Source organism: Crateriforma conspicua (genome assembly GCF_007752935.1).
Classification (GTDB): domain Bacteria; phylum Planctomycetota; class Planctomycetia; order Pirellulales; family Pirellulaceae; genus Crateriforma; species Crateriforma conspicua.
This window is the reverse complement of sequence record NZ_CP036319.1, coordinates 403,699-461,369: the sequence shown is the minus strand read 5'-3', so window position 1 is coordinate 461,369 and position 57,671 is coordinate 403,699. Positions and strand designations below refer to the sequence as shown.

Here is a 57,671-nt window from a genome sequence, read left to right as displayed (position 1 = left end):
GGGATCGGCATTCCATCCAACCGCACCGACGGCCGCCAATGGACCGATCGCCTTCGTCGGTGGTTCGTTCTTTCAACCCCAAGATCGCCAAGCGAATGAGGCCGCGATCGAATCGGTGTTGGCACGACTGGAACAGTCGCGACGCCTGGGCGTCGAAGACAAGATGCCCAGCGGGTTGCTGGGTGATAGCGTTTCGGTGCTGGCGGTGGCCGCGGCCAAGGCGCCGGATTTGAAACGTCCGTTGGCTTTCAACGTCGGGGCCTACGACGGGGCTTCCCCGATGGGATCGCTGGACGGTTGGATGCGGTTGCCCGGCCCCAGCCCTCGGTCGGTTGTTCTGGCCGGGTTCCGTACCCCGGTGGGCGTCGGAAAACTGGGCGGCGGTGACGAACTGTTCATGACCATCACGGCGTTGCAGGCCGCAGGCGTCCGCGACGTGATGATCACTCGCTGGGCGGTGGGAGGCCAATCGACCGCCACGGCCTTGAGCGAACTGTTGCCGGAAATTCCCTTCCTGGGTCTGGTCGGCGCATGGCAGCGGGCCAAAAGCGTGCTGAAGGAAACCGAATTGGACCCGGCGGCCGAACCGTTGATCCCACAGTCCGAACATAAACGTGAAGGGGTCACCGGTGGACAACCGCTGTTTTGGGCGGGATACCTGTTGGCCAGCCCCACATCGCTTCAACCGCCGACGTCGGTGCCCCAGCCCTGACGTGACACGGTCCAGGCGATTCCCGAAACGCGGCCGGCCGAAGTTCCCCGGATCGCCGCCCCAACGATTGCCCGACACGATGTCCGACACCCTGACGTTCCTGAAAAATTTCATCCGATCGCCCACGCAGGTGGGGGCAATCGCGCCCAGCGGACGTCAGTTGGTGGACCGAATGACCGAATGGATCCAGTGGGAATCGGCCCGCAATGTCGTCGAATACGGTCCGGGCACCGGGGTGTTTACCGAGGCCATTGCCGGTCGCCTGCATCCCGAAGCCCGCTTTTTTGCAATCGAGCGTTCGCCGGAACTGGCCGCCACCACGCGTCAGCGTTGCCCCGGTGTGACCGTCGTCGAAGACAGCGCGTCCAATGTTCAAGCACTTTGCCGGCAGCACGACATGCAGAACGTCGACGCCATTTTGTGCGGGCTGCCCTGGGCTTCGTTTCCCGATTCGCTGCAACAAGAAATCATGGATGCGACATTGGCGGTGCTGCGTCCCGGCGGGCAATTCGTCACATTTGCTTACTGGCAGGGCGTCATCCTGCCAGCCGGTCAGCGGTTTCGGCGACGGTTGGACCAGAACTTTTCCAGCGTCCAACACAGCCCCACCGCGTGGGCCAATCTGCCGCCCGCATTTGTTTATCGCTGTGTGCGTTGACCGATTCGATTCACAACGACGTCACGTTCCCAGTCGACTGGCAGCGATTTGGTCCAGCGACCACATCACAACGCTGTAGGCAATCCAAACCAACAGGAACGTGTAAATCGTCACGACGACGGTCCACAAGATTCGCTCGGCCGTATTGAATCGTTTGTTGATCCACAGCAACGGAACACCGAAAACACCGGCGACCAAGAACAACACCGCCAACACGGCCGCCTTGCTTTGTGTCACGCCCTGGCCGGACGGCGACGGGCCATCTTCCGGGTGCACGACCGTGGCTTCGTAAATCGGTTCGTCCGATGCGTCCTGAGGTTCGGTCGGCGACATGACGTCGAAAGTCCTGTGGATGAGATGGGAACCGTTGGGACTGCAGACCGCCAGGGCCGCAGATACGTGCGACGGTTGCCCGCCGGCCGTGTTGCGTTTGATTCAATTTGCCCCGGACGCCACCGCCTCGATGCGGTCTTGGGCTTGTTGAACCAGGGGCGCGACGGCGGCATTGTCGGCGTACAGGTCAATGATGCTATACCAGACCTTCCTGGCCGCGATCACGTTTCCGCTACGGTATGCCGAATCGGCTTCCTTCATCTTTGCGATGATGATTCCCGCCGCTTCGCCACCGGTCTGGCCGGTCGATTCGATCTGGGCGATCTGACGCCGCGCCAGGTTCACGAACGCGCGGTACTGATCTTGATCGGCCAACAGCGTGACGATGCTGCGGTATTTGGCAAGCGCCGATGCATCGTCGCCGAACCGCTGGTACTGCAGTGCTTCGGCGTACAAACGTTCGCCTTCACCACGCAGCGGCAAGTTGCGTTTCATCTTGACCGACAGAAAATGCTCCGCTTCGACCATCTCCACTTGTTCAATTTGGTCCGCAGCCCAAGTCGCGTGTTCACCGTTGGGGAACTTGTTCAGCATCGGCTGTAGATAACTGATTTTGGCTTGGATCTTGGCGCCGCGCGTCCCCTCGGCCAACAGGTCTTCGGCCCGTTGACGCATCTTGTCTTCGCCAAGCGGCCACATGAAATACGCCAACAATCCAATGATCGCGGCAAGGCCAAGCAGCAACGCCCACCACTGGTCGTACCATGACGCATCATCAACGGGCTGATCGTCGTCCAAGTCAACGATCTGTTGTCCCAACAAAACCCGGGCTTCGTCACGCTGGCTCTGGTCACCGATCTGTACGGGACTGAAACCGGAAGAAACCTGCTCGGCGACACCGGCCCGAGACATCGATCGCTTTCGCACCTCGGCCAACCCCAATTTGACCGCGGCCGCGCCCGCGGGACGCGACGCCGATTCGGGGTGGATCAACTGACCGACCAATTTGTCCATCCAAACCGGCAAGTCCATCACCACGGTTGCCGGGGATGTCGGCACGGCATGACGTACCGCATCACGCATCTCGGCGGGCGTATCGGCGTCATACGGCAAACGGCCGGTCAGGCATCGATACATGATCACGCCCAACGCGAACAAATCCGACTTCACACCGGTCGCGGCGTCGTCATCCACGGCTTCCGGGGCGCGGTACGCCAACTCATGCGTCTCCAGCGGTCGACCGGTCTGAAAGGGTCCGTCGCCACGGGCAAGTCGCATGTCGACCAAGATCGGACTTAGCCCCGCAACGATCACTTTGTCCGGCTGCAACCGACCGTGATACATCTGCCGTTCGTGCAAGTACTCCAGCGCGTCGACGATGCCTTCGGCCAGGTCCAGAACCGTTTCCCAAGGCAGGCGGTCCCGACGGATCAGCATCGAATCCAACGTTTCGCCTTCGATCAACTCGTAAGCCAAATACGCATCGGCTTGCTCGAATCCGCCGCCATAGCACTTGGCAATGCCGGGATGCCGGATCGTTTTCAGCTGGTCCCATTCCGACTTGAATTCGGCGCGGGTCTCTGGCGTTCCGCCGAAGGGAACATTGAAGACTTTGACGGCAACGGCGGCCTTCTGTTTCAGATGAATGGCCCGCCAAACGGAACTGCGCGATGGGTGGTCCCCGAGCTTCGTTTCAATGGCCAGGGGCCCAAGGCGGCTGCGTGCCATGTGATTGATTGGCAAGTGGGAAACGGTCGGCATCGTTACAACGTCAAAGGCGATTATAACCCGACCGCCGGCTTTCAGCCCCGCCGATGTTTGGACGATCAGCCCGACGTCACGGCAAATTCAATTGTTCCATCAAATGGGTGAACACGCCGTCTTTAGCACGCGGATAGTCCTCCGGATCGCCGCCGGTCCGCTTCCAAATGCCGACTTTGGCGTCTTCGAAGCGAAGGCTTGCCTCGGTATCGGCGCGTAAATGATCGCGAATCGCAAGCGCCGCATGCCAGGCCGGCGTGCCGATGGGCATCAGGAACAATTGGTGCGTCACCGGCCCCCCGCGAGGCTTGATCAACCGCACCGCGGACGAATCCCAGTGGGGCGGTGGCAGAGGCCGGAAATACAGCCCTTCGATCGACAACGCCGCTTCGTCCATCTGGTCCGCGTCGTGAACCCCGGCAAGCACATCGATGATCGGCTGGCTGATCCGTCCCGGTAACGCAGTGCCGCCGATGTGTTCGACCTGAGTGATCATTCCCTGACCACACTGCAAAACGCCACTGCGAATTTGTTGAAATTCCTGACGCCAACGCGGATCGTGATGGCTCAGCCGAATCGGCAAGTCAGCGTCTTCATCCATGGTCTTCACTCATGCGGGGTCAATTCCCGGGGCGATGCGTGACGCCGCGAGCACAAAAAAAACCGGTCCGAGCAGGACGCCCGGACCGGAATACAATTCTTCGGTTTTAGCCAGTTTTGCCTAGGCACAGCGGCAAATGCGATTCACCGTTGTGCGTCGGGCGTCTGGGGCATGATTACTTGTCGGCAACCATGGCCAGACGTGACCGCTGGATCTTGGATTCGATCGCGGCAACATAGGCACTGTCGGCTTCGCACAACCGTTCACGCGGCACCGTGCAGGTGCGTCCATTGGCTTTCATCAAACGAACGTCGCTGGACGAAATCTGGATCAGGCGACCTTCGGTACTGAAGTTACCCGTGTTGTCGACCCAGACGCGAACGCGGGTTTCGGACAACGGATCCACGGCGACCGGTTTGGCGCTGACGACTTGCAGCGAGCTTTCCGCCGGCTGGACTTCGGCGACACGATCTTCGTCTTGGGCATCGGCCGAAGGCGTTGCCACGTCCGCTTGCACCGGAGCCGCTTTGCGATTCGCACCGAACAAGTCATCGGTCGAGAATTCAAAGTCGTCGTTTTCTTCCGACTCCGAGGTCGGGGTCATTTCTTCGGGGGCACCGAACAGGTCATCGAAGACGCCTTCACGCTCTTTTTCGGCACGTTCCAAAGCTTCACGTTCGCCGAACAAATCGTCCAAGTCATCGACCGGTTCTTCGGTGGCCGGCGGATCACCGAACAAGTCTTCCAAGCTGTCGCCTTCGGGTGCCGGTGCCTCTTCGGCCGGATCACCGAACAGGTCGTTCAAGGTTCCTTCTTCGCCGGAGGGAGCCTCTTCCATCGCCGGAGCTTCGTCACCGAACAAATCTCCCAAGCTGTCGGTCGATTCTTCGGCGGCCGGTGCGGTGTCCGGGGTATCAAACAGTTGGTCCAGTTCCGAATCAGCGGCCGGGGCTTCCGCTTCGGCGGGCTCACCGAACAGGTCGTCCATTGCGTCTTCAGCAGCCGGGGCTTCCGCTTCGGCGGGTTCACCGAACAGGTCGTCCATCGCGTCTTCACCAGCCGGGGCTTCCGCTTCGGCGGGTTCACCGAACAAGTCGTCCATCGCGTCTTCAGCAGCCGGGGCTTCCGCTTCGGCAGGTTCACCGAACAGGTCGTCCATCGCGTCTTCAGCAGCCGGGGCTTCCGCTTCGGCAGGTTCACCGAACAGGTCATCCATCGCTTCTTCAGCAGCCGGGGCTTCCGCTTCGGCAGGTTCACCGAACAGGTCGTCCATCGCGTCTTCAGCAGCCGGGGCTTCCGCTTCGGCGGGTTCACCGAACAGGTCGTCCATCGCGTCTTCACCAGCCGGGGCTTCCGCTTCGGCGGGTTCACCGAACAGGTCGTCCATCGCTTCTTCAGCAGCCGGGGCTTGCGCTTCGGCGGGTTCACCGAACAGGTCGTCCATCGCTTCTTCAGCAGCCGGGGCTTCCGCTTCGGCGGGTTCACCGAACAGGTCGTCCATCGCGTCTTCAGCAGCCGGGGCTTCCGTTTCGGCGGGTTGCTCGATGGCAGGCTCCTCAACCGCTGGTTCTTCGACAGCCGGTTCCTCAACTGCGGGCTCTTCGATGGCCGGTTCTTCCATCACAGGTTCTTCGGCCGGAACATCCGATGGGCTTTCGGTTGCCGGTTCTTCGGCTTCAAGCGGCTCAGTCTCGGCGGGCGGCTCAGTCTCGGCGGGCGGTTCGGGGAACGATTCTTCCGCGACAGGTGACGCCTCGGGCTCAGTCGCCACTTCGTCGTCAGCGGCCGGCTCTTCAGCCTCCATCGCTTCGGCTGGCTCTTCGACCGGTGCCGGTGGCACCACAACATCGGCTGGCGGTGCGACCACTTCGCCTTCGACGATCGGTGCCGATTCGATGATGGTCGGTTCAACAACGGTTCCGCCGCAGCAATCGTCTTGGATCACGGGCGCCGCGACGGCATCCGCACAGGGATCCGCGGGTGCGGCGCAGCAGGGTTCCGGCTCAGGCTGGCAAACGGGCGTGGGCTGGCAAACGGGTGCAACTTGGCACGCGGGTGCCGGTTCACAAACCGGCGTGGGACAACAAGCGGCGGGTGCACAAGCGGCGGGGGCGGCCTTGGAACGGCTGCCGCACGCGTCGTGCCCCTTCCCCAGGTTTTCCAGCAACCACCCCGCTGTGGCGGGACTGATACTAAGGACCGTGATCAAACAAAGGACGAGTGTCCATCGGACCACGAGACGGATCGTGCGTTTCATCTTTCTCTGGCTCCTCGCCGGATTGATGCCGAAAAGGTCGGAAGTAGGCAGAAAACGGTCCCCTTCGGACGTGCGGGGCCGCAATTCTGGGGGGTGAATCGACGGATAGACCGGCTGTTATTCCCAAAAGCTTAGGTCAAAGACGCTGCCGTGACGGCGAACGGAGACAACAACAGGGCCATATTGCCGGTTCACTGTAATTATGGCCCTTTACAACGGCAAGAAGCGCCGGATGGGTAAGATAGAGGGGTTTGAAACGGTCTTGCGGGCGGTAAGGTCAACCCAAGCCCTCTGAAATTCGTCTCCGCGCCGTCCCGCTGATTCGTCAAACTCGGCGGCTACGTTTCCCCGCCCGCGTCTCCATCCGACAGATCCCATCGCAATGCTCCGATTGCTGCAAAGTTTGATCTCGTCGATGAGCCTGGAGCGCAAGTGCTTGCTCTTCTTCGGTTCGGCCCTGTTGGTCTTGATGTTTGGTGCGTTCGCCGTCGTCCAGGTGTTGGCCCGCGGGTTGGTGCTGAACACGACCAAGCAACGCGCGTTGGACTTCAAGCCGCACGCGCTAGAAACACTGCACGAACAGGCGTTCTGGAACGATCAGGATTTCGCCAGCGAGGCGGCGGAAACGAAACGGACCGCCTTGGACAAGCTGCATAAGCAATTGTTGGGCGACAAGATGCGGTTCCAGATCCTGGGTCTGGATCACTCCGATTCACCCGGCTTCAGCAATTTGCCACCACGGCTTGCACCGGAGTTGCCCGAACTGCTGCGGAAATTGGAAAACTTGGAAGCGGAGTTTCGGCGACGGCTGGCCAACCGTATCGCTTCCAGCGGCGTCGACATCACTCATCCGATCGACCTGGGCGACGACGAAGCGATGGCCCGCATCGGGGCCGGCAGCAACCCGGTCGCCTTGGGCGAAGAAGTCGACAACAACGAATACGTTCTGTACACGCCGATTTGGCCCGATGAAACCTGCGTGTCCTGTCATGCCCCGATCGGACAAAGCAATCAATCGCTCAGCAATGAGGACCCGGTCGCCCGTGCCGCCCAGTATCCGTTTCGGGTCATGAAGGTCACGATGCCCAACAGCGGCACCAACGCATCGACCGAAGGGATCCGTGCGATCATCATCGCGATGGCCATGCTGATCGTCGCCGCAACGTTGTATGTGATGCATGCGATCGTGCGTTATCTGGTTTTGCAACCTCTGTATCATCTGCGTGACGTCAGCGACGCCATCACCCATGGGGACACCAGCCAGCGGGCCTTGATCGACACCGAAGACGAATTCCGCGAATTGGCCGACGCTTTCAACCGGATGCTGCGTCACTTGACCGAAACGCAGTCCCAGATTGAAGACGTCAACCGCGAACTGGACGCGCGTGTCGACCAGTTTGCACAGTTGAACTTGCAACTGTACGAAGCCAACCGGTTGAAGAGTGACTTCTTGGCCAACATGAGTCACGAACTGCGGACGCCGCTGAACAGCATCATCGGGTTTTCCGAGGTCCTGCAAGACATCGATTCGCTGAACGACAAACAGCGGCGATACGCGTCAAACATTCAAAAAAGCGGTCGTTTGTTGCTGGAAATGATCAACGACATCTTGGACTTGGCCAAAGTCGAAGCGGGCAAGCTGGAGGTCAAACGCGGCGAATTCGATTTGAAACGTGTCGTTGCGGCTCAGTGCGACATGATCGGGTCGCTATCGGAGGAAAAGAACATCTCCGTCATTCAACAGATTCCAGACGATTTGCCGACCGCGTACCAGGACGCCGGCAAGCTGGGACAGATCCTGAACAACTTGCTAAGCAACGCCATCAAGTTCACGCCCGAAGGCGGCATCATCACGATCGGCGTTCAGAACTTGGGCGATGAATTTCGATTGTCCGTCCGCGACACGGGTGTCGGCATTGCCGAGGAAGATCATTCGGTGATCTTTCAAAAGTTTCGACAAAGCAAGCAAGTGCTGGACGGCGAAGGCTTGACCCGTGAGTTTGCCGGAACCGGCCTGGGGTTATCAATCGTCCGCGAATTGTCAAAGCTGTTGGGCGGTGAAGTCGACTTTGAAAGTGAACTGGGGCGTGGCAGCACGTTTTGGGTGACCCTGCCGTGGGAACTTCGTAACGCCGACATCTTTACCGCGTCCCAACCACACGTTGCGTCCAACAGGGACAACGATCCGCAACAAAAATCCGGCACCGGCCCCGACGGCTCCGGTGCAAGCAATGGTACGCCGCAAACCGACAGCGGATCACCACCGCATTTCCCCACACCGACCGATGCGCTATGAAACCCGTTGATTTGTATACCGATGGCGCCTGCAGCGGTAATCCTGGACCGGGCGGTTGGGCGTTCATTTTGCGGTGCGGGTCGACGGGGAAACAGGTCGAACGCAGTGGCGGGGACAACCCGACGACCAACAACAAGATGGAATTGATGGCCGTCATCAAAGGCTTGGAATTGCTGAAGGAACCATGCGACGTCACCCTGCATGCCGACAGCACCTATGTCGGGCAGGGCATCAACAGCTGGATGGCCGGATGGAAACGTCGCGGCTGGAAACGCAAAGACGGTTCAAAACTGGTCCCGGTCAAGAACGTCGAATTGTGGAAGCGTTTGGACGAATTGATGCAGACGCATCGCGTCAAATTTCGGCACGTCAAAGGCCACGCCGGCCACACCGAAAACGAACGCTGTGACGAACTGGCCGTCGCCGCGTACCAAAAATACTTACACCATTCGTCTCGTTAGGCCTGCGTCTCTGCGGATCGATCCCGGGCCGGCTTCCCGGCCCCGGTGACCCTTTTGGCGGGCCTTTCATGTCTTTGTTGACAGTTTTCCGGTGACGTGGGCTGCGGAATCACCCGGTCCGGGGCCGGACCCCACCGACGCCCCGGCGGCATCGTCAAAAGGGCTGCAAACCGCTAGAATTGCGGCTTCTTCGGCGTCCCCACGCCGCCCCCGATTCGGTCCTCAACGCAGACGTTCATGAGCGATCCTCAGTCAACCGATCCACAGCCCACTGATCCTCAGTCGCCCGATTCCCAGGAATCTGCCCAGCAACCCGCCGGCCAACCGGCCGCGGCGGCTCCGGCAGCCAATTCGGAATACACCGACAAGGACCTCCAGCACCTTTCGGACTTGGAACACGTCCGCGAGCGGCCGGGGATGTACATCGGGGACACGACCGGGCGCGGGCTGCACCACTTGGTGTACGAGGTCGTGGATAACTCGATCGATGAAGCGATGGCGGGCTTCGCCAAAACCGTCTCGGTCACCGTCCACACCGACGGCAGCGTCACGGTCGAAGACGACGGCCGCGGCATTCCGGTGACCCGTCACGACCAACTGTCCGAAGAATTGGACCGCGAGGTCAGCACGCTCGAGGGCGTGATGACGGTCTTGAAGTTCGGCGGCAAATTCGAAAAAGGTGCCTACCAAACTTCCGGCGGTCTGCACGGCGTGGGCGTGACGGTCGTCAATTTCCTGTCGCAGTGGGCCGAGGTCGAAGTCAGCCGTGACGGTTCGACGTGGACCCAGGAATACGAACGCGGCGTCCCCACCGGCCCGATCCAAAAAGGACGTGCCACTAAAAAATCGGGCACCAAGACCACGTTCAAACCTGATAACCAGATCTTCAGCACCACCAAGTACAACTTCGACACGCTGGCCAAACGGCTGCAGGAACTCGCATTCCTGAACAGTGGCGTTCACATCAGATTTCATGATGAACGCAACGGCGAAGGCGGTGATTTTCTGTACGAACGCGGCATCATCGAATTCGTCGAACACCTCAATCGCGCCAGCGACGTCCTGCACAGCGACGTGATCGTCTTCACCGGCAGTCGCGAAGGCGTCGAATACGAAATCGCGATGCAGTACAGCACCGAGTTCACCGAAAACGTCCAGTCGTACGTCAATAACATTCACACGATCGAAGGCGGCACGCACGTCTCAGGTTTTCGTACCGCGCTGACGCGGACGTTGAACAATTACGGCAAGAAAGAAAACCTGTTCAAGAACACGACGCCAACCGGCGACGATTTTCGCGAAGGTCTGACCACAGTGATCAGCGTGCGCGTGCCGCACCCGCAATTCGAAGGGCAAACCAAGACCAAGCTGGGCAACGGCGAAGTCGACGGCATCATCGCCGGCGGCGTTGGCGAACAGCTGACCAAGTACTTGGAAGAAAACCCCCGCGTCGCCAAGACGATCGTCCGCAAAGGTCTGTTGGCAGCCGAGGCACGCGAGGCGGCCCGAAAAGCCAAGGACTTGCTTCGCAAGCGGAAAGACGCCTTGGGCGGCGGTGGTTTGCCCGGAAAACTTCGCGACTGCATCAGCAAGAAGATGGAGGAGTGCGAAATCTATCTGGTCGAAGGTGATTCGGCCGGCGGATCGGCCGAAGGCGGACGGATGCGTGAATACCAGGCCATCCTGCCGCTGCGTGGAAAGATCATCAACGCGTACAAATCGCGCGAAGACAAGGTCTTGGCCAACGAAGAAGTCCAGTCGATGATCCAGGCCATCGGCACCGGCATCGGAGCCGATCAAGACATCAGCAAGCGGCGGTACAACAAAGTCGTCATCATGACGGACGCCGATGTGGACGGCAGCCACATTCGGACGCTGTTGTTGTGCTTCTTTTACCGCCAGATGTACCACTTGGTCGCCGGTGGCCACGTGTTCGTCGCTCAACCGCCGCTGTATCGCGTGCAGCAGGGACGGAATCGGTACTACGTCCAAACCGATGAAGAAATGCGGACGCGATTGCTGGAACGCGGTCTGTCCGATTCGGTACTGGAATCCGAAGACGGACGCCGCGCCGAAGGCGACACGATGCGATCGCTGGCCACCACGCTGGCGTCGATAGAAGACGCCATCGTTGCCTTGGAACGACGTGGCACCAGTCTTAAGAATCATGCCGTTCGTTTGGACCCGGTGACCGGAAAGCTGCCGACGTTCCTGTTGACCGCCGGCAACGACGAACACTGGTTCGGTTCCCAGGAAGACGTCGATGCATTCTTGAGCGCAAACAATCTGGTGCTGGACGTCGAGGAAAACGAAGACGACGAGGAAGCCGAAGCAAACAGCGAGGGCCAGGGCGATGGCGATGGCGATGGCGATGGCGATGCCGAGCCTAAGGAAGTCACCGAGATCGTGAACTTGGCCCACTTGGAAGAGATTCACGAAGTTCGCACGATCAACAGCGGATTGAAAGACCTGCAACCGGTCGGGTTCGGGTTGGATGACTTGATCCCGGTCGACCGCACCGGAACGACCGCACCGCGTTTCGAACTACTGCGGGGCGACGAGGTTCGCCGACCGCTGGACGATCTTCGAGCTCTGTTGCCCGAGATCCGCAGCGCCGGTGAAAAGGGTCTACAGCTGACTCGTTTCAAAGGCTTGGGTGAAATGAACGCCGAAGAACTTCGCGAAACGACCTTGGACCCCGAAAACCGAACGCTGATCAAAGTCAACTTGACCGACGCCGGCGCGGCCGACGAAATGTTCCGGTTGTTGATGGGTGACAAGGTCGAACCGCGTCGCGAATTCATCGAAAAGCACGCGCTTGACGTCCGCAATCTGGACGTCTGATTCTTCTTCGGATTCGTGCTCCAATCGCCCCCGGCCGCGACCGTGACGAATCGCTTCCGGGGCGCGCGTCGCGCCGGCGTGTCATGATCCCGCATCCATTCCGCCACCCATCGTGGACACCATGCCGAATCGACTTGCCGAATCGTTAAGCCCCTATCTGCTGCAACACCAAAACAACCCGGTCGACTGGTTCCCCTGGTGTAACGAAGCGTTCCAGTTGGCCAAGAAACTGGACCGGCCGATCTTTCTGTCGGTCGGTTACGCGGCTTGCCACTGGTGCCATGTGATGGAACACGAGAGCTTCGAAAACGAAGCGATCGCAGAGTTTCTGAACAACTACTTCATCAGTGTGAAAGTCGACCGCGAAGAACGACCCGACGTCGACCAGATTTACATGAACGCCGTCCAGGTGATGAGCGGCCGTGGTGGTTGGCCGATGAGCGTGTTCCTGGATCACGATCGGCGTCCGTTTTATGCCGGGACGTATTGGCCGCCGACACAGCGCGCCGGGATGCCCGGTTTCGCGCAAGTCCTGGATGCCATCGCAGCGGCATGGCAGGACCGTCGCGACGAAGTGGTGCATCATGCGGATCAAATCACCGCGGCATTGACGCAACTGGCCAAGGGCACCGGCGATTCGGTCGACCAACCCGCCGATGACGTCGAACTGGCACGCCGTATCGTCCGTCAAGCCTGCGACCAACTGGTCCGGGTCCTGGACCGCAACGACGGCGGTTTTGGCGGCGCGCCCAAGTTCCCTCATGCGACCGACCTGTTGTTGCTGTTGTCACAAGTCGCCGTCAAACCGAACGTCGATTATCGCGGTGCCTGCGAATTGACGCTGAACAAAATGGCCGCCGGTGGCATCTTCGATCACATCGGTGGTGGATTTGCCAGGTACAGCGTCGACAGTAAATGGCTGGTACCGCACTTCGAAAAGATGCTTTACGACAACGCACTGCTGGCGACCACATACACGCGTGGTTTCCAAGTCACAGGCAGCGGCCACTTCGCCGCCGTTGCAGACGCCACGCTGCGTTACATGGCACGCGACATGGTCGACCCGTCCGGCGGTCTGCACTGCAGCGAAGACGCCGATAGCGAAGGCGTTGAAGGCAAGTTTTACGTCTGGAAACCCGGCCAGGTGACGGCGGTGCTGGGCAAGGATCGCAGCGATCGGTTTGCCCAGATCTATGACATCACCGATGCCGGAAACTTCGAAGGCACATCGATCCCCAACCGACTGCACGCGACGGATCCCAACGCCTGGGACTTGGAACCCCAAGCCTTGGAAACGCAATTGGCCGCCGATCGCGAATCCTTGCGACAGGCACGTCAAAAACGCGTGCGACCGGGCCGCGACGACAAAATCATCACCGCCTGGAACGCGCTTGCCATCGACGCGTTTGCCGTCGCCGGCGCCGTGTTCGACAGCCAAGAATGGATCGACGTCGCGACCAAAGCAGGGCAGTTCTTGTGTTCACGCATGCGACGTGATGATGGTCGTTTGTTGCACGCGTTTCGGGCGGGAACCGCGCACTTGGACGCCTATGTGGACGATTATGCGTTGACCGCATCGGCGTTCGTCACGCTGTACCAAGTGACTGCCGACAAGACTTGGATCGACACGGCAAACCAGCTTGTCGACAGCATGATCGAACATTTCTGGGACGATACCGAGGGCGGTTTCTATTACACCGCGGATGATTCCGAAACTTTGATCACCCGAAACAAAGACTGGCACGACGGCAGTCTGGTCAGCGGCAACGGCGCCGCGGTCAACGTGTTGCTGACGCTGGCCGACCTGACCGGCAATGACCGATATCGACAACACGCTCAGCGAACGCTGAACACCGCGGCGGAAATCCTGCAAAGCCAATCGGCCGCGGCCGCGTCGTTGGTGATCGAACTGGATCGCCTTCATCGCGGCAACCGCCAGATGGTTCTGGCGGTCCCGTCCAAATCGGATGTCCCGGCTTGGCGCGGCAAACTGTTTGCCAAGCATCGCAGCCACACCACACTGGCTTGGCATTTGGGCGATGCTGACAACGTGGCGTTGGCCGATCAAAAGTCCTGTGTCGACGGCCGGCCGACGCTCTATGTCTGTGAAGACTTCACCTGTGGCCAGCCGCTGACCGCTGATTCCGTGGTGTCGGCGTTGGCGGAATAGGGCCTTGGCCGATCACGATTCCAACGATGGCTCCAATGGAACCAACGGTGTGGCAATCCCGTCGGCGTCCACCTGCCAGGGCACCCAAGCAATGACCGGTGTCTCCGCTTTCAAGTCACCTTTGCGAGGCGGAATTTCCGTGGTGTCGATCTCGATCCGCTCGGGATCATAGGTTTCGTTCAGCCGATCGATTTCGCGGCCCAGTTCATCTTCCAACGCAGAAATATCATCGCGCAGGCGGTCCATCGCTTGTTCGGCCTGCTTGACGTCCAAACGCTGGCGATTGGCGTAAGTTGCACTGCGGGCAACGGTCGACATTCCGGTTCGGCGACCGCCCAAAAATGCTCCCAAGACGCCCTGAACTAGGGTTGCGCCGGCCGAAATCATCGACGACGAACTCTGCGCCGCTTCGCGATCGACACGTTCCTGTGCTTTGTGCAGTTTGTTTTCCAGCGTCCGAACCTTGGACTGGATCTTGTCGCGCAGTTTTTCTTCCAAGCGGTCCTTTTCCTCGCGATAGCGTTGACGGAAATAGGCCATCGCCTCGCCACGATTCTTGGAATCCTTGGCTTCTTCGTCCAGCAACACGGACCGATACAACGTGAAGGTGCAGTGACGATACATGTAATCTTTGAACTGCGATCGATAGGTCCGATACTTTGCTTTGCTGATCAATTCGTTCGGCAGATCTTTGAAAACAAAGTCGGGCTCCGGTTCATCACTTCGTTCGACATCGCGATGCAGCGGAGCACTTGTTTCCCACAGCGGATCCGATAATCCGTGGTCACATCGTTCCAAGTGGCAAATGTCACGCCAGTGTTCCAGGTCCAAGCTGGATTTGGAAAATCGCATGGATCCTTCGACCAGCAATGCCGGACGATAGATCCGCTTGCAACCTTTGGTGGATCGCACTTGTGGCACCAGAAAACACTCCTCGATGCCCGCCGGCACGACGGGTCGCGGCTGATCGGATTGCCCGGCATCGTCTTCATCGCCCGCATCCGTTTGGGCGGCGGCCATCGCCTTTTTGCGGTCCCGCATCAACCGGCTGATTTGATTTCTGGCCAGAGGTCCGGCCAAAAATGACATGGCCCATCGTGTTTGAAAAACCGACGGGAAACCATCGTGGACGTTGTTCATTAGAAAGACGCGTTTGCCCAAACCGGCCAACGTCTGTTCCATTTGGCCCCGATCAAAGGTTTGGCCCGATTCGGATGCGGCACCTTCCAAGCCTTCCAAGACACGTGCCTTGTCGCGTTCGGTTTGCAGACGTCCCAAGAACCAAGTCCCAATGTTGGACAGGCCTTTGTAATCCAGGTCGACCGGGTTTTGCGTGGCCAGTGTGATCCCCACACCGAACGCACGGGCCTGTTTCAACAGCGTCAACATCGGCGGTTTGGACGGTGGGTTGGCGACCGGCGGAAAGTACCCCGCCACTTCATCCATGTAAAACATCGCCCGCAATGAACTGGTGCCCGATTGCCGTCGCGTCCAAGCCAACAATTCGTTCAGCAGAATCGTGACGAAAAACATCCGCTCGTTCTCATTCAAATGAGCGATCGAAAGAATCGTCAGACGCGGTTTGCCTTCGGCGGTGAAATACAGATCCTGGATCGACAGCGATTCGCCTTCCAACCATGACGCGAACGCGGGGGACGCCAGCAAGTTGTTCAATCGCATGGCCAATTTGGCACGCTCGGTCGCCGGCATGAACGATTCAAGATCCAAGACACCGACCCGGCTGATCGGTGGCGATTGGATCAAGCGAATCAGTTGCGCGACCGCGACGCTCTTTCCCTCGGACCATTCGTGCTGCAGGATCGACGAGACCAAAATATGTTCGGGCGACACCATCGGATCGGCGTCGATCCCGATCAACGTCAGCAAACCGCTGACCGCGCCGGTGATTCGTTCGGCCACCGCTTCGCCGTCTTCCAGTTCTTCGGGTGTCGGTGCATCGAAACTACGTAGCACCGTCATGGGCAAACCGATGTTGCTGCCGGGTGTGTAAATCGCCACATCGACCGCTTCCTTCAGCCGACGGATTCGCTGGCCGTCTTGTCCCCACGACGCCAGCCCGTCACGCCACATCGTCGCGGTGGATTCGGCCAGTTCATCCAGTGTTTTTCCTTGCCGGGTGGCTTCGCCCGATTCCAGCCAAGGCTTGAAATCCTCCGGTTTCAGATCGGGAAACGTTAACAGCAAGTTCGCCAAATCTCCTTTGGGATCGACACAGATCGCCGGGATACCATCGATCGCGGCCTCTTCCAACAGTGACAAGCACAACCCCGTCTTGCCGCTGCCCGTCATCCCGACGCACATCGCGTGTGTGCACAGGTCTTTGGCGTCGTACATCAGCAGGTCGTCCAACATTTCGCCCTGCTGCAGGTCGTAATGACGCCCCAGGTAAAACGCGGACAGTTTCTCAAAGACCTTCGGATCAGGCGTGTTGGCTTTGGTGTCGTTCTTGGGCATCAACGTTTCCGTCGTGATGAGATGAAGCGGTTTAGAAAAGCCGGCCGGCGTTGCGTCGCGTGCCGTTTGAATCGTAGCGAATCCCATTAAGACGCGTAGCCGCAGCGTGACGTCTGCAGTTTTCGTTCAGGACACTGGAAGGTTGGATTCCACACCGGCCCGCAACAATGATCTGCCCCACGTCCACGTCGGCGTCGATATCGGCTATGTTTTCCGCGCGTGCCACGCGATCTGCGGCACTCGTGTTTGCGGCACCTGCTTTTCAATCGATTCCCTTGATGCCAGTTTCCGGCCATGCTTGACCTGTACGACAAGATCCAAGACGCCTGCCAAGTCATCCGCCAGCATTTTGACGCCACACCACGGGTCGGCATCATCCTGGGGACCGGGTTGGGCGGTCTGGTCGGCGACATCGATGTCCAGGCAACCATCGCTTACGAAGACATTCCGCACTTTCCCCGATCAACGGCGACCAGCCACGCGGGCCGATTGGTCTGCGGCACGCTGGGCGGCGTTCCCGTGTTGGCCATGGAGGGCCGTTTTCATATGTACGAGGGCTACGCGCTGAAGCAGATCACATTGCCGGTGCGTGTCTTCAAGGCCCTGGGGGCCGAGTTGTTGGTCGTCAGCAATGCTTGTGGTGGTCTGAATCCGCAATACAACAATGGCGACATCATGGTGATCGAAGATCAGATCAACCTGATGGGCGACAATCCGCTGATCGGCGTCAACGACGACCGACTGGGGCCCCGGTTCCCCGATATGTGCGAACCGTACGACCAACAATGGATCGACAAAGCGATGCAGGTCGCACGCGGTGACGGAATCTATCCGCACAAAGGCGTCTTCGTTGCCGTGGCCGGCCCGAACCTTGAAACCCGCGCCGAATATCGCTTTTTACGTCTGATCGGTGCCGACGTGGTCGGAATGAGCACCGTGCCGGAAACGATTGTTGCCGTCCACAGTGGTTTGAAGGTTTTGGGACTTAGCGTCATCACCGACATGTGTTTGCCCGATGCGTTGAAACCGGCCAACGTCGAAGAGATCATCGAAACAGCCAACCAGGCGGAACCAAAGCTGCGGGCAATCGTCCGAGGCGTTGTCGCCGAAGCCGGCCAGACCCGCTTGGCCTGATCGTTGGCACCGCGGGGTATCAATCCGCCAGCGGCGTTAGTTCGATCCCACGGAAATGAATCTCCGCGCCCTCGGCTTGTAACCCGATGGTTCCGGCGACGTCTTCCACGTCGTCCACCACGTTGACCTTCTTGCCGTTCATGCGGACCACCATCTTTCCATCCTTCAGCCGCACGGTCAGCCGATTCCATTGGCCCACCGGCTTCTCGGCATTCTCAAGATGGCTTAGCCCCTGAAAGTCGCCCAAAACTTCGTGTCCGGTGACCTTCTTCAGCCGCTGGGGATCGCCGTCAACGTGGAAACCATAAAAGCCCCACACGTCACCGGCATGGTCGTGCATCAGTTGGACTTCGGTGCACTTAGTCAGAAACGATGGCGGGTCGCCCGACATCCGAAGCAACAAGCCGCTATTGCCACCATCAGAACCTTTGGGCCAACGGTACTGCAGGGTCAGACGAAAATCCTTGTAAGACTTGTCGGTTTGCAGATAGCCCATCGGATCGCCAGTGCACACGATCACGCCATCGTCGACCTTCCAGGTGTCCGCCGGATCGGATTGCGAATCAAACAAATACGCCGTCCAGCCGTCCAACGTTTTGCCGTCAAACAGTGACACGGCCTTGGTGTCTTGTCCGGCCGAAATCGATGTCATGGCCAAGCACAACACCAGCGGGCAAAATGGGGTCAAACGTTGCATTATCGACATGTTGATCCTCGTCGTTTCGTACGGATCCAAGACGGAAAGGGGGACGAATGTTCGCTGGAACGTTCCATGTTGATCGCACCGGACACCGGTCGTCCAGCGATCCGTCGTCCGACAACAGCGATTTGCGTCGGTTTGACGCACCATCGTCGTTTCGCGCCGGCGTATCACACGATCGATCTCGTCCATTTGCCTTCGCATCATACCGCCATGGCCAAACAGATTTCGACCGCGCCGCCCGACCTCGTCCTTGACCGCGCCGTGGACTTGGTCCGCCAGCAATGCGACCTGGTTCCCAAAGTCGCTGTGGTGCTGGGAAGCGGACTGGGCGGCGTTGCGGACCGGATCGACGCCACCGCCACGATTCCTTTCGATTCCTTGCCCGGCTTCGCTGCGTCGACCGCAGCCGGACATCGCGGCCAACTGATCCTTGGGCACATCGACGGCGTTGCCGTGGTGGCGATGGCCGGGCGCTTGCATCGCTACGAAGGCCATCGCCGTGACGCGATCTTCTTTCCGATTCGGTTGATGGCACAACTTGGTGCGGAAACCTTGATCGTCAGCAATGCGGCCGGCGGGATTGATCCGCGGCTGAACGTCGGCGACATCGTCCTGATCGACAGCCACATCGACTGGATCCATGGCGGGCCCAACCGCACCGACACTGCAGTCCCGGGCGTGCTTCACCGCCAACCGCAAATCTATGATCCCCAACTGATGCAGTGGGCCTTGGACGCCGCGGTCGCCAACGGTTTCGCCATGCGACGCGGTACTTACTTGGCCACCACTGGTCCGACCTACGAAACGCGTGCGGAGTACCGCATGATGCGACGCATCGGTGCCGATTTGGCTGGCATGAGTACGGTGCCCGAAACCATCGCCGGGGCGTCGATGGGGATGAAAGTCTTGGCCCTGTCGATGGTTAGCAATGTCGCCAATCCGGACCAACCGCAAGCGGCCAGCCACGAGGAAGTCTTGCTGGCCGGTCGCCAGGCGGCAGGAAAACTGGAATCCGTGGTTCGCGACATCGTGTCGAAACATCGCAACCAGACGTCCGGGTGAACATTCGATTAGACTGAGGCGTTCAGCCAACTCTTAATCCCACCCGTCCTGGCGTCCATGCGGTTGTTTGACGGCATCGGTTTTCGGTCCGGCCCGGTCAACGGCCCCGCTTGATCGATCACGCGATTACCGACAATCCCCGGATGCAATCAACCAGCACTCCATGCGATTCGACCTTTCCGAACATGACCACGAATCGCTGCGCAATGCGATCGCAGCGATTCCGATTCTCGATGACGGCGAAGATCTTCCTGTGGTCCAAGTCGACGGCGTGAAGGGTCAACACGCCGCAATGATGCGTTTGGACCATCCGGTGCGAATCGAGGCCGAGGGCGACCTGGGTGACTTTGCGTTTGCCCATCATGCCCAGGCGACCGTTCGCTTGACCGGAAGCGTTGGAAACGGAGTGGGCGAAGGCATGCGTAGCGGAACGATCGGCATCCGTGGCAACGCGGGCATCGGCCCGGGTGTTGCGATGCGAGGCGGAACGCTGGCGATTTACGGCAGCGTGGGCGACCGCTGCGGTGCCGCCATGCGTGGCGGCGAGATCTTCATTCGTGGTGATGCCGGGGACCACATCGGGATCGGCGCCTTGGGCGGCACGATCGTGATCGGCGGAAACGCGGGCCGATGGATCGGTAATGCGCAAAGCGACGTGTCCATCTTCATCCGTGGTTCCGCCGAAAGCTTGGCCGAAGGTGTGACCGAAGCTCCCTTGCGTAAACGCGAGCAACTGCGATTGGGTCTGTTGCTGATCAATGCGTCCATACGAGGCGATGCATCGGAGTTTCGTCGAATCGTCCCCGATGCAAAACTGCATGCGGAACAAGCCCAACAAGGCGAAGTGGTACCGAACTGGCGATAGCCGTCCCGGCCAAAGACATCAAACAGAAAGAGACGAATGACCGCCGCGCTTTTGGATCCACTTCATCTGTTGCCACCGCCGACGACGCAACCCTGGGATGCGTTGCGGAATCAATCCCCGGCGCGACGCATTCGCCGGGCCGACGGGTCCGTCGTCACCATGCCGCTTCCGCTGTTTTGGTATGCGCCCGATTGGTACCTGTATCCGCTGGAAGTCTCCCGACACTTGGCCGCGGCCGTTGCCCAAATGGGCGTATGCGTTGCCGCACTTCGCAGCGAGGTTGCCGGCGGCGATCACCCCTCGCCGCTGCATGACGAAGCGATGCCACGTTTGGTTCCCTATCGGCCCGAACGCTATGGATTTCAGTGCACCGATTTTGATGACGCCCAGTTCGTCGATTTGCGACTGACACTGGTCCGTGAACCTTCCGGTCGATTCGCTTTCCCACCTGCCCAGGTCGCTCGCTGGGAATCGGATTCTGGCAAAGAAATCATCAGTGGCGGCGGTTGGGTGGAAGCCGCATCATTCCCTCCGGACGTGGCCGACTTGATGCATCTCGGATCCAAAATCGTCCAGATCCGTACACTCAGCCCATCGGCCGCCGTGATGGTTTCGATCAATCCGATCGATTTGGACAACGAATTGCCCGCCATCTTGGACGCCGACCCCGATGGCATCATCCTGCGCGCCGACCGGTTCCACCTGACCGGCTTTCAGCTAGCGAAGCTAATCCAGAAGACTCGCCGGATCATTGATGACCGACACTCTGCGACGCTTCCGCTGTGGATCGTGCCCGGACCAATCACCGCGGACGACGCCGCAAAATTGGTCGCCTTGGGTGCCAGCGCAGTGGCCATCGATGCCTGGTGCCAACCGCTGCGTGAAGAAGACTTTCGCCCCCCTGCGTCGGCAGCGGCGCGATTGGGATTCACCGACAACAAGACGCCGTCGGCACAGTCACATATTGATGCCATTGCCGCGTCCCACCTTCGAGCTTCGATCGAGCGTTTCACCGGCATGCTGCTGTCGACGCTGGACGGTTCGGTGTCGGATCGCCTGGGCACTTTCGACCAAGCGTGGGCGGAAACGCTTGGCGTTCGCTTTCTGGGTTAAGTGATGCGGTCGCACCGGCCCACGTCCCCTAGCCGGCCGACGGATCGCGAAAATCGCCACCATTGCCATCACTTGGCATTCGCCAATCGCCCCGTGGTGAAAGGCTGACACTGCCGACCTTGGGACCATCGGGAACGCAATTCCGCTTGAACTGATTGGCAAAGAAACGCCGCAAGAACGTGTCCAACACCGTGGCGATATGCTCCGGTGCATATTCTTGGTCGAATTGCGCGTGACTGGCCAAATGAAGGATCTTTTCGCGGCTGAAACCGTTACGAACGAAATGATAAAGAAAGAAATCGTGCAGCTCGTACGCACCGATGGACTGCTCGGTACTTTGCCGAATCGTCCCATCCGGGGCCGGCGGCAATAATTCCGGGGAGATCGGTGTATCAGCGATCCGATGCAGTACCTTCCTCAGTTCACCTTCGAAATAGTGATCGGCCGCATACCGGACCAAAAAGCGAACCAGCGTTTTGGGGATCGATGTATTGACGTTGTACATCGACATGTGGTCGGCGTTGTAAGTGGACCAGCCGAGAGCCTGTTCGCTCATATCACCGGTCCCCAGCACGAAACCTCGGTTCATCAACAGCATCGTGCGCACGCGAGCCTGAACGTTTTCGAACACCAAATCCGTGGCGTCGTCCGGTGTCGCAATCAGTTCGTCCTGGAGTTGCTGCACCGTGGTGCTGTCATCGATCGCGATGCCCAAAGGCTGGTGCCCGAGCGATAGAAACGTGTCCAAACAAAGCGGGCGGATGTCGATGGTTTCGCCACGAATCCCGGTCAGTTCGATCAATCGATCGGCGCTGGTTTTGGTGTGTGTGGTCGTCCCGAACCCCGGCATGGTGATCCCACAAATCGTCTGCAGCGACCGACCGGTCGACTGACACGCCCGCAGTGCCACCAACAACGCCAAGGTGCTGTCCAGCCCACCGGATACCCCAATCGAAAGCGTCGTGTCGTTGCCGATACACGACAAACGTTTCGCCAAACCTGCCGTTTGAATGGCAAATATCTCGGCACACCTTGCATCCAGTTCCGCGGATTCGTCAGGGACAAAGGGGTGAGCATCCACGCGACGCAGCAAGTCGGTACGCTTCGTCAACGTCGGGGTCGGCAACTTGATGCGGCGATACGATTTTGGCAACTGTGGCAACAGGTCATCGAACGAACCGATCACTTGGCGATCATGTGCCAATCGCTGCAGATCGACGTCAGCGACCGCGGTCGCTTCATCGAAAATCATCGGATCTCGTCCGTCACCGATCCGGCGAGACTCCGTCAGAACCATGCCGTTTTCCGCAATCAGACAGTGTCCGCCGAAGACCAAATCGGACGTCGATTCCAATCGCCCCGATGATGCATAGGCGTACGCGGCGATACACCGGCCTGATTGACTGGTCACCAAGTCTCGCCGCCAAGTCGCCTTGCCGATCGTTTCGTTGCTGGCCGACAAATTCAGCAAAACGTTGGCACCGGCGACCGCAGCGTGACTGGACGGCGGCATCGGAGTCCAAAAGTCTTCACAAATTTCGATTGCGATCACGGCGTCACGGATCTGAAACAACAGATCGGTGCCAAAGGGAACTGTCTGTCCCGCCCACCGCACGTGATCCGGATCCGCTTCACCGGCAGGTCGAAAATGCCGGCCTTCATAGAATTCACGATACGTCGGCAGATACGACTTGGGAACCATTCCCGCCAGCTGACCATCGTGAATCACGGCGGCCACATTCATCAGCGAACCGCCGACACGCCAGGGCAATCCAACCACGATCACTCGCTGGTCGCCATGGGTGGCTTGGATCAGTCGCGACAATCCTTCGGCGGTCGCACGTAAGAGGTCGTCTTGTGCAAACAGATCACCGCAGGTGTATCCCGTCAGTGCCAATTCGGGCAACAAAATCAAATCGGCATCGACCGAACGAATCAACGATTCGATTGCGTCGACATTGGCCGACGGTTGTGCTACCGAAACCGCAGGACTGGCGGCAGCGATTCGGAAGATGCCGTGGGGAAAAGCTTCGTCAGATTCAATCACGCAAACGAATCCGCTTGTCGATAGGCTTCGATCACTTTGCGTTCACCATCGGCACCACGTTGGCTGTTGCCGTGTTCCATGCCGATCACGCCCTTGTACCCCTTTTCGTGCAGGTGCTCGAAGACGCCCTTGTAATTGATCTCGCCGGTGTAGGGTTCTTTTCGTCCCGGATTGTCACCCGACTGGAAATAGGCAATCTCGCTATAGCAAGCGTCGATGTTGGGGATCAGGTTGCCTTCGGTGATCTGTTGGTGATAGATGTCGAACAAGATCTTGCACGACGGGCTGTTCACCGCACGACAGATGGCAAAGGCTTGATCACTTTTCTGTAAGAAGGTTCCGCCGTGGTTGGCGTACCAGTTCAGCGGCTCCAAAACCATGACCAAGCCATGCGGTTCGACGACTTCCACGCAGCGTCGCAGAGTGTCGATCACATTGGCCGTTTGATATCCCATGGCCAAACGTGGACCACCGTACCGGTTCCATTTTTCTTGTTCGCCGTGCTGTTGATCAACGCTGCCGGGGACGACGGTGCACCATTTGGCGTTGACTCGTTTGGCGACTGTGACCGCGTCGTTCATCTTCGACAAGATTTCCGCGGTCGTGTCTTCGGCGGGGCGTGCAAACGTCGGCTTGTCGAAACTTCCGTAAGCGACAAAGACGCCCATCTGCATGTTCAGATCGGATAGCGTCTTGCCGATTTTTTCTTGCATTTCGGGCGTTTCACCCGGCAAGCCGTTGTATTCAAAAGCGGTGAATCCCTGGTCCGCACAAAACTTGATCTGATCGATCACGTCTTTGCCGGCCAAGTTCTTGAACATCCCGGGGTGCGGTGCATAGCCCAGATTGAACTTCGGTTGCGATGACCCCTGAGCGGAAACGACACGCGACGTCATCGTGGCGGCGGCGGCAACAGCGGCGGATTTCAACAAATCTCTGCGATGAATCATCTTTGTCTTTCGGGGCGGGTCTATCGGGTTGAGAAACTTGATTTCGGTTCGGCCGAATGGTCGGGTGTCTTCGATCCACGGGCGGATCACCTGGGTTTGACAACGCGTCGGAACATGGTTGATCCCCGGGGCTGGTTCGGCAAACGCCATTTTAGTCGGCCGGTGCGACTTCGGGTGCGTCCCCCCAAACGCGACCCATTGTTGCAGCGGCCGCTTGAATGCTTCGAATCGATGATGGAACTCAGATCGGCTGCAAGGCTTGGTCGTAAAGCCCCATCACCGACATCAACAGACGAACGATGAAGAACAGCAGCACTAGAATCATGGTGGCCCAAACCAAACCGCTGGCCAGTCCGGCGATCGCCCGCATGGCCGTCTTGGCACGCTCATCGTATTCATTGGCAAGTCCGTCGATGGATTCGGCGTCCGTTCCGGACAGTTCGGCGACCTCCACACGACTGATGAAATCGTCAGGAAAAACGGACGCCGCTTCCAAAGCGCCCGACAACGTCGCGCCGCCGCGAATCGCCTGTTCCACTCGGTCCGACGCGGCGCGGTAGTAATCGCTGTCGGTGCTGTCCAAAGCCAACTGGATCGATCGGACCGGATCCAATCCGGCATCCAACGACAACGCCAATGTGCGACTGAAACGGGCTAGCGTGATCGTTTGCAATGACGGTCCCAAACCCGGAATCATGTACAGCAGGGGAATCAGATTCTGGACTCCGGCCACATTACGGCTGAACGCCCAGAGCGAGCCGAAGATCAACGCCAAGATGGCCAGGATATATCCCCAGAAAATCAACACGCCACGGGGACCGCGCAAGCCCAGCCCCAAAACATCGCTCATCTGGCCGCCGGTCGCCGGCGTCAGCACACCCAGAATCCAAATCAACAGACTCAGCACCCCCAGTCCCGCGATCAGTTGCAGCATCGGCAACGTGATAGCGCCGATGAACGCGCGACGCAGGGCCAGCTGAGTCTCATAATGACTGGCCAGCGAAAACATCGTCCGTTCCAATCGACCGGTCGATTCCCCCACGCGAGTCATCGACTGTAACAGCGGCGGAAAAAACTGACCGCTGCGTTTCATCGCCGCGTGCAACTGTTCGCCCTGCGATGCCTGGTCGGCCAGATCGTTCAACGCATCGCGTTGCCGCGCCGATCCCTGCTTGGCCTCGGCACGCAACAAATCAACGATGTTCGCGCCGGCGTGCAGCCCCGTGCCGAATCGTCGAGTGAATCCGGCGACGGAACTGAGTTTCATGCGTGAAAAAAACATGGGGCCTTGCCGCCAAGCAAGTCATCTAGGATCGGTAACATCAGGCAATCGCCCGGTATTGTGACCGATTCAGGCCGGTGCGTCATTGTGGCGGCGGGACGACGGCCATCGGCCGGCGTTTCGCAGTCCCATTCAGGCGGCTTTTGCGGACACGCGTGCCATGGACACCGCCGGATGGGCCGGCGTGTCGCCGTTCGGTGGCTGCGTTCGTGACCGGAATTCGGCCAAGATCTGGTCCAGCTGCTCCAACTGGTCCGCCGCGGTCTGGGTCATGTCCAGAAACAGGATTCGTCGCCGGCCCAGTTGGCACCAATCGGCACCGCGCCCGTCCAGCGGTTCAGTGCGGACATGAAAACCCATCTGCGTCGCGTCTTGAATGCGCCATTTCAGCCGGCTGACGACGTGATCTTGAGTCGGTTTCATGGGATTTCGTCCAAGGCGACGAAGACACCCCCGAATCAGTGCAAAATTTGCGGCATCGCGGGGGTCGAAACAGGGAATTGAAACGGTGTCCGTGGACTTGGCAAGCTTTGCCGCGCTGATCATCTGCGGTATAGCAGGTCTGACGATGTTGACGATAGATCGGATAAAGCGACTCCGCCTTCAACCGCTCGCACAGCCGATCCGGACACTTGGACTTATGCCCACCACGCCATCGCCGTCGACCTCAACCGCCACCACGCAACAGCAACTGGAATTCCTGCAAGGACAGTTGCGCCAAAACCAAGCGTTGGCTGCATTGGGGGCATTAACCGGCACGGCGACGCATGAGTTCAACAACGTTCTGATGACGGTCATCAACTACGCCAAGCTGGGGCTGCGTAACGAAGACACCGCCAGCCGCACCAAAGCACTGACGAAGATCTTGGAAGCGTCCGAACGCGCCGCGAAAATCACCGGGACAATCCTGGCACAGGCGCGCAACCGCAGCGATTCGTTGGAACCGACCGACCTGGTGGACATCGTCGAAAGTTCGCTGGTGTTGCTGGAACGAGAGATGCGAAAGTATCGCATCGCGGTGGAAACCGAATTCGCGGACAACGTCCCCCGTGCCCAGGCCAGCGGGAATCAGATCCAGCGTGTCTTGCTGAACCTGTTGATCAATGCCCGCCAAGCGATGCCCGATGGCGGCACAGTCTTGGTTCGCATCGCCGCCGGTGGGGAAGGTCGCTGTGTCGAATTAACGGTGCGTGATTCGGGAACCGGGATCCCGGCGGACAAGCTGCCCAAGATCTTCGAACCATTCTTTACGACCAAATCCGGTCCCGATGAATCGGGCAAAGGTGGCACCGGGTTGGGCCTGGCGGCCTGCAAAGAAATCATCGACCGCCATGGCGGACGTATCCGTGTCGAAAGCACCGTCGGCGTGGGCACCGCCTTCATCATTCGATTGCCCATCGCCGGTGACCAACAGGCGGCCGCCTAGCAACTGCGGTCCGTCCAGTTCATCGCCGGGTCGCCCGTGTCAGTACGGCACTTCCACCGCATCGCACAGAAACCGCATCAATGGTCGGGCGGCTTTCATCCGGTCGCTAAGCGTTGCAATCACATCCGGTGCAAGCAGTTGTTGACGGCTCAGTGGTGCAAGACCGATGAAATCGATCCGCCTCAAGTCTTCGATTTGGGGATGATCTTTGGGATAGTCGCGCGGAGAGGTCTTCAGCGATTCACCGGTCAGTTCGTAATACCGGCGAAACGTCTTGTGGTCTCGCGTCTTGATCCAGCCCTTGGGGTCACCGTCGATCGCCGCACGAATGGCGGCCAGCGTCGATCGTTCCGGTCGCCAACACCCGGCGGCAAAGAAGCACTGGTCGGTGGCCAGATGCAAATACATCCCCGGTGCGTGAATATCGCGATCGGCTTCGTGACGCAGCGAAATGCCGACGTTGGTTTTGTACGGCGTTTTATCTTTACCGAACCGCGTGTCGCGATAAATCCGCATCAATGATCCGCCGGTCTTCTTGGCGATCGCTTGTAAAAAAGGAGCGGTTCGTCGCAGCGGCACCGCCAATTGCTGGATCAATTCCAACGCCGGTTGGCGAACTTCGGATTCGTATCGTGACTTGTTTTCCGCAAACCAGTCGCGATCGTTGTTCTGTTGCAATTCCTCCAGAAATCGGAACAGTTCTTCGCCGATCGGCGAAGCTTTAGCGGATCGTTGTGCCATCGATATCCGGGATCCCGTGCGACGCGTTGTGAATCAGGCCAAATCCAAAGGCCCGGTGCTGGTACTGAAACGTTGCTCGTCGATTCCCATGTTATGGGCCATCGACAGGAACAGGTTACACAACGGAGTCGGCTGCGCGGCGGTCAGGCGACGGCCGCGCCGGATGCCGGCCGATCCGCCACCGAAAAACAACAGCGGTAAGTTTTCGGTGTCGTGCTTATTACCGTCCCGCAACGTTGAACCGAACATCACCATACAGTGATCCAACAACGTCCCGTCGCCTTCGCCCAGGTTTCGCATACGGTCAATCAGATACGCGACCTGTTCGATGTGCCATGTTCCGATCGCCTCGTACTGCCGCAGTGTGCTTTCTTCATTGCGATGATGCGACAATCCGTGGAAAGACCCTTTGACCCCGTCGATGAACGAAAAGTTTCGCCCCGTTTGGGCGTTGCCCATCATGAACGTGGCGATCCGAGTGGTATCGGTCCAAAACGCCAACACCATGATGTCCATCATCAAGCGGACATGTTCCACGTGACTGTCGGGGATGCCCGGTCCCGGTCGCTGGATGCCCAGATCGCCTTCGTTAATCCATCGTGCTTTCGGCTTGCGTGAAGATTCGATCCGCCGTTCCACGCTACGCACGCTTTCCAGATACTCGTCCAGTTTGCCACGGTCTTCGCGTCCCAATCGTTTTGAAAACAATCGAGCATCCTCGCGAACCGCGTCCAAGACACTGGTTTCGTCCCGGTGCATCGATTCCCAAACCGCCCGATGATTCGGGTTCAATCCGGAAACCGGAGTCGACCGGACGCCACGAAACAACCGATCGAACGCCAACTGGGGAACGATTTCGTTGGGCACCGGTGTGTGTCGGTCTCGCCACGCGATGTGCGATCCATAAATGCGAGTGAAGCCGCCGCCCACGTTGTCCACGCCGGTGTAAGCCGAATCGACTCCCAATTCCAAAGTCGGTAGAGGTGTTTTGTGCCCGATCCGCTGAGCCATCCACTGGTCGATCGATGTGCATCCGGTGTCCATGTCGCGACCGGACGTCCGCAATACGTGGCCGCCCGATAGAAAGGCCGGGACCTTGGGCCAGTGCCCGTTGCCGCCGGCCAAGTCGGGATGATGAAAATTTTCCAACAGGATCAATTCGTCGCCGACGCCGGAAAGAGGTCGCAACATTGGGGTCCAATCGAACTGGTCACTGTCGGGCGTTGCGGCAGGGTTCCAGTTTGCCGGGTTCACCCCGTTGGGCATGAACAAGAACGCCGAACGCATCGGCGGCCGATCCAACGCCTTTCCGGTGACTTCACGTCCGGCAGCAGAAGTCGATCCCGCCATCGCCCCCAGCCAGGGAAGTCCGACCGAAACACCCGCACCGCGCAAAAGATGGCGGCGGGAAACGGGATTGCTGCGTCGAATGAATGCCATCGCAAGTTCCGGTTTGTCGGCAGGTTTTGGTAAGTGAAGACAAAAAACAGCGTGGTTGGAAATCGCAAACGAACATGAGTTCCGATCAGTGATCCACCGATTCGACGGCTCCGGCAGGACCTTGTCGGAACCGGAACGGCAAACTTTGCACCACCGCATGGATCAGGTCCGCGGTCGTTGTTTCCGGCTGAATTGCTTGATCGACCAACGATTCGATCGTGCAACTGTCGGCGTCTTCCAAGCTACGTGCCAGGGCATAGCCGAGCAAACGACGCACGTATTCACGGGCAAACGATTCGTGTCGCTGTCGCAACACCGTTCGCAATTGGTTGACGTCTTCAAAGGTCGTCCCGTCGGGCAAGCGACCGGACGTGTCGATCGCCTGACCGCCCTGGGATTCGCTATCGCGATAACGGCCCAACACATCGAAACACTCCATCGCGAATCCGATCGGATCGATCAAATCGTGACAGGCCGCACAGGTCGGGTTCTGTCGATGTCGCTGCAACCGTTCACGCACCGTTTTGCCGTCTTGTTCCTTTTCACCGCCCGGCAATTGCCCGGCATCCGGGGGCGGCGAAGGCACACGAGCCCCCAGAAGCGTTTCCAAGACCCAACCGCCTCGCAACACCGGGCTGGTCCGCCGCGAATAGCTGGTCAGCATGTGAACGGCCCCCAAACCTAAGACGCCGGCACGTCGTCGGTCAGGCGAATCGGACGACAAGTCCAGCCGATAAAACGGTCCCAAGTCGACGTCATCGTGTTCGCCTCCCCATCGCCCCTTGGCGGGTTTCGGCGTCGATTCATCGTCTGCAAACTGTCCGATTCGGTAGTGCCGGGCCAACACATCGTTGACGATCACATAGTCCGCATCGATCCAATCGATGATCGGGCGGTCGTTCCGCATCATGTGGTGCATCAATGCACCGACCTGGGCTCGCAGCGAACGCACCAGCATCGGGTTGTAAGCGGGTTTGAAAAAATTCGTGTCTGGAATCTTGGTGTTGCCGACCGCGACGGTGCCCAGCCACTGACCGGCAAACGAATCGGCAAAGCGAATACTGCGTGGATCGGCGATCATCCGGTCCACTTGGCGTCGCAATTCGTCCGGATGCGAAAGCTGTCCCGATTCAGCCAACGTCAACAACGTTTCATCGGGCAACGAGTGCCACAAGAAGAACGACAAGCGAGACGCCAGTTCGAAATCACTGACCGCGACGATCCGCTCCGGTGCAACCGATCGTTCGCCAACAAACAGAAAGTTTGGCGAAACCAGAATGGCGATCAAAGGCAACTTCATTGACCGAAGGATGCCGTCGCCGCGGTCCAAGCCACGATCGATCAACATGGCCAAACGATCACGCTGCCCATCGCTCAGCGGTCGTCGCCAAGCAAGACGTGCGAACCGATCAATCGCTTGCAAGGCTTGCTTTCGATTGCATTTCGGATCGAACGACAACGCGGATTCGGTCGTCTGTCCCAAAAACCGTCGCATCGCCGACAACCGTTGGCTCAATTCGGGTCCGCCCGTCTGGATCGCAAGTCGATCCAACGCGACACGACACTGTTGATCCGGGGCGTCTTGATGCTGGATGGCCCAGCGTCGAAAAGTGTCGGAATTTTGTCGACGCTGACGTTCATCTTCTTGGCCGCCGCGGATGTCCCGCTGGGGCAAGCCCACCAGCAAGCCTTCGACCGCGGGCGTCGGTTCCACCGGTTCATGGACACCGGTGGTCCGACCGACCGTCTCCAGTCGGATTTGGTGGGGACCGGCAGTCAAGGAAAGCAAGATCCAACCGACCGGGTGCCCACCCTCACTCTGCAAGCTCACGGTTTCAGCGATGCGGCCATCAACCGTGACCTGAACGAGGGCCCCACCCGATTCCGCCGGTGATCGGATCAGCAATCCGCAATCCCGGTCGGTCGGCATCACGACCAGCGTTTGCCCGGACCAGCGAACCAACGGCGGCGGCGTCACGATCAGTCGATCAGCGACCTGGCCGGCGACCTCCAGATAGCGTTCCATCAACAGCGGGGGCAGGAACAAGGTTTCGGCGTTGTTGTCGAATCCCTCGCCACCGCTGCCGTCGGCTGGAAAACTTTCGACAAAGTCAAAATCCAATCCCGTCAGGTCATTGATCACGTGAGTGTATTGGTCGCGATTCAAACGCCGTGGCTGGACACTGCCAGCATACTCTTCTCCGGTGCAAGCCGTCGTTCGCAGATGGTCCTCGATCCAGCGTGCCAGCTGTAGACGCTGGGATTCGCTGGGTTGATCCGCGTCGGCCGGTGGCATCGTGCGGTGGTTCAGTTGCTGTGCGACGCTGGACCAAATTTCGCGTTGGTGTTGAATCTGCGCCGCCGTTTTCGAACGCAGAAAGCCGACCGGATCATCGGCATCCTCGGGATGGTGACAATCGCCACAGAACTGCACCAACAGCGGGCGGACCACGTCGACGAAATGAGTCTGGCTGATCGGTTGCGTCGGCGACGGACCGGCCGCTGATGGCGGGTCCGCCCCGGCGGTCGGCAGCATCGTCCACAACCAAACCAACACGAGCACGGCGGGTCGGCGAGACGGAAGAAGATCGTGATGGGGCACAGGTTGGCGAGCGGAAGGCGGGTGGGCGGGGCAGTGCAGGCGGGGGCGACGAATCCATCTTGTTTCGTCACGTCTGCAGTATGTCCCGTCTGCAGCCGAGGAGCAAATCTTGCCGACCTGCTACCTGCTACCTGCTACCTGCTACCTGCTACCTGCTACCTACCATCCCTATATCTGATAATTGCCCGCCGGCGTCATTTCTTCGCTCGGTTCCTCACTGCCTTTGACCCGCAGTTGAGGCTTCTCCAGCATCACGGTGGTTCCCGGCGAAACACTTTTGGTGATCCACACGCTGGATCCGATCACCGAATCGCGACCGATCACCGTGCGACCACCCAAGATGGTTGCATTGGCATAGACCACCACCTGGTCCTCGATGGTCGGGTGACGTTTTTTGCCACGGATTAGCTGTCCGGTCGAATCGGTTGGAAAGCTCAGCGCCCCCAACGTCACGCCTTGGTACAGCTTGACGTGGTTTCCGATTTCACAAGTTTCCCCGACCACCACACCGGTGCCGTGGTCGATGAAGAAGTATTCACCGATCTCCGCACCCGGGTGAATGTCGATGCCGGTTTGCTTGTGAGCCCACTCGGTCATCATCCGCGGAATGAAGGGCACCTGCAGCCGGGTCAATTCGTGCGCGATCCGGTACACCGTGATGGCTTCGAAACCCGGATAGCAGAAAACGATTTCATCGGTGGTTTGACAGGCCGGATCTCCGTCAAAGGCGGCTTGCACGTCGGTGCCCAAGACCGCCCGCAGTCGTGGGATGCTCTTGAGCAATTCGATGGCCATGGCCTGACCCTTGGCCTCGAAATCAACATCGCTTTCGCAATCGCCGTGGTTGTGCTTGACCCGATCCTCGTGCCGAAGCGCCCGAGCGATTTGGGCGGTCAGCGAATCATGCAGCTGGTCGATCAGGCCGCCGACGTGATAGTGAATGTTGCCGCTGTGAAGTCCCGTTTTTCGCCGATACCCCGGATACAGGATGTCCTTCAGGTCCAACAGGATGTCGATAATCGCGGTGTAATTGGGCAGCGGACAGTGACCCAAATGATTGATCACGTCGTCGGGCGTGTACGTCGACACGATTTGTTCGGTCAGACGCGGAAGCTGTTCTTTAAGACGGAAATCCGATGCCACGCTAACACTCTCTTTTGCTGATCAATCGCCGCGGGAATGACATCCGTTGCAGGGATGACGGGGGTGCACCGCCAAAGGTTCATCCGATGCGATCAAACCGGAAAACGATCCGATCGACAATGGTGCTCTGCCGCTGGAAACCGCCGATCCCCCGCCCAGGCGGCCGAAACCACACGCACACACGGACCACCATCCAATGGGGCCCGCGTGTATGCGAAGGCATTCGTCATGCGAACCGCATGCCGCGATTCGTGCGGTCGTCGGTCGCCTAGCGGCCGATCGACGGCGGGTTGTCCAGCAGGAAATCGCGGGGGCCGCGGTGCGTGTAATACGGGTACGCGGTTTGGGCCGAAGGCGGGCCGGGCTGGAACGGCTGGCTGTTCAGCACCGTGCTGGTGTCGTGTCCCAGCAGCCCCGGGTTCAGGTGGCTGCTGTAATTGTGACCGCCCTGTTGCCAGCCGATCGGGCCGGCCACACAGCCGTTGCGGCAACCGTTGCAATTGTTGCACGAGTTGCAGTTTTTCTTGCCGCCGAGCTGTCCCAGCAATCCGCCACCCGAATTGCATTCATTGCACTGGCAACTGTTGGTTTGGCAGCTGTTGCAATCATTGCAGCCGCCGCGGGTGTTGTGGTGCAGGCATCCGGTGGCGGACATCAACAGTCCCACCAACGATCCGATCATCAGCCAACGATTCATTTCTCGAATCCTTCCGAGTGTCTCGCCACCTAAGGCAGCTACGTTTCATCAATCCATCCGCGCGGCGACCGGGCAGTCGGACGAGACAGCCAAAATTCTGGTCCCGGTGATCCCGGGAATGGCTGCCAGCACCGACGCATGGGCCCCAACGGTCTGGGTTCCTTCGTCTGGTGCTAATCATTCGGACGCCGCCGCCGTGCGGATGCAACCAATCGGCTTAACCGGCCCAGACCGAACGTGGACACGCCCGAAGAAAACCAGCAAATTGCCTATTTTGCCGTTTGCTAGCATTCCGGCGTCGCTTCGAGTCGGAAAATCCGGGTTGAAATCGGTTCGCCAAAGATGTTAGCGGCACAGTCGCAGAGCCCGCGAAAGCGGAACGATCCGATCCGAAACGACCCCAAGGGTGATTCGATGACTGGCCGATGCGAACGACGTCTCTGGCAAGCCGACCGACACGAAACAATCGAAAACCGCGGCGCCGAAAACGACCGCGTGGCGGTCGGACGCGCCGGCCGCTGGACGCCACAGGGAATCTGGATGCTGGCTGGGATTCTGTGTCTTGTCATCACGACGCCCGCCACCGCTCAGATCACAGCCCCGCGAACACTCTCGACGGTCCCCGATCGCACGGCAAACTTGGAAGAACAGCTGATCAACCGTCTGCGTGCCGTCGCCCCGGACCAACAGGCGTTTGTCCGGCACATCGTCCAGCTGACCGAACAGGACCGGCTGGACCTGAAATTGGTGGTCGCGGTCGAACGTTACGCGTTGAAACGCAATTCAGTCTTGCCGTTTCCCTATTTCGAGCGGGCGATCCGCTATCTGGCGGAAAAACGGGGACTGACGATTCCCGCCGTTCGGCAATTCGCGACCACGGCCGCCCCCACCCCCTGACGCGGCAATCACGTTGGCTGCCCAGGCCGGCATTCCGAAATTCGGGCCGATGAAGCATACTTCGGCCCATGAGCAAATCAGCCAACGGAAACAGTTACGCGGCGAAAGACATCGTCGCCCTGGAAGGACTGGAACCAGTCCGCAAACGCCCCGGCATGTACATCGGTGGCGTCGGATCGGCCGGCCTGCACCATCTGATCTGGGAAATCGTCGACAACAGTGTCGACGAGGCGATGAACGGGCATGCCAGCGAGATCACGGTCACGCTGCACAAAGACGCCAGCACGATCTCGGTCTCCGACAACGGCCGCGGCATCCCGATCGACAAGCACCCACAGACGAAAAAGCCGGCGCTGGAAATGGTGCTGACTGTCCTGCACGCGGGCGGCAAATTCGAAGGCAACAATTACAAGACCGCCGGCGGTCTGCACGGCGTGGGTGCCAGTGTCGTCAACGCGCTCAGTAAAGAACTGATCGCGGTCGTCCGCCGCGACGGCAGCCAATTCCGGATGACGTTTTCCAAGGGCGTGCCGACGTCCAAGCTACAGAAACTGCGGGGCACGGTTCGTGGCAGTGGGACGATGATCACCTTCACGCCCGACCCGACCATCTTTCCGAAGACAACTTTCGACAGCGAAACGATCCGGCATCGCTTGGAAACGGCCAGCTTCCTGCACCGCGGGCTGAAGGTCACCTTCGTCGACGAAACCCAGGGCACTAAGCAGACCTATCTGCACGAAGAAGGCATCGTCGACTATTTGCGAAAGGTGCTGAAGGATCGAAACGCTAAACCGATCCATGAGGCTCCGTTCACCCTGAACCAAGACGCCGATCCACGGATGGAGATCACGCTGCAGTGGACCGAGTCGACCGACGAACACATCCGCAGTTACGTCAACGGGATCCCGACCGGCAGCGGCGGCACCCATGAAAACGGATTCCGTGGCGGATTGACCAAAGCGGTCCGCAACTACATCGACACCCACAACCTGACGCCGCGGGGCGTGAAGATTTCCCCCGAAGACATTCGCGAAGGCTTGGTCGCGATCGTCAGCGTGTTCATCTCCGAACCTCAATTCCAAGGTCAAACCAAAGACCGGTTGAACAATCCGGAAGTCCAGGCCGCGGTCGAAGGCGTCGTGCGCCCGTCGGCTGAACAATGGATGAACAACAACCGCAGCATCGCTGATTCGATCGTCGCGCGGATCATCGCCGCCGCTCGGGCCCGCGCCGCCAGCCGCGCCGCCAGCGAAGCGGTGTCACGAAAAACGGCCGGCAAACGCAGCCTGTTGCCCGGCAAGCTTTCCGATTGCATCTCGACCGGCAAAGGGTACAGCGAACTGTTCATCGTCGAAGGTGACAGCGCCGGCGGCAGCGCCAAACAAGGCCGCGACCGAAACACTCAAGCGATCCTGCCGCTGCGTGGAAAGGTGCTGAACACCGAAAGTGCGACGCTGAAGAAGATCCTGGAGAACAAAGAAATCCAAGACATGATCGCGGCGTTGGGATGCGGCATCGGCGCCAACATGAACGTCGCCAGTCTGCGTTACGACCGCGTGATTCTGTTGGCCGACGCCGACAGTGACGGGCATCACATCACGACGTTGCTGCTGACGTTCTTCTATCGTCACATGCCACAACTGATCGCCGACGGGCGGCTATTCATCGCCGTACCGCCGCTGTATCGCATCGACATCGGCAAAGAAACTTACTGGGCCGCCGATGAAGCCCACCGCGAAGAAATCTTGGCCCAGCACGGCGGCCGAGCCAAACCGGAAATCACCCGCTTCAAGGGACTGGGCGAAATGATGCCCAACGTCCTGTGGGAAACCACGCTGAATCCGGCCACGCGAAAATTGGAAAAGGTGGAAATCGACGATCACCTGGAAACCGACCGCGTGATCAGCGATCTGATGGGCCGCGATGCGTCGGCACGATTCCGCTTCATCATGGATCGGGCCGAAGACGCCGTCGAAATCGACGTCTAATCGACCGCCCTTGTGCTCGTCACGACGACGCGATGAAAGCCCAAAAAGAGCACAGGGAAAAAATTGTGTCGAATCCTCTGCAGGCAGCTTCACTTAGGTAAACGCCCTACCATACTCTGGGGGTGCGGCATTCCGCCGCTTTGCCTCTCGAGAGATGGATCATGAGCCTGCAATTTTCGTCGCTAAATTCTTGTTGCTTTCACACTCGGCCCGCCCGCATTGCATTCAGCCTTGCGGCTTGTCTGCTGCTGCTTGCCCCCACCGGCGTCACCGCCAAACAGCCGGCCGGGCATGGTGGACCGTCGGCATCCAAAAAGGTCAATGACCCGCCGCGTGTCATCGTCCGGCGGACTGCCTGGGGCAAAACGGTCACCGGTTCGACCGGACAACTGCTTCGCGGCGGTGTGATCCCGGTGTTCAAGTACCGGCGTGATTTGATCGGTACCGAACATGGTCCGGAGACCGATTACGCACGCGACCCCGAATTCTATGACCAGATGAAAGCCGCCGGTGTGAACGCGATTCGGCTGGTCTTCTTCGACCCGTGGCAACGTTCCCACGGCGACTACGTGACCGATCAACCCTATCCCTACATGCCGATCACCGTGCAGGACGTCTATCGCCAAGGCTTGGCCGATGAAGGTGATCGCAAAGCCGCTAAACGCGTGCTGCGGGAAGAACGCGACAAGCTGTTCGATGACTTTGACACCATCATCGACTTGGCCGCCCAGCGAGGCATGTACGTGATGATCAACTATCACGATGTGTTCGGGTACACCGATCCGGATTTCGACGGCGGTATTCCGATTGACGACTGGCAATTCGGATACACCGACAACCAAACGTACCTGAACACGTTTTGGAACTGGATGTCCAAGCGTTACAAGAATCGAACGCACGTGTTCTTTGAATTGATGAACGAACCGGTCGGCTACCATCCCAACGACTATTCCGACGATGACATCCAGGCGATCTATGACTTGTACCGCCGTGTCCGCCGCCGGGCACCCAAGACGCACCTGGTGCTGGGCAGCTTCGTCACACCGGCCAGCTGGAACGAACGCACGATGTTGGCGATCGCAGACCAGTGGGAAAGCATGGGCGTCGATTTCACCAACGCATCGATTGGCTATCACGGATACGACACATCCGACCTGCCTTGGACCAGTGACGACGTCACGGAAGTCGCGCAGAAGTACGCGATCCTGAACACCGAACAGAATTTTCCCGAGTATGTCGACGACGGAACCGGGGATCCCGACGCTCCCGGATACGACGGTGATTTTTATGGTCACCAGTCGATGGAGCGTCTGAACATCAGCTGGTTTTCGTGGAACACCGCCGGACCGGACGAATTTGAAGCCAACTTCGAGGGCCTGCTGCGTGCCGAAGCCGCCGCGAAAGGTTTCCTGTGGGACGCCGAGCTTTGGCTGGCCGATTTGGTGCAGTATTACCAGAACCAGCGTGGCTTTTTCGCCCGTTTCATCTACTACGCAATGAAGTGCTACTTCTGGCGGGTGACGTTCTTCTAACCTCCCGCCCCGGTTGGATGCTTTTCGGCGATCGGCTCGCTCGGGGCATCGTCGATATCGGCCAGCGGCTTACCTTCCGTACAGCCGCCATTGGGGGCGGCTGGCCCGGCAAAAAGGGCGAAATTGCCATGGCGTTTGGGAACCGGAATCCCCTAAGTTTGCCGGTGTTAAAAGGACCGGCTGTCGATCGGTCCGTGACCGCATCGCATGGAAGGTTTGATTCAATGGTCACCGTGGTCTGCACCCGCTGGCTGGACGCGTTTCCCGCTTCGTACGTTACCGTGCTACGCAACGCCGTGGCCGCCAGTCTGAAGCGTCCCCACAGGTTCGTCTGTGTGACGGACAACCCGGGCGGGTTGGAAAACGGGGTGGAAGGTGTCGCGATGCCGGATCTGGGAATCCCGCTGCAATACCAACGTCGCGGGTGCTGGCCCAAGCTTTCGATCTTCACGCCGGGATTGCTTCCGGCCGACCAGCCGACGTTGTACTTGGATTTGGACGTGATGGTCCGCCAAGATCTGGATGCCTTTTTCGAACGCATCGAATCCACCGGCGGGTTTCACGCGCTGCGTGAATGGAATCCGACGATCTGGAGCATGGTTCCCTTGGCCATGCGACCGCACCGTGGCGTGCAAGGTTCGATTCTGGGTTTTTATCCCGGCGAACAAGCCAAACTGTTTCACCGATTTTATGACCAGAAGGAACTCTGCTTCGACGCGTTTCCGCTGGATCAGGATTTCCTGAGCGAGAACGCCCAGTCGCCTCAAGATTGGCCCTTCGCTTGGACGTCCAGCTTCAAGTGGCACTGCTTGCACTATTATCCGATCAACCAAGTGCTGACGAAAATCCACGAGCCCAAGAACGCCAAAGTCGTCGTGTTCCACGGCAACCCGCGTCCGATCGATGTGGTCCCGCTGGGCGATTACCGCTGGGGCACCAAACGCAAGTTCGGACACGGTCCGGTTGACTGGGTCCGCGATTACTGGTTGCGTCACGACCCGACCTGGACCGATGCGGCTCCGGCCAAAGCGGCCTGATCTGGTCGACGTACCGGACGCATCGACGTACCCACAAGCGAGACCGATCACCCACAGGGTTGCCGAAGCGATGCTTCGGCAACCTTTTCTTTTGGCCGCACCGCATCGGCACACACACACTCCGATGCGACGAACGGAAACTGCGCCAAGCGAAAAACTAGGCGGCGGCGGCCACTGATTCGTCCACGATACCCCAGGGCGTCCGGGTGCGACCGGATGCTTTGGTCTGTTGCCGGATCCGATCGTTGTTGGCCCACATTTCCTCGGTCACGTAACCACGATCGTGATCCAAGTGCAAACAGATCGCGGTGTATCGGATCTGAATGCCCTTCATGCCGGCGTTGACCAGACGTTCGCCCAATTCGCGATCTTCGCCGCCGTACTGCATCCGAGTGTCGAATCCGTTGGCGGCAACCAAATCGGATTTCCACGTACTGCTTTGCGCCCCGTTCCACGACGCCACGGTCGGCGTCATTCGGTTCATCCAACGGCCGATGACGGCGGGGGCGGCGATACGTGCGTTCTTCCAGCGCAGTGGCTGCCCGGCGTTTTGCAAGAAGCGATGCGTGAATGCGCGGCCCGATGCAATGTCGGCTTGCCCGATCGCACGACTGACCGGCCGTGTCAATTTGAAGTATCCCGCCGACAGATAGTGTCCCGGCTTGGCCATCGACTTGTGCAACGCGACGACATCGCGACGCGGAACACAGTCGCCATCGGTCAGCATCAAGTAATCACAATCGTTTTGTTCGATCGCCCGGTTCAGGATCTCAGTCTTTCGGAACCCGTCGTCGGGGTGCCAAACATGGCGCAAGTTCAAGCGACCGCGTTGCCGAAAGTCTTCCACCAACCGGCGTGTTTCGGATCCCGATCCATCGTCGGCGATGATGGTTTCAAAATCGGGATCGGTTTGACATTCATACCCCCACAGAACCTTCTGCAGCCACTGTGGCGAATTGTAAGTGCTGATGATCACACCCATGCGCATCGTCAGGCCGCCTTGTTCCAAAGGTTTCGATAGACCTCGCGGATTCGCCGGGATTCCAGTTCCGCGCTGTAATGATTGATCACACGCTGACGTCCCGCCTGCCCCATCGAAATACGCAGCGTGTCATCATCCAGCAATCTCGCGATCGCCTGGGACAAACCATCGGCGTCACCACAGTCGACCAGCAAACCCGTCTTTTCGGGCACAACGATCTGCGGATACGCCCCGGTCATGCTGGCGACCACCGCCGCCTGACACGCCATGGCTTCCAACGGCACCAAGCCGAAACCTTCATAGCGAGCCGGCGCCACGCACATCGAAATGCCCGACAACAAACGAGCCAGATCGTCGTGCCCCAACTGGTTCATCCAATAGACTTGATCCGTAACGCCTGCTTCATGAATCCGCTTTTTCAAATCGTCTGCGAACTCCGCAAACTTTTGTGTTGCGGTCCCGACCAAACAAGCCGCCACGTCCCGGCGTTGCTGCAACACAGGAATCATCGCGTCGACAAACAAGTCGGTGCCCTTTTCCGGACGTATGCGTCCGACGATGGCCGCGGCCTTTTGCTGTCGAATGCCGAAGGACCGCAACACACCGGTGCGGTCATCGGCGGGACGAAACTTTTGGCAATTCACGCCATGCGGGATCACCGCGGCCACGTCACGCAGATGGGACGCCGCTTCGTCGGTTGTCGCGATCCGAACGTCCGCGGTCGAGATCAAAAAACGTGGCACCGCCGAATGACGACGCTTGGCCGCGGACGTGAACACCACGCGGACGGGCCGACGCAAAACCTTGCGAAGAAGCAGACCCAACCAAAGTTCGATATTGCGACGGGCGTGCAGGATCCGAAACGGCTTTTCCACCGGTCGACGCCAACACAACTGAATCGCCTGCCACATGCCGACACGAGGGTACGGACTTTCGCGGCCCGACAACACGGCCAACCTTTCTTTGTCCGCCATTTCCGGCAACATGGTCGCAATCGTCGCGCTGACACCGGTGAATCGATGGTGCCAATCGCCGATGATCAGTTCGGCGTCTTCGACCTGATGGGTCATGGTTGAAACCTGTAAACGCGATGGAAAAATCAGGCGGCCGCGGCGGTGGTCGAAAAATCGACATCGCCGGAAACACAAAACTCGTGCCGACCAATGTGCCGGTCGTGCGGATACAGCACTCGCAGCGGCACGTCGCCATACATCGATGCCCAGCCCGAAAAAGAACTGGGCGGGCCGATCAAATAGTCACATCCGGCCAAGCTATACATGTCAACGACGGGGCTGCCGCGGTTGATCGTGACATCCACCTCGGGAAAGTCTTCCGCCGATAGGTTGCCGTCGCTGCACACCAGAAAACGGACACGCCGGCCGGGAAATTGATTCGCCAGATCACGCATCCAAGCGTGGTACCGAGCGACGGGATAGAACCAATCGCCGTTCATGAATTTTTGATAGTCGGTTTGCCGGATGTGCGTTCCAATCAGCACGTCGCATCCGTCCCGAGCCACCTGCAAAGATGCGTCGATTTGGCGCCGATAGATTTCAACGGGCCGAAAGAAGTCGCGGATCACGTTGATGTGACGTCGCACCAGATTCGGACAGCGGAAACGATAACCGCGGACGATCAAGTTGCCGTCGCGTACACGACGCAAGAAGTCCTCGGATTCTAGATCGCAGTCTTTCGTCAAATCGATCGAATGGATCCGTAAAGGCCACCGAACCATGCCGGTGTCATTCAGTGACGCCAGGACGACATGCAGCCCCCGATAGGCGACGTTTCGCACCCATGGCGAGGGCACCATCGACGCGGGTTGGGCGGGAAAGCGACACGCCAATCCGCTGCGATATGTCCCTTCAAACAGATGGGCGTATTCGAAGAACGCCGGGTTGGCCAACGGGCAATCGTGCTGCACCGAAAAGGCGATGAAGTGGGCGAACAGATTCAGCCCGTTCCCCAGCCGGCCGGGTCGTTTACCGATCAGAATCATGCCAATGCGTAGCCAAGACTAACAGGAGGGTTGGTGGATCGAAGGATTGGGGGCGTGAAACATGCGATAGCAAAATTCCGCCGACAACGTCAATCGCGATCCCAACTCCAGCTTGCTAGCATCAACTCTGGCGTCACCAACCGCGCCTCCGCCACCCTGACTCGCGTCGCCTTGTCCGGCGATTCAATGACCCGTCACCCGCGTCCTAAACACCCGCGCCGCACAACGGATCAGGCGGCACGTCGCTGTGGCCGCTTGCCTCCAGGGCAATTCGCCTCGGTCTTGGTCGGCTTTGCAATTCCTGGCGGTACGAACGCGTTGTCCGATGCCGGTTCGGCCGATCCGACGGGCTGAATGACCGCATCGGGGTCCGTCTTGGGCGTGCGAACCTGTTGCGCATAGTGGATTGCCATCAACAGGTACTGTTCCAATCGCACATGCAGAGGCACTCGGGCGCGCGAGGACATCTTGGCATAGCTGACCAATTCCCGCAGCGTCGGCTTTTCGATCGTGCGAAACTCTCTGGGCAACAGGTACCCCAGCGACGGCACGTCGTACCCCATTCGATCGATGTAGTGCGCCATCAATCGATTCAGCTTCAGCGCGTGAGCCAGTTTTTGAGCGGCGTCGAACCGCTTCCGCGCGTGGTGGTTCTGGTCGTGAATCCGATAGTTCACCAGCGGCATGTCCAGGTGATACTTGTGACCGCCGGCCAAGGAAGCACCGAACACCAAAACGTCGTCGGCGCGGGTCACCCAGTCGTCTTCGTGCGGATAGGGCAGGATCTTTCGCAACAGATCCGTCTTCATCGACAAACACGATGTCGGGTTGCCGATCCACGACCGATTGAAGACGGACGCCAGAGCACTTAGCCCTCGATCGCGGGTCGGTTTCATGCGACGTTTCACATTGCGGACGTTTCCGATTTCACGGAAGCCGACGCTTAAAAAGTTGACGTCGGGGCGTTGCCGATAGATGGCCCCACATCGATCGACCAGATCGGGATCATAGATGTCGTCGGCGTCCAGAAAGAACACAACATCGCCCGTAATCAGCGGACAACCGTGATGAAAGCAAGACAGTTGTCCCGCCTGTCGCTTGCCCAAAATCTCGACGGTCCCCTGTCCGGCAAACTCGCGTCTCAGGGCCTCCAGGGACCCGTCGGTCGATCCGTCGTCGACCACGATGATCTCGTGGAACGGGATCGTTTGCTCCAGGGCACTCCGCACCGCCTGTCCGACATAGCGAACATAGTTGTGGCTGTTGATCAGACAGCTGGCTCTCATGCTTCGAAGCTCCCCTCGCGGCGTCGGACCACCCCGCCGCCTGGCTGCCATCGACACCGAGAGTCTTCCAGAGACGTTCCCGCGTCACAGCCATCGATCGACAAGGCTTTCCAAACCGGTATCGCCGGAACGGCCAAAAAACTTCAGCTGAATCCCCATCTTTGGGGTGAACCGGATGCAAATAGGGGCCATGCGTGCAAGTTTCGCCCGGCCGCCGAGAAGGCCGAACGCGTTATGCGGCGCGGCGTTGGGCGGGCCAGCGAACCAAACGTTTGCCGCTACGTCGCAGATGACGCCAATAGGAACGTTGCTGCAACAGAACAGGATGTTTCGCGGCCAATTTTGCCAACATTCGCAACTTGATCGTCGAACTTTGCTCACGTTGCAAAATCATGGCCCGTTCCATCGCGTTGAGCGCGATCATACGTTCCCGATCCTGAGAATCGATCCGCGGATCGGGTCGCTGTAGATATGGATCGACAATCGCCATCAGTTCCAATCGGGTCTGATCGATCTGCGATGTTTTTTGGGCACCATGGATGCGAAACGCCGATAGCGGTTGATCGATCTGGTGAATCCGCATGCCGGCGTCAAAGCCGCGAAGCCAGTAATCAAAATCCATCGCAAAGTATCGCGACTCGTCAAATCCGCCCAATTGCCGGGACAGTCGTCGCGTCCAAAAAACTTCGGGCTGGACAAAGTTGCGATTGTCGAAATAGCGAAGCCAATGCTGCCAAAGATCCAGCATCTCCACAAAGCTTGTGATGGTGGCGGTTTGTGGACGGATCAGCTCCCCCGCTTCGTCGACATGGTGGCAGGTGCCGAAGATGAAATCACGCTGTGGATCAGCTTCCCAGGCATCGACGACCGCTTCAAAAGCACCGGGCAAGTAGTAGTCGTCGCTGTTGATGTAGGCCAGTAAATCGCCGTCACAACGCTGAAAACCCTTGTTGATCGCGTGCGTTTGCCCACGATCCGGTTCACTGCACCAACCGGCAAGTTCGCTTTCGTAACGGCCAATGACATCGACGGTGTGGTCGGTGCTACCGCCGTCAATGACGAAGTACTGCAAGTCGAACCGGCTGCCGCGTCCGGCCTGGGACAAAACACTGCGGATGGTTTGTTCCAGAAATCCTGCCTGATTGAACGACGGCGTCACGATGCTGATCAAGGGCCGCTTCATGGTTCTCAGGCCGCCTTGACGTTCGATTGGGAAGTGCCTGTCGCGTTTGCCTGGCGGGGTGATTCGGTCACTGTCACGTCCGGTTCGACCGCCGACGGTGTGTCTTTGCGACGCCGAAATTCATTGGCGTAATGCAACACCATGTTCAGGGCGTAATCCAAGCGTGTGGACCAAGGCAAACGACCGCGACCCAGCATCCGCAGGTAGCTACGCAGTTCTTTCGACGACGGACGTTCGCAGGTGCGGAATTCGCGATGCAGCAGGTACGCGATGCTGTCGCGATCCACCCGCGCCGCACGCAGGTACCAATTCACCATTCGTTCCACGCACAGGGCGTATTGCATTTTGCCGACCGCACCCAGTCGTTTTCCGGCAAAGTGATTGCGGTCATGAATGCGATATTCGACCAGCGGCAACTCCAGGTGATACTTGTCGGCCCCCATGATGGACGACCCCAGCACCAAAACGTCGTCGGCACGCGTCTGCCAATCCGATTCGTCGGGATAGGGCAGTACTTTTTGGGCCATCGTTCGACGCATCGACAGACACGACGTCGGGTTTCCGATCCAACAGCGGTGCAGGACGGCCGAAGCAACACTGATGCCGCGTCGACGAGATCCCGATGCCGGCGGATGCCAGCCTTCGATCGCACCAAACCGCCGATACCCCGTGCTGACGAAACCGATTTCGGGTCGCCGTTGATACAGATCCGTCACCCGCCGCAGCATTTCGGGGGCATAGCGATCGTCGGCGTCCAAAAAGAACAACAAGTCGCCGCTAGATTCGGCCAATCCGACGTGAAAACACGACAGCTGACCGCCCTGGGGTTTGGCAATCAAACGCACCTTGGCATGACCGCCATAGTCCTTGCGGATGCGATCCACTGAACCGTCCGATGATCCGTCGTCGACCACGATCACTTCGTCAAACGGCTTCGATTGTGCCAGCGCACTATCGATCGCTTCGCCGACATAGTCGACGTAGTTGTGGCAGTTGATCAGACAGGAGGAACGCATGAATCGGCTCGAAAGGACGTGTGGGCCGACGATGCTGTCGACCAACGGATTTCCTGTTCGCACGCGACCCTATCGAATTTGCACCGTCGGTGGCCAGAGTGTTTTTTAGCCCCCCGCGATGCATCGCCGCGCCAAGGGGTACATCGCCGCGACAGAACGATCGCGGGCGATCCAGATGCACCGGTGACCTGATCGTCGGCCCGCGACGAAATCGTCCGCCCATCAAACGACGTTGACTTCGGTTGGCGGGTCCCCCTATGGATGTTGTCGGTGTGCGGAAAGCTCCGCTACCAACTTCGCAACGTTCCCGGCTGTCCGCCGTCGAAGCGCCCTGAAGGGAGTCGCTAACTCGTGTCACGACTGAAAATCCTGGCGGTCATTCCCCATCTGATCCGGCCCAGCGAAGTTTGGATGTATCGCCAATTGCAAGTCTTTCGCCACCAGGACCTGCACATCATCGCCGGGCATCGACATCAGCACGAACAATTCGACCTGACCGGGATCCCGATCACAACGGTGCCCGAATCGATGAACAACCCGCTGCGGGGCTTACGCCGGCATTGGGATCGGATTCGATTTCCCGGCATGCAAGGAACACGATACGGTCAGCATCAACGGCAATGGTTTCGGGAACAGGTCTGCCGCATTCGACCGGATGCCATTCATTGCCAATACGGCACGGTGGGGCTGTCGACGTTGGATGCGATCAACGATCTGGACATCCCCGTGTTTGTTCAATTCAACGGTGACGGACTGTCTTGTCTGGTCCATCGGCGTCGCGGACGCGAACGAATGGTCCGGTCCATCGGCAACTTTGCCGGACTGATCACCGTCGCTCGGTATCAACAACAATGGCTGCTGCGTCGCGGGGCGTCCCCCGAACAAGTCGCGTTGATTCCCTACGGCGCGCCGTTGGAACCCGACGCGACGTCGATTCGTACCCAACGTCCGAATTGTCAGTTTTTGGCGGTCGGTCGTTTGTGTGAAATGAAGTCGCCGCTGAACTTGATCCGCGCGTTTGCGTTGTGCCAAAGCCTGAATCCGGCCAGCCGACTAACCATCATCGGCGATGGCCCCATGCGTGGTGAGACCGAAAACCTCATTCAGCGTCTGGGTTTGAAAGATCACGTCACGTTGCTGGGCGTCCAACCGGCCGAGGTGGTTCGACGCCAGATGTTGCAAGCGGACGTGTTTGTTCAGCACAGCGTGACGGCAGCCAACGGAATGATGGAAGGATGGCCCGTCGCCATCGGCGAAGCAATGTCGCGCGGGTTGCCGGTCGTCGCCACACGACATGCCGGGATTTGCGAACAAGTGATCCACGACGTCAACGGATATCTGTGCGACGAATTCGATTGGTCGGACATGGGACGTTACATGGCCGACCTGGCCGGCAACGCGATGAAACGCCAGACCTTCGGACGCCAAGCCCTCCGCCTGTCGCTGGATGCTCGCGTCCAAACGCACACTCAACTGGACTTTATCCGCAAACGTCTGGGCGTCACCCGTCAATCCCAGCGTCCATCCACACTACAACAAGCGGCATGACCCCAGGATCTGACACGTGCACACGATCATTTTGCCGTATTACTGTGAAGAGGAAGTCGAACGTTACACGTTGATCCTCCGTCACTTGCAGTCTTTCGGCCCTTCACGGGTGGATTTTCGCTTCCTATTGGCGGCCAGTCCCAAGACCTCCGCCAGCGATCGCTTGCACAAAGCGGCATCAGCCGTCGCTCCGGTGCAACACTTCGAATGCCCTAGCCAAGTCTTTGGTTATCCCGAAGGCCCCTCCGCAATGTTCTGGGACTGCATGGACCACCTTGCAAAGCAGGAGGGTGACGGATTCGCGCTGTGGCTGGAATCCGACATGTGCCCGGTCCGTCCCGACTGGGTTGAACGGTTGGATGCACAATGGCGACAGTGCGGTGATGTTCTAGTGATGGGCACAGTCATTCCACACACCAATCGCCTGATCCGAAAAACTCGCTGGACCTGGCGGGGGCGTCGGCACCATCACGTTCATGTGCCCTGGATCAGCCAACACGTCAACGGCGGCGCCTGTTATCGAAACGATCTGGTTCGCCATATGCCCGACGATCATCGCGAAGGAATTTTTGACACTCGCCTTGGCCAGATTTTGGCAACCACCGGTGGCTATGCCGACACGCCCAGCATCCGCCTGACCACCGAGCAGCGACTTGCGATGGACCTTGAAGACCCCAATGTCGTTTTGGTGCACGGATACTTGCAGGCCAAGGACCCGTTCATCGATTGGTGCACCGGCCGAAAACCGATCCCGAGACCATCGGTGGCGCCAGACCGTCCCGACACCATTCGACGAACCGTCGATTCGTGCCCCAGGCGTCTTCACTTGGATGCGACGTTTGCCATCAAAGATCGCATGCCCGCGGTGCTGACGGTCTATCACCGCAACGCCTTGATGCCCCATCCACAGTCTCAAGCCGCGTAGCCTCTTGACGGCTTCCATCGGCAAGGGCGCCATCAGGACGACGATACCGGTCGGGAAATTTCTGGCCTACAATCGTCACAACCCAAAGAAAAGATTCGTACGCCTGGGAAGTTGGTGCAACGTTTCTTGAATTCGCCCGCCTTTGTACTAGCGTGATGGCCAGAAGCGTTCTTGCCCTCTTCGCTATCAGGCCCCCCGATGCCACGCCGCTCACGCCGCCAGAGTTTCCGTCCAGGAAGTGGTCCGTCCCGCTGGTCCCTCGCCTCTCTGGAACCACGATTGATGTTGGCCGCCGACGCGGGCGTCGCTGCTGCGGCACCAATCTCCGGCTCAGTAGCGGCGGAAACAGTGGCCAGCAAAGTCGACGCGACGTCGCGAAGTAGCTGCGAACACCTCGTGTTGATCGATAGCGAGATCACCGATCTTTCCCAATGGGAATCGGCGCTGCCCGAAGCGGCTGAGATAGCCGTGTTGCAACCGGGCGCAGATCCGATTGATCAGATCAGCCAAATTCTTTCCCAACGCCGCGACGTCCGATCGTTGCACATCATCAGCCACGGAAGCGTCGGACAGATTCGCTTGGCCGGCCAGTCCATCGACCAACAGACGCTGACGACCCAGCAAGAACAGATCCGACACTGGCGTTCCGCGTTTGCATACGATGCCGACCTGTTGCTTTACGGTTGCGACGTGGCTGGTGGCCCCGAAGGCAAATCATTCGCACGATTGTTGTCACGGTTGGCCGGTGTCGATGTCGCAGCTTCCGACGATGCGACAGGCAACACGAGCGAGAACTTGGCAGTGGCGGATTGGGATCTAGAGTTCACCGTCGGCGATGTTCGATTTGCCGCCTTGCTGAACCGACAAGCTTTGTCCGGAATCCGCGAGCACCTTGGGATCGAAATTTGGGCGGCCGGCGAAACCACCGATGAACTGATGGAATTGGAGATCGACGGCCAAGTCGTCGACAGTTGGTTCGTCCGGGACACCAACGCCAATGACGGCACCTTCCTGCCGTACTACTACAACGTTGACGGAGTTTCGCCCGATCAAATTCGAATCAACTTCGTCAACGATTTCTATGATGCCGCCTCGGGAACCGACCGCAACTTGCGTGTCGACAAAATCGTGGTTGACGGTCTCACTTACGAGACCGAAGCCCCCAGTGTTTTTTCGACGGGGACCTGGCAGCCTGACACCGGCGTGACGCCCGGCAATCGACAAAGCGAGTACCTGACGAATAACGGGTATTTCCAATTTGCGTCAGACGGTGGCGGCACCTCCACGATCACCACGATTGAAATCGACGCCTTCGGTGAAACAGGCGACGAAGCGATGCAGTTGGTTGTCAAAGACGAAGTCGTTTGGACGTACTTGAACGTACCGACCAGCGGCACCACTTACAGCTACGACTATTACGGTGATGTCGCGCCCAGCGACGTTCGTGTGGCCTTCATCGGTGCAGTCTATCAGCCCGAATTTGGCTATGACCAGAACTTACGAGTTGATCGCATTCGCATCGACGGTGAATCATTCGAATCGGAATCGGCATCCACTTACAGCACTGGCACCTACGTCAACGGCCAGGGAATCATTCCCGGCAACTGGCGCAGCGACATCCTTCATGACAACGGCTATTTCCAGTACGACTACGGTGGTGGGAATCCGGGAAATGGTGAACAAGGCAGTTTTGCACTTGGCACCGGTGGCGAATCCGTCGACGAATCCAACGGCAGCGTCACCGTCACCATCGAACGAATCGGAGGTACCGACGGGACGGCGACCATCGAGTACTTCACCGCCGATGACACCGCAATTGCCGGCCAAGATTATGCCGCCGTGTCAGGTCAGTTGACATTCTTCACCGGGGAAACCAGCAAGCAGGTCACGATCCCGATTTATAACGATGGCCAGGCGGAATCGACCGAATCTTTCAGCATCCGGTTGAACAATCCGAACGGCGCGGGCCTACTGGCACCGAGAACCGCAGTCATCCAGATATTGGATGATGATTCCAACCTGCCACTTTATGCCTCCTTCGATTCCGCAAACGGGCTGGACTTGAACGGAAACGCCGTGGTCACCGGCGGCAGTCTGCAGTTGACCGCGGCAACTGCACAACAACGGGGCAGTGCGTACTACACGACCGCCATCCCGATCAGTGAAGGCACGTCGTTCCAAACCTCCTTCACGGCAAGATTCACCGGTGGACAAGGTTCCGCCGGGGGCGAAGGCCTGGCGTTTGTCATCCAGAATTCGCCTGCGGGCACTTCCGCCCAAAACATCGGCAACTACTCCGGCGGGTTGGACTACAACGCTGTCCCCAACAGCTTGGCGGTTGAACTTGATACGTTCAAAAATGTTTATGAAACCTACGCCGATGAAATCACCATCGTCAAAGATGGATTGCCCGTTTATCCGCTTGCCAACATTCAATCCCCCTATGACTTGAATGATGGCACAGAGAAATATGTATGGGTTGATTACAACGGCGACAGTAATGTGCTGGCGGTCTATTTGTCAGAGACTTCCGAAAAGCCCGACTTTGCAATCCTGAAAACGACCGTCGACCTAGCTGCAACCGTGGGCGATCAAGCATACGTTGGGTTCGCCGGATCGACCGGTACGGCGTTCAACAACACCTACATTGATTCTTGGACCTTCACCCTGGATACGCCCGCGGCCGATCCACCGACCTATCCGACCGGGACACCGACCGAGCTTGCACTGTATTCAGGACTGGACCAACCGGTTTCTCTGGAATGGTCCAACGATGGTCGCAATCTTTACATTGCCGAGAAACCGGGGCGTGTCAAAGTGGTTCGCGACGGGGGCGCGGTGACCACCGTCATCGACATCGCCGATCGCGTTAATGATTTTCAAGACCGCGGGCTGATTGACATCGCCGTGCATCCGGATTTCCAGTCCAACGGATACCTCTACCTGCTGTACACCGTGGACCCGCCCGAAGTCTACGAAAACGTCGGAAACATCTATGCCGGCCCCGACGGCCAGGGCAATCGCGCCGGTCAACTGATCCGCGTCACCTTGGACGCATCGACAGGATTCACATCGGTGGTTCCCGGCAGCGAAGTCACGCTTCTGGGCAGCCAAAGCACTTGGAACAACTTCAACGCGTTCACCGACAGCACCTTGAACTTTGGTGAACCTCCGGCCGGCCAGAATCCGGACGGCAGTTACATCAATGACTTCATTAACAGCGACAGCCGCAGTCATACGGTTGGTTCGCTAGAGTTCGGGATCGACGGCAATTTGTTCGTGTCGATCGGTGACGGCGCCAGTTTCAACCAGACCGACGTTCGCGCGTTCCGCGTTCAAGACCCCGACAGTCTTTCGGGCAAAGTGTTGCGGATTGATCCCTACACGGGGCAAGGCCTGTCGGACAATCCGTTCTACAACGGAAACCCTGATGACAACCGCAGCAAGGTCTATCAACTCGGTTTGCGAAACCCGTGGCGATTAGCCGTCGATCCGGATACCGGTCGACTGTTCATCGGCGAAACAGGACTCAGCAACTTCGAAGAGATTAACACCGGGGACCCAGGCACCAACTTCGGCTGGCCCGCTTACGAAGGCGGCCAAGGCACCAATCGGCCGACGCCGACCTATCAAAATCTGGCCCAGTCACAAGCGATCTACAGCAGCGTCTATGCGACGCCGGCACTGATTGCGATTCCACACGGCACCGGCCCCAATGTGGTGGTCGTGGGCGATGTCGCGACGGAACTGGTTTATGGTCCGCAGTATGACGGCGATCTTTTCTACAACGACTTTGGTCGCGGCATCGTCAGCCACGCGGACGTTTCCGCCGACGGCACCTTGCTGGGCAGCAGCGTGTTCGCCACCGGTGCCGAGTGGATCACCGACATCAAACAAGGCGTCGACGGCAAACTGTATTACGCCGATTTGGTCAACGGTGTCGTCGGACGCTGGGAAATCGCCTGAGCCAATCGGATTCGCGACTTGAGGGATCGTCGCATTTTCGATCGCACTGGACTTCGTAGAAACGTCGTCAATGGCGGAACGAGTCCGACCGCCTTGGGTCGAACTTGTGCCAACTGGTCGGCCAGCTGGCGATCGTCATATCCCAATCGATTCAGCAATTCGCTGCCAAGCATCTGACGGTAGTCGTCAAGCATCCGCCAATGCACCGGGTCCTGACCGGCACGACAAACCCATTTGTCGATCGACTGTGCGTTGGCAGACCGATGCAGTCCGATCCCCTTTGGATCGCCGAAACGCCGCTGTGTCGCTTCGCCATAGTCCGCCAATCCGCCAGTCGGCTGGAGCCCCAGAAACCGCTGCAAATCCGCCAACACCGAATCGGGATCAGCCGTCAGGTCTTCGTAGCGAACGGTCCGCAAACGCTGGTCGCCACACTCCGACGCTACAGCCAGATGCACCGGAGCCATCAGTAGATCGTCGCGGTGAACTGCGATGTAGGGCCAGTTACCGCGGATCCAAGTATCCAGGATGGATGAGAAAACGGCCAACGGGTTGCGAATCAGCAGGACCATCCGCACGTCGTCAAGAATTCGCAAAATCTCATCGATGATCCGGTAGTAGCGTGGCGTCTTGTCGATCAAAATTTTTTGACCCGCCGCGTTTCGAGCCTGATCAAAAATCCCATTGACCATTGTCGCCATCGCCCGCTCGATGCTGCGTCGCCCGCCGGGCAACATCGACTTGGCAAAGTCATCGACCGCCTGATCGGCCAGTTCCCCGTCAAACGGCATGGGGTGACCGTGCGTGCGTGATTCCAACGCATACACGAGCGGCAGCAGCAACCAGGTTTCACCCGCCGAGACGACGTCGGGGTGCTTGCCAAGCATCGTTTGCAATAGCGTCGATCCGGCACGTGGCTGCGATGCGATCAAGGCAAGCGGGCAGGGCCCTTGCGCTGATTCGCCATTGGTATGGATATCGCTAGCTTCTTGCATCACGCGGCCTTTCGATCCGTCACGCGTCCCTTGGAATCCAACCGAACGGCCAAACCGCTGTATCGCATCTGGATTTGCGATTGAACTTTCCCGTGCTCTGCCGAAGACGCACTGGAAAGGCCGTTTCCATGCCGGCGATATCCAATCCCGGTCACTCCGCTAAAGCAAAAATTCGCGCGGCGGGCCAATCGCAACTTGAAATCCCAATCTTCGTAGATCTTCAGCGTCGTATCGAAACCGCCGACCGATCGGGCAACATCGGTATTCACCAAATAGTCGCGTGGGATGAACACGGACCGACGCAACATGCCATGAAAAAGGGGGCCTTCACGCAACGGCTGTTGTTCACTGACCAACGCCAGATCGTTTCCCGAACCATCAATCAACATCACGTCGGAAAAGGCGACTTGGGGACGCCCCCACGATGGTTGGCCGAGCGCCGCGACTTCACGTTCCAGCTTATCGTCACCGTAGAAGACATCATCGCTGTCCAACGAAGTGACAAGATCACCGCTTGCAAGTTCCAGCAACCGGTTGCGCACGGCACTGATCCCTTCGTTTCGAGAATTGATCACCAAACGAATCCGCGGGTCATCAACGGCACGGATCACGTCAACGGAATCGTCAGTTGACGCATCATCGACGATCAACAATTCCCACGATTGCCAGGTCTGGCGCATCACCGATGCGATGGCCTGACTGACGTACGTTGCGTTGTTGTAGTTGGGCATCATCACGGTGATCCGTGTGGGATGATGCGTCATCGTCTTGCCCTAAATGATCGGGGTATCAGTTCAATTGATCAGGCCGCTCGTCGCCGGATCCCCAGTTTTTCCATTCGTCGCCGCCACCAGTCCTTTTTGCCCGGTCGGTCGATCCGCACACCGTCGCGTCGTAGCCGGTCGGCGATCCGCCAGAATTCTTCCGCATAGGGATGAACGACGTTGGGGCTCCAGGGCTTCAGTCCCGAACCACTGAAATGGACTATCGCGGGATCGTCGGGCAGAGCTAGTCGATGCTGGCCGAAAAAGCAGCGATGGTTGCAATTCCATCTCCGGTCCAGCGGCTGCCATTGTCCTTGCAGATACAGGGCCAAAACGTCTTGGTCCCAGAATCGCAACCGGTCGCGGTGCTTTTCGGCAATGTCGAACAGCGTTTCAGTGACTCCGTCGTTTCGCCAAGTATCCAAGTCCATCACCAACACCCCGGCATTCAGATAGGGGGTCTCCGGTGTCATGCCCAAACGCTGCGACGAATCACTCGGCTCCGGCACCGCGGCGATTCCGGACGGATGCGGGGGAACGTTGGCAAGGAGAGACAGACAATCGCGAACGATCAAATCCGCGTCCAAGTAGATGACCCGTGGCACCGCTTCATCGATCAATCGCGCGATCGCCAGGCGATAGTATGTGGCCAAGCTGACGTGGTCGGTGACGGGCAGCCCGGCGAAACAGGACGGATCGATCGGGTGGAACGTATGTTGGGTTCCCAGGCGTCTCAGGACACGCCGCAGAGGTCCGAAACGCTTGTCGGCTGCCGGATCGTGCAGGACATGCACATGCACGTCGTGTTCACAGTGCCGAACAGCCGATTCGACGGCCACACACGACAGCGACGCGAAGGAACCGTCGACCGCGAACGCGACATGAATCGTTTCGTTGGCGACGTTCATGAAACCTGGGTATTTGGAAGGGCGGGCGAAATTCGAACAGGCGGAATCGGCCGGCCTTCACCGAAAGGGTTGGCCTTCCACACAACGTCTGCGTATAGCAAAAGGGCCGGACGCGACGAAAGCCGAATCGATGCCGGCCGACACGACAGATCGCAATCGAGCGTGGAAGAAAGGTAGGAAATCAGGGCAAAATCCCTATCATGGCCCGACATTCGCCTGGCCGGCGTCCGAACGCAATGCGTTCAACGTGAACCTAAACGCCGGGCCGATCGAAACGTCAATTCACTTTGCTTGCTAAACCGATGCCCCAACCCGTGCCACGATTGTCGTTGTGTTTCCCGATTTTCAATAAGGGTGCATACATCGATGACGTGTTGCATTCGTTCGTGGATTACGTCGATTTGGATCAATGCGAGTTTGTCTTCTTTGATAACGGCAGCACGGACGAATCGTCCGCAAGAATCGCCCACTGGCAGGACCGCCTTGGTGCGGTCGTTCACCGCAGCGAGCACGTGCTGCCCATCAATGAAAGCTGGATCGCCGCGTTGCGGTACGGCACGGCGGACTATCGCAAGCTCTGTCTGGGCGACGACGCCTGTGTCGCGGATCCCGGCCCGGTCGTTCAAAAGATGCAGGCCAATGACTGGGACTTTGCCGTCGGTTTGACAAAAGTGATCAGCAACGATCCCAAGCTTGGAGGGAGCTATTACAACCGAGTCCACGAATTTCGGCAGAAGATTCACGCCGACTTAACGCCGGAACAAAAAGCAGAAATGCTGTTGTCGATCGACGACAGTACCTTCAATCCATTCGGTGACATCAATGCGTGGATCTTTTCTGCGTCTTGCCTGTCGGTCATTCCGGATTGTGGAAAAACCTACAACGGGATGATGTCGTTTCCGGATCTCGAGTTGACCCTTCGGAGCTTCCTGTCCAAGCGTGGCGGTTTCGTTGACGAAATCCTTTCCAGCTTCACCTACAACGATGACAGTCCGGCGGTACGAATCCAAACGTCCGCTAATTTGCGGGCGCACTACGCACTGTGCAAAGCCTCCATTTGCTGGGAATACCTTTACGATGCAAATCTCACTGAATCCGTCCCGGATGAATGGATCGGACCACTACGTCAAAGCGCTTGGCGGTCTCATTTGCGTACCATCATGGCCGATTGCGGTGACGCCGATATGGTTGCCGTACTGCGAGACGTGCTGCGTGAAAACCGACATTTGGAAAACACCAGCAAACGGTCGCTGCGACGACGCATCAAAGACACGCTTCGTGAATGGAAACGCTAGCCAAATTTTCCAGGCCGGCAATCAAAAACGAATCTCATCCTTCAAGCACCTAAAGCTTTGATCCGCCATGGAATTTGCCGAACTGTCCCTGCCCGGCGTCTACTTAATCGATGGATTCCAGCACGTGGACCAACGTGGCGAATTCGTCAAAACCTTTCACCACCCGCTATTCGAACAGCAAGGTCTGTCATTCAAGGTGCGTGAAGAGTTTTTCTCGATCTCGGGAAAGCACGTTCTGCGTGGGATGCATTTCCAGTTGCCTCCCCATGACCACCACAAGCTTGTCTATTGCATCGCAGGACGTGTCTTGGATGTCGTTTTAGACTTGCGCACGGATTCAGAGCACTATGGCAAGCACCTGTCGGTTGAACTATCTGGCAAGCGCCGACAAATGTTGTGGATTCCCAAGGGACTGGCGCACGGATTCTTGTCGCTCGCGGACGACAGTTGCCTGATCTACAAGACCGACCGCGAGCATCATCCAGAATCCGATGCAGGGATTCGCTGGGACAGTTTTGGCATGTCTTGGCCGTGCGACGAATCATCGGTCTCTCTTTCTCCACGGGACCAAATGCATCCGACATTGGACGAATTTGCCAGTCCCTTTTAGTGATGCCAACCAAAGCTTTGCCATTCCGGATCAACATCATGCATCTATTCGTCACAGGCGCGACGGGATTCGTCGGCTCTCACTTCGTCCAGCAGGCGGTCATCCGTGGCCATCAGGTGACCGGCGTTCGCCGATCCGCCGACCGTGGGTGCAGGATTGAATTGCCCCAGCAACCGAGATGGCTGGATCGATGTTTGTCCGAACTGACTCCGGAAGACTTCACGGACGTGGATGTTGTGGCCCACCTGGCGGCGCATTCGACCAATCCGCCGTACGATACATTGCAACGGTGCTTGCATTGGAACGTCATTGTATCGCTTGACGCCCTGAGCAAGGCAGTGACCGCCGGCGTCGACCGATTCGTCGTTACCGGATCGTGTTTTGAATACGGGCGATCGGGTGAACGATACGAGCACATTCCGGTGGACGCGCCGCTGGAGCCGACGGCAACCTATCCGACGTCCAAAGCGGCAGCGTCAGTAGCCCTCCGCAGCTTTGCCGCAACGACCAAAACCCGAGTTTCAGTTTATCGACTGTTTCAGGTGTACGGCGAGGGCGAAGCGGAGGGGCGGCTCTGGCCGTCGCTTCGAAAAGCAGCATTGGAGGGCGAAGATTTCCCCATGACCAAAGGCGAACAGATTCGTGACTTCATTGCGGTGCAAGACGTCGCGAAACGGCTGTTGGATGCTTGCGAATCCGGAGCTACTGAATCGGGAGTCGCGTCGTATCACAACCTGGGATCAGGCCACCCCCAATCCATTCTGGAATTCAGTCGTCATTGGTGGAAACATTGGGGGGCAACCGGAAAACTGATTCCCGGTGCCATTGCCTACCGTGAAAACGAGGTCATGCGATACGTCGGATGCGTCGACCAACCGAAAACCGGTTCTTAGGCAGCCGTTTGACGCAGCGGTCGGCGGCGGGCAGATTTCACGAACTGTTGAATGCTATCGATGATGTAGTCGAT

46 protein-coding genes (2 of these 46 only partly in view) are annotated in these 57,671 nt (G+C 58.6%); 21 read left to right on the top strand and 25 right to left on the bottom strand.

What is annotated here, in order from left to right; all coding sequences use genetic code 11:
• Positions 1-712: the end of a CHAT domain-containing protein gene (locus Mal65_RS01825; RefSeq protein ID WP_145293119.1), read on the top strand. 2,252 nt of this gene lie to the left of the window's left edge; 712 of the gene's 2,964 nt are visible here — the last part of the coding sequence; its start codon lies beyond the left edge, outside the window; it ends in the stop codon at positions 710-712.
• Positions 713-791: 79 nt separating this feature from the next.
• The gene (locus Mal65_RS01820) at positions 792-1,370 is read left to right on the top strand and encodes a class I SAM-dependent methyltransferase (RefSeq protein WP_145293117.1); all 579 of its coding nucleotides are present in this window, start codon (positions 792-794) and stop codon (positions 1,368-1,370) included.
• A gap of 21 nt (positions 1,371-1,391) precedes the next feature.
• Here the strand turns inward: Mal65_RS01820 and Mal65_RS01815 are convergent, their stop codons facing one another.
• The 4 genes from Mal65_RS01815 to Mal65_RS01800 all read right to left on the bottom strand — a co-directional run bounded on the left by Mal65_RS01815 (position 1,392) and on the right by Mal65_RS01800 (position 6,322).
• Positions 1,392-1,703 carry a hypothetical protein gene (locus Mal65_RS01815; protein ID WP_145293115.1) on the bottom strand — a complete coding sequence of 104 codons (312 nt, stop codon included), beginning with the start codon at positions 1,701-1,703 and terminating at the stop codon, positions 1,392-1,394.
• Between the two features lie 102 nt (positions 1,704-1,805).
• Positions 1,806-3,464, bottom strand: coding sequence for a serine/threonine protein kinase (locus tag Mal65_RS01810; protein ID WP_196784488.1), 1,659 nt, complete (start codon positions 3,462-3,464; stop codon positions 1,806-1,808).
• 76 nt (positions 3,465-3,540) lie between these two features.
• Positions 3,541-4,065, bottom strand: coding sequence for a GrpB family protein (locus tag Mal65_RS01805; protein WP_145293112.1), 525 nt, complete (start codon positions 4,063-4,065; stop codon positions 3,541-3,543).
• Between the two features lie 175 nt (positions 4,066-4,240).
• Positions 4,241-6,322, bottom strand: a complete 2,082-nt coding sequence (locus Mal65_RS01800) for a nucleoporin (protein WP_145293109.1) — start codon at positions 6,320-6,322, stop codon at positions 4,241-4,243.
• Positions 6,323-6,704: 382 nt separating this feature from the next.
• On the opposite strand from Mal65_RS01800, the gene Mal65_RS01795 reads away from it, so the two are divergent.
• The 4 genes from Mal65_RS01795 to Mal65_RS01780 all read left to right on the top strand — a co-directional run bounded on the left by Mal65_RS01795 (position 6,705) and on the right by Mal65_RS01780 (position 14,093).
• Entirely contained in the window at positions 6,705-8,618 is a 1,914-nt protein-coding gene (locus Mal65_RS01795; RefSeq protein WP_145293107.1) for a sensor histidine kinase, read from the top strand.
• Entirely contained in the window at positions 8,615-9,079 is a 465-nt protein-coding gene (gene rnhA, locus Mal65_RS01790; RefSeq protein ID WP_145293104.1) for a ribonuclease HI, read from the top strand. The genes Mal65_RS01795 and rnhA overlap by 4 nt, the downstream gene beginning before the upstream one ends.
• Before the next feature lie 237 nt (positions 9,080-9,316).
• On the top strand, positions 9,317-11,923 hold the full coding sequence (locus tag Mal65_RS01785) for a DNA gyrase subunit B (protein ID WP_145293102.1): 2,607 nt from the start codon (positions 9,317-9,319) through the stop codon (positions 11,921-11,923).
• Between the two features lie 121 nt (positions 11,924-12,044).
• On the top strand, positions 12,045-14,093 hold the full coding sequence (locus Mal65_RS01780) for a thioredoxin domain-containing protein (RefSeq protein ID WP_145293100.1): 2,049 nt from the start codon (positions 12,045-12,047) through the stop codon (positions 14,091-14,093).
• 12 nt (positions 14,094-14,105) lie between these two features.
• Here the strand turns inward: Mal65_RS01780 and Mal65_RS01775 are convergent, their stop codons facing one another.
• Entirely contained in the window at positions 14,106-16,568 is a 2,463-nt protein-coding gene (locus tag Mal65_RS01775; RefSeq protein ID WP_145293099.1) for an ATP-binding protein, read from the bottom strand.
• Positions 16,569-16,862: 294 nt separating this feature from the next.
• Here Mal65_RS01775 and Mal65_RS01770 point away from each other — a divergent pair, with 294 nt between their 5' ends.
• Complete coding sequence (locus tag Mal65_RS01770; protein WP_145293097.1) at positions 16,863-17,702, top strand: purine-nucleoside phosphorylase; 840 nt, start codon at positions 16,863-16,865, stop codon at positions 17,700-17,702.
• Between the two features lie 19 nt (positions 17,703-17,721).
• Here Mal65_RS01770 and Mal65_RS01765 read toward each other — a convergent pair whose 3' ends face one another.
• On the bottom strand, positions 17,722-18,408 hold the full coding sequence (locus tag Mal65_RS01765; protein ID WP_165701007.1) for a 3-keto-disaccharide hydrolase: 687 nt from the start codon (positions 18,406-18,408) through the stop codon (positions 17,722-17,724).
• 66 nt (positions 18,409-18,474) lie between these two features.
• Here Mal65_RS01765 and Mal65_RS01760 point away from each other — a divergent pair, with 66 nt between their 5' ends.
• The 3 genes from Mal65_RS01760 to Mal65_RS01750 all read left to right on the top strand — a co-directional run bounded on the left by Mal65_RS01760 (position 18,475) and on the right by Mal65_RS01750 (position 21,445).
• Positions 18,475-19,467, top strand: coding sequence for a purine-nucleoside phosphorylase (locus tag Mal65_RS01760; protein WP_145293093.1), 993 nt, complete (start codon positions 18,475-18,477; stop codon positions 19,465-19,467).
• A 163-nt stretch (positions 19,468-19,630) separates the two neighbouring features.
• On the top strand, positions 19,631-20,332 hold the full coding sequence (locus tag Mal65_RS26880; RefSeq protein WP_145293091.1) for a tributyrin esterase: 702 nt from the start codon (positions 19,631-19,633) through the stop codon (positions 20,330-20,332).
• Positions 20,333-20,368: 36 nt separating this feature from the next.
• Positions 20,369-21,445 carry a hypothetical protein gene (locus tag Mal65_RS01750; RefSeq protein ID WP_145293089.1) on the top strand — a complete coding sequence of 359 codons (1,077 nt, stop codon included), beginning with the start codon at positions 20,369-20,371 and terminating at the stop codon, positions 21,443-21,445.
• Between the two features lie 28 nt (positions 21,446-21,473).
• On the opposite strand, the gene Mal65_RS01745 is transcribed toward Mal65_RS01750, so the two are convergent.
• The 4 genes from Mal65_RS01745 to Mal65_RS01730 all read right to left on the bottom strand — a co-directional run bounded on the left by Mal65_RS01745 (position 21,474) and on the right by Mal65_RS01730 (position 26,147).
• Positions 21,474-23,489, bottom strand: coding sequence for an NAD(+) synthase (locus Mal65_RS01745; protein WP_390621891.1), 2,016 nt, complete (start codon positions 23,487-23,489; stop codon positions 21,474-21,476).
• Complete coding sequence (locus Mal65_RS01740) at positions 23,489-24,439, bottom strand: hydroxypyruvate isomerase family protein (RefSeq protein ID WP_196784826.1); 951 nt, start codon at positions 24,437-24,439, stop codon at positions 23,489-23,491. The genes Mal65_RS01745 and Mal65_RS01740 overlap by 1 nt, the downstream gene beginning before the upstream one ends.
• Before the next feature lie 244 nt (positions 24,440-24,683).
• The gene (locus Mal65_RS01735; protein WP_145293083.1) at positions 24,684-25,709 is read right to left on the bottom strand and encodes a type II secretion system F family protein; all 1,026 of its coding nucleotides are present in this window, start codon (positions 25,707-25,709) and stop codon (positions 24,684-24,686) included.
• A 147-nt stretch (positions 25,710-25,856) separates the two neighbouring features.
• Positions 25,857-26,147 (bottom strand): hypothetical protein, encoded by a 291-nt coding sequence (locus Mal65_RS01730; protein ID WP_145293080.1) that lies wholly within the window; start codon positions 26,145-26,147, stop codon positions 25,857-25,859.
• A gap of 217 nt (positions 26,148-26,364) precedes the next feature.
• Between Mal65_RS01730 and Mal65_RS27365 the strand changes: the two genes are divergently transcribed.
• Entirely contained in the window at positions 26,365-27,150 is a 786-nt protein-coding gene (locus tag Mal65_RS27365; RefSeq protein ID WP_145293078.1) for a sensor histidine kinase, read from the top strand.
• 39 nt (positions 27,151-27,189) lie between these two features.
• On the opposite strand, the gene Mal65_RS01720 is transcribed toward Mal65_RS27365, so the two are convergent.
• From Mal65_RS01720 to Mal65_RS01700, 5 genes are all read right to left on the bottom strand, one after another.
• Positions 27,190-27,891, bottom strand: coding sequence for a DUF2461 domain-containing protein (locus Mal65_RS01720; protein ID WP_145293076.1), 702 nt, complete (start codon positions 27,889-27,891; stop codon positions 27,190-27,192).
• 33 nt (positions 27,892-27,924) lie between these two features.
• Complete coding sequence (locus Mal65_RS01715) at positions 27,925-29,331, bottom strand: DUF1552 domain-containing protein (protein WP_145293074.1); 1,407 nt, start codon at positions 29,329-29,331, stop codon at positions 27,925-27,927.
• An 85-nt stretch (positions 29,332-29,416) separates the two neighbouring features.
• The gene (locus Mal65_RS01710) at positions 29,417-31,867 is read right to left on the bottom strand and encodes a DUF1592 domain-containing protein (RefSeq protein ID WP_165701006.1); all 2,451 of its coding nucleotides are present in this window, start codon (positions 31,865-31,867) and stop codon (positions 29,417-29,419) included.
• Positions 31,868-32,101: 234 nt separating this feature from the next.
• On the bottom strand, positions 32,102-33,076 hold the full coding sequence (locus Mal65_RS01705; protein WP_145293071.1) for a serine O-acetyltransferase: 975 nt from the start codon (positions 33,074-33,076) through the stop codon (positions 32,102-32,104).
• Positions 33,077-33,344: 268 nt separating this feature from the next.
• Complete coding sequence (locus Mal65_RS01700; RefSeq protein WP_145293070.1) at positions 33,345-33,773, bottom strand: hypothetical protein; 429 nt, start codon at positions 33,771-33,773, stop codon at positions 33,345-33,347.
• 414 nt (positions 33,774-34,187) lie between these two features.
• Here Mal65_RS01700 and Mal65_RS01695 point away from each other — a divergent pair, with 414 nt between their 5' ends.
• The 4 genes from Mal65_RS01695 (at position 34,188) to Mal65_RS01680 (ending at position 39,227) form a co-directional block, all read left to right on the top strand.
• Complete coding sequence (locus Mal65_RS01695) at positions 34,188-34,670, top strand: hypothetical protein (RefSeq protein WP_196784486.1); 483 nt, start codon at positions 34,188-34,190, stop codon at positions 34,668-34,670.
• Positions 34,671-34,738: 68 nt separating this feature from the next.
• Positions 34,739-36,658 (top strand): DNA gyrase/topoisomerase IV subunit B, encoded by a 1,920-nt coding sequence (locus tag Mal65_RS01690; protein WP_145293069.1) that lies wholly within the window; start codon positions 34,739-34,741, stop codon positions 36,656-36,658.
• 161 nt (positions 36,659-36,819) lie between these two features.
• Positions 36,820-38,190 (top strand): cellulase family glycosylhydrolase, encoded by a 1,371-nt coding sequence (locus Mal65_RS01685; protein WP_145293068.1) that lies wholly within the window; start codon positions 36,820-36,822, stop codon positions 38,188-38,190.
• A gap of 194 nt (positions 38,191-38,384) precedes the next feature.
• Positions 38,385-39,227: a hypothetical protein gene (locus tag Mal65_RS01680; protein WP_196784485.1), complete on the top strand. Its 843-nt coding sequence runs from the start codon at positions 38,385-38,387 to the stop codon at positions 39,225-39,227.
• Positions 39,228-39,384: 157 nt separating this feature from the next.
• Here Mal65_RS01680 and Mal65_RS01675 read toward each other — a convergent pair whose 3' ends face one another.
• The 6 genes from Mal65_RS01675 to Mal65_RS01650 all read right to left on the bottom strand — a co-directional run bounded on the left by Mal65_RS01675 (position 39,385) and on the right by Mal65_RS01650 (position 45,693).
• The gene (locus Mal65_RS01675; RefSeq protein ID WP_196784484.1) at positions 39,385-40,209 is read right to left on the bottom strand and encodes a glycosyltransferase family 2 protein; all 825 of its coding nucleotides are present in this window, start codon (positions 40,207-40,209) and stop codon (positions 39,385-39,387) included.
• Between the two features lie 8 nt (positions 40,210-40,217).
• Complete coding sequence (locus tag Mal65_RS01670) at positions 40,218-41,279, bottom strand: glycosyltransferase family 4 protein (RefSeq protein WP_145293066.1); 1,062 nt, start codon at positions 41,277-41,279, stop codon at positions 40,218-40,220.
• A gap of 29 nt (positions 41,280-41,308) precedes the next feature.
• Positions 41,309-42,208, bottom strand: a complete 900-nt coding sequence (locus tag Mal65_RS01665; RefSeq protein ID WP_145293064.1) for an alpha-1,2-fucosyltransferase — start codon at positions 42,206-42,208, stop codon at positions 41,309-41,311.
• A gap of 230 nt (positions 42,209-42,438) precedes the next feature.
• Positions 42,439-43,494: a glycosyltransferase family 2 protein gene (locus Mal65_RS01660; RefSeq protein WP_165701005.1), complete on the bottom strand. Its 1,056-nt coding sequence runs from the start codon at positions 43,492-43,494 to the stop codon at positions 42,439-42,441.
• A 232-nt stretch (positions 43,495-43,726) separates the two neighbouring features.
• The gene (locus Mal65_RS01655; protein WP_145293060.1) at positions 43,727-44,677 is read right to left on the bottom strand and encodes a glycosyltransferase family 2 protein; all 951 of its coding nucleotides are present in this window, start codon (positions 44,675-44,677) and stop codon (positions 43,727-43,729) included.
• A gap of 5 nt (positions 44,678-44,682) precedes the next feature.
• Complete coding sequence (locus Mal65_RS01650; protein ID WP_145293058.1) at positions 44,683-45,693, bottom strand: glycosyltransferase family 2 protein; 1,011 nt, start codon at positions 45,691-45,693, stop codon at positions 44,683-44,685.
• Between the two features lie 351 nt (positions 45,694-46,044).
• On the opposite strand from Mal65_RS01650, the gene Mal65_RS01645 reads away from it, so the two are divergent.
• The 3 genes from Mal65_RS01645 (at position 46,045) to Mal65_RS01635 (ending at position 52,132) form a co-directional block, all read left to right on the top strand.
• On the top strand, positions 46,045-47,241 hold the full coding sequence (locus Mal65_RS01645) for a glycosyltransferase family 4 protein (RefSeq protein ID WP_145293056.1): 1,197 nt from the start codon (positions 46,045-46,047) through the stop codon (positions 47,239-47,241).
• 16 nt (positions 47,242-47,257) lie between these two features.
• The gene (locus Mal65_RS01640; protein ID WP_145293054.1) at positions 47,258-48,166 is read left to right on the top strand and encodes a hypothetical protein; all 909 of its coding nucleotides are present in this window, start codon (positions 47,258-47,260) and stop codon (positions 48,164-48,166) included.
• A gap of 198 nt (positions 48,167-48,364) precedes the next feature.
• On the top strand, positions 48,365-52,132 hold the full coding sequence (locus Mal65_RS01635) for a DUF4347 domain-containing protein (protein WP_145293052.1): 3,768 nt from the start codon (positions 48,365-48,367) through the stop codon (positions 52,130-52,132).
• On the opposite strand, the gene Mal65_RS01630 is transcribed toward Mal65_RS01635, so the two are convergent.
• The 3 genes from Mal65_RS01630 to Mal65_RS01620 are packed head-to-tail and all read right to left on the bottom strand — an operon-like array spanning position 52,084 to position 54,799.
• Complete coding sequence (locus tag Mal65_RS01630; RefSeq protein ID WP_145293050.1) at positions 52,084-53,127, bottom strand: sulfotransferase family protein; 1,044 nt, start codon at positions 53,125-53,127, stop codon at positions 52,084-52,086. The two genes, Mal65_RS01635 and Mal65_RS01630, sit on opposite strands and share 49 nt — an antisense overlap.
• Positions 53,127-53,891: a glycosyltransferase gene (locus Mal65_RS01625; RefSeq protein WP_145293048.1), complete on the bottom strand. Its 765-nt coding sequence runs from the start codon at positions 53,889-53,891 to the stop codon at positions 53,127-53,129. Before Mal65_RS01625 ends, Mal65_RS01630 begins: the two co-directional genes overlap by 1 nt.
• A gap of 38 nt (positions 53,892-53,929) precedes the next feature.
• Positions 53,930-54,799 (bottom strand): glycosyltransferase family 8 protein, encoded by an 870-nt coding sequence (locus Mal65_RS01620; protein ID WP_145293046.1) that lies wholly within the window; start codon positions 54,797-54,799, stop codon positions 53,930-53,932.
• Positions 54,800-55,101: 302 nt separating this feature from the next.
• Here Mal65_RS01620 and Mal65_RS01615 point away from each other — a divergent pair, with 302 nt between their 5' ends.
• The 3 genes from Mal65_RS01615 (at position 55,102) to Mal65_RS01605 (ending at position 57,597) form a co-directional block, all read left to right on the top strand.
• The gene (locus tag Mal65_RS01615; RefSeq protein ID WP_145293044.1) at positions 55,102-56,094 is read left to right on the top strand and encodes a glycosyltransferase; all 993 of its coding nucleotides are present in this window, start codon (positions 55,102-55,104) and stop codon (positions 56,092-56,094) included.
• A 67-nt stretch (positions 56,095-56,161) separates the two neighbouring features.
• Positions 56,162-56,704 (top strand): dTDP-4-dehydrorhamnose 3,5-epimerase, encoded by a 543-nt coding sequence (gene rfbC / locus Mal65_RS01610; protein WP_145293042.1) that lies wholly within the window; start codon positions 56,162-56,164, stop codon positions 56,702-56,704.
• A 38-nt stretch (positions 56,705-56,742) separates the two neighbouring features.
• Entirely contained in the window at positions 56,743-57,597 is an 855-nt protein-coding gene (locus Mal65_RS01605) for an NAD-dependent epimerase/dehydratase family protein (protein ID WP_231131258.1), read from the top strand.
• On the opposite strand, the gene rfbH is transcribed toward Mal65_RS01605, so the two are convergent.
• On the bottom strand, positions 57,594-57,671 hold the end of the coding sequence (gene rfbH, locus Mal65_RS01600) for a lipopolysaccharide biosynthesis protein RfbH (RefSeq protein WP_145293038.1). 1,452 nt of this gene lie beyond the right edge of the window; the window shows 78 of its 1,530 coding nt (coding positions 1,453-1,530); its start codon lies beyond the right edge, outside the window; it ends in the stop codon at positions 57,594-57,596. The two genes, Mal65_RS01605 and rfbH, sit on opposite strands and share 4 nt — an antisense overlap.

Bases quoted from the DNA above. Each gene is read 5' to 3' on its own strand.
- Mal65_RS01775 (WP_145293099.1), bottom strand. From the start codon at position 16,568: ATGCCCAAGAACGACACCAAAGCCAACACGCCTGATCCGAAGGTCTTT.
- Mal65_RS01650 (WP_145293058.1), bottom strand. From the start codon at position 45,693: ATGCGTTCCTCCTGTCTGATCAACTGCCACAACTACGTCGACTATGTC.
- Mal65_RS01765 (WP_165701007.1), bottom strand. From the start codon at position 18,408: ATGTCGATAATGCAACGTTTGACCCCATTTTGCCCGCTGGTGTTGTGC.
- Mal65_RS01660 (WP_165701005.1), bottom strand. From the start codon at position 43,494: ATGAGAGCCAGCTGTCTGATCAACAGCCACAACTATGTTCGCTATGTC.
- Mal65_RS01620 (WP_145293046.1), bottom strand. From the start codon at position 54,799: ATGAACGTCGCCAACGAAACGATTCATGTCGCGTTCGCGGTCGACGGT.
- rnhA (WP_145293104.1), top strand. From the start codon at position 8,615: ATGAAACCCGTTGATTTGTATACCGATGGCGCCTGCAGCGGTAATCCT.
- Mal65_RS01690 (WP_145293069.1), top strand. From the start codon at position 34,739: ATGAGCAAATCAGCCAACGGAAACAGTTACGCGGCGAAAGACATCGTC.
- Mal65_RS01735 (WP_145293083.1), bottom strand. From the start codon at position 25,709: ATGAAACTCAGTTCCGTCGCCGGATTCACTCGACGATTCGGCACGGGG.
- Mal65_RS01655 (WP_145293060.1), bottom strand. From the start codon at position 44,677: ATGAAGCGGCCCTTGATCAGCATCGTGACGCCGTCGTTCAATCAGGCA.
- Mal65_RS01730 (WP_145293080.1), bottom strand. From the start codon at position 26,147: ATGAAACCGACTCAAGATCACGTCGTCAGCCGGCTGAAATGGCGCATT.
- Mal65_RS01670 (WP_145293066.1), bottom strand. From the start codon at position 41,279: ATGACCCATCAGGTCGAAGACGCCGAACTGATCATCGGCGATTGGCAC.
- Mal65_RS26880 (WP_145293091.1), top strand. From the start codon at position 19,631: ATGCGATTCGACCTTTCCGAACATGACCACGAATCGCTGCGCAATGCG.
- Mal65_RS01715 (WP_145293074.1), bottom strand. From the start codon at position 29,331: ATGGCATTCATTCGACGCAGCAATCCCGTTTCCCGCCGCCATCTTTTG.
- Mal65_RS01820 (WP_145293117.1), top strand. From the start codon at position 792: ATGTCCGACACCCTGACGTTCCTGAAAAATTTCATCCGATCGCCCACG.
- Mal65_RS01635 (WP_145293052.1), top strand. From the start codon at position 48,365: ATGCCACGCCGCTCACGCCGCCAGAGTTTCCGTCCAGGAAGTGGTCCG.
- Mal65_RS01760 (WP_145293093.1), top strand. From the start codon at position 18,475: ATGTTGATCGCACCGGACACCGGTCGTCCAGCGATCCGTCGTCCGACA.
- Mal65_RS01815 (WP_145293115.1), bottom strand. From the start codon at position 1,703: ATGTCGCCGACCGAACCTCAGGACGCATCGGACGAACCGATTTACGAA.
- Mal65_RS01700 (WP_145293070.1), bottom strand. From the start codon at position 33,773: ATGAATCGTTGGCTGATGATCGGATCGTTGGTGGGACTGTTGATGTCC.
- rfbC (WP_145293042.1), top strand. From the start codon at position 56,162: ATGGAATTTGCCGAACTGTCCCTGCCCGGCGTCTACTTAATCGATGGA.
- Mal65_RS01675 (WP_196784484.1), bottom strand. From the start codon at position 40,209: ATGGGTGTGATCATCAGCACTTACAATTCGCCACAGTGGCTGCAGAAG.
- Mal65_RS01785 (WP_145293102.1), top strand. From the start codon at position 9,317: ATGAGCGATCCTCAGTCAACCGATCCACAGCCCACTGATCCTCAGTCG.
- Mal65_RS01630 (WP_145293050.1), bottom strand. From the start codon at position 53,127: ATGCAAGAAGCTAGCGATATCCATACCAATGGCGAATCAGCGCAAGGG.
- Mal65_RS01805 (WP_145293112.1), bottom strand. From the start codon at position 4,065: ATGGATGAAGACGCTGACTTGCCGATTCGGCTGAGCCATCACGATCCG.
- Mal65_RS01605 (WP_231131258.1), top strand. From the start codon at position 56,743: ATGCATCTATTCGTCACAGGCGCGACGGGATTCGTCGGCTCTCACTTC.
- Mal65_RS01720 (WP_145293076.1), bottom strand. From the start codon at position 27,891: ATGGCACAACGATCCGCTAAAGCTTCGCCGATCGGCGAAGAACTGTTC.
- Mal65_RS01770 (WP_145293097.1), top strand. From the start codon at position 16,863: ATGCTTGACCTGTACGACAAGATCCAAGACGCCTGCCAAGTCATCCGC.
- Mal65_RS01750 (WP_145293089.1), top strand. From the start codon at position 20,369: ATGACCGCCGCGCTTTTGGATCCACTTCATCTGTTGCCACCGCCGACG.
- Mal65_RS01800 (WP_145293109.1), bottom strand. From the start codon at position 6,322: ATGAAACGCACGATCCGTCTCGTGGTCCGATGGACACTCGTCCTTTGT.
- Mal65_RS01665 (WP_145293064.1), bottom strand. From the start codon at position 42,208: ATGATTCTGATCGGTAAACGACCCGGCCGGCTGGGGAACGGGCTGAAT.
- Mal65_RS01810 (WP_196784488.1), bottom strand. From the start codon at position 3,464: ATGCCGACCGTTTCCCACTTGCCAATCAATCACATGGCACGCAGCCGC.
- Mal65_RS01685 (WP_145293068.1), top strand. From the start codon at position 36,820: ATGAGCCTGCAATTTTCGTCGCTAAATTCTTGTTGCTTTCACACTCGG.
- Mal65_RS01695 (WP_196784486.1), top strand. From the start codon at position 34,188: ATGACTGGCCGATGCGAACGACGTCTCTGGCAAGCCGACCGACACGAA.
- Mal65_RS27365 (WP_145293078.1), top strand. From the start codon at position 26,365: ATGCCCACCACGCCATCGCCGTCGACCTCAACCGCCACCACGCAACAG.
- Mal65_RS01615 (WP_145293044.1), top strand. From the start codon at position 55,102: ATGCCCCAACCCGTGCCACGATTGTCGTTGTGTTTCCCGATTTTCAAT.
- Mal65_RS01625 (WP_145293048.1), bottom strand. From the start codon at position 53,891: ATGACGCATCATCCCACACGGATCACCGTGATGATGCCCAACTACAAC.
- Mal65_RS01780 (WP_145293100.1), top strand. From the start codon at position 12,045: ATGCCGAATCGACTTGCCGAATCGTTAAGCCCCTATCTGCTGCAACAC.
- Mal65_RS01710 (WP_165701006.1), bottom strand. From the start codon at position 31,867: ATGCTGCCGACCGCCGGGGCGGACCCGCCATCAGCGGCCGGTCCGTCG.
- Mal65_RS01795 (WP_145293107.1), top strand. From the start codon at position 6,705: ATGCTCCGATTGCTGCAAAGTTTGATCTCGTCGATGAGCCTGGAGCGC.